Origin of the sequence: Xylanibacter oryzae DSM 17970 (assembly GCF_000585355.1) — a bacterium.
GTDB lineage: Bacteria > Bacteroidota > Bacteroidia > Bacteroidales > Bacteroidaceae > Prevotella > Prevotella oryzae.
The window spans coordinates 3168145-3225815 of sequence record NZ_KK073873.1 but is presented as its reverse complement, the minus strand read 5'-3'; the positions used below and the strand labels follow the sequence as shown (position 1 = coordinate 3225815).

At 38.5% G+C, this 57671-nt stretch carries 44 protein-coding genes, 2 tRNA genes, 3 rRNA genes and 1 pseudogene (1 of these 50 running past the window's edge); 20 read left to right on the top strand and 30 right to left on the bottom strand.

The features are described from left to right. Positions 1-36 precede the first annotated feature (36 nt). From XYLOR_RS12910 to lptB, 11 genes are all read right to left on the bottom strand, one after another. Complete coding sequence (locus tag XYLOR_RS12910) at positions 37-1179, bottom strand: OmpA family protein (RefSeq protein WP_036880279.1); 1143 nt, start codon at positions 1177-1179, stop codon at positions 37-39. A gap of 154 nt (positions 1180-1333) precedes the next feature. After that, complete coding sequence (gene mutL, locus XYLOR_RS12905) at positions 1334-3154, bottom strand: DNA mismatch repair endonuclease MutL (RefSeq protein WP_036880276.1); 1821 nt, start codon at positions 3152-3154, stop codon at positions 1334-1336. 194 nt (positions 3155-3348) lie between these two features. Further along, a complete protein-coding gene (locus tag XYLOR_RS12900; protein WP_036880273.1) occupies positions 3349-5004 on the bottom strand; it encodes an OstA-like protein in 1656 nt (551 codons plus the stop codon). Then, a complete protein-coding gene (locus XYLOR_RS12895) occupies positions 5001-6395 on the bottom strand; it encodes a peptidylprolyl isomerase (protein WP_036880271.1) in 1395 nt (464 codons plus the stop codon). Before XYLOR_RS12895 ends, XYLOR_RS12900 begins: the two co-directional genes overlap by 4 nt. After that, entirely contained in the window at positions 6392-7819 is a 1428-nt protein-coding gene (locus XYLOR_RS12890) for a peptidylprolyl isomerase (protein WP_036880268.1), read from the bottom strand. Before XYLOR_RS12890 ends, XYLOR_RS12895 begins: the two co-directional genes overlap by 4 nt. 12 nt (positions 7820-7831) lie before the next feature. After that, positions 7832-9313, bottom strand: coding sequence for an IMP dehydrogenase (gene guaB, locus XYLOR_RS12885; protein ID WP_036880265.1), 1482 nt, complete (start codon positions 9311-9313; stop codon positions 7832-7834). A gap of 92 nt (positions 9314-9405) precedes the next feature. Further along, on the bottom strand, positions 9406-11589 hold the full coding sequence (recQ, locus tag XYLOR_RS12880; protein ID WP_036880263.1) for a DNA helicase RecQ: 2184 nt from the start codon (positions 11587-11589) through the stop codon (positions 9406-9408). 44 nt (positions 11590-11633) lie between these two features. Further along, on the bottom strand, positions 11634-12866 hold the full coding sequence (gene clpX, locus XYLOR_RS12875; RefSeq protein WP_036880260.1) for an ATP-dependent Clp protease ATP-binding subunit ClpX: 1233 nt from the start codon (positions 12864-12866) through the stop codon (positions 11634-11636). 9 nt (positions 12867-12875) lie between these two features. Further along, entirely contained in the window at positions 12876-13541 is a 666-nt protein-coding gene (gene clpP, locus XYLOR_RS12870; protein ID WP_036880258.1) for an ATP-dependent Clp endopeptidase proteolytic subunit ClpP, read from the bottom strand. A 124-nt stretch (positions 13542-13665) separates the two neighbouring features. Continuing rightward, positions 13666-15024: a trigger factor gene (gene tig, locus XYLOR_RS12865; RefSeq protein ID WP_036880256.1), complete on the bottom strand. Its 1359-nt coding sequence runs from the start codon at positions 15022-15024 to the stop codon at positions 13666-13668. A gap of 142 nt (positions 15025-15166) precedes the next feature. Beyond that, the gene (gene lptB / locus XYLOR_RS12860; protein ID WP_036880255.1) at positions 15167-15982 is read right to left on the bottom strand and encodes an LPS export ABC transporter ATP-binding protein; all 816 of its coding nucleotides are present in this window, start codon (positions 15980-15982) and stop codon (positions 15167-15169) included. Positions 15983-16115: 133 nt separating this feature from the next. Here lptB and XYLOR_RS12855 point away from each other — a divergent pair, with 133 nt between their 5' ends. Both XYLOR_RS12855 and XYLOR_RS12850 read left to right on the top strand, forming a co-directional pair. Then, complete coding sequence (locus XYLOR_RS12855; protein ID WP_036880254.1) at positions 16116-16862, top strand: MlaE family ABC transporter permease; 747 nt, start codon at positions 16116-16118, stop codon at positions 16860-16862. 1 nt (position 16863) lies between these two features. Beyond that, positions 16864-17646 carry an ABC transporter ATP-binding protein gene (locus tag XYLOR_RS12850; RefSeq protein WP_036880251.1) on the top strand — a complete coding sequence of 261 codons (783 nt, stop codon included), beginning with the start codon at positions 16864-16866 and terminating at the stop codon, positions 17644-17646. Positions 17647-17649: 3 nt separating this feature from the next. On the opposite strand, the gene XYLOR_RS12845 is transcribed toward XYLOR_RS12850, so the two are convergent. The 14 genes and pseudogenes from XYLOR_RS12845 to XYLOR_RS14080 all read right to left on the bottom strand — a co-directional run bounded on the left by XYLOR_RS12845 (position 17650) and on the right by XYLOR_RS14080 (position 30283). Next, on the bottom strand, positions 17650-18039 hold the full coding sequence (locus XYLOR_RS12845; protein WP_036880248.1) for a DUF4878 domain-containing protein: 390 nt from the start codon (positions 18037-18039) through the stop codon (positions 17650-17652). Positions 18040-18057: 18 nt separating this feature from the next. Further along, positions 18058-19371: a ribosome biogenesis GTPase Der gene (gene der / locus XYLOR_RS12840; protein ID WP_036880246.1), complete on the bottom strand. Its 1314-nt coding sequence runs from the start codon at positions 19369-19371 to the stop codon at positions 18058-18060. A 13-nt stretch (positions 19372-19384) separates the two neighbouring features. Then, on the bottom strand, positions 19385-20266 hold the full coding sequence (gene era, locus XYLOR_RS12835; protein WP_036880244.1) for a GTPase Era: 882 nt from the start codon (positions 20264-20266) through the stop codon (positions 19385-19387). Between the two features lie 78 nt (positions 20267-20344). Continuing rightward, a complete protein-coding gene (locus tag XYLOR_RS12830; protein ID WP_036880242.1) occupies positions 20345-21367 on the bottom strand; it encodes a beta-ketoacyl-ACP synthase III in 1023 nt (340 codons plus the stop codon). Beyond that, positions 21367-21552 carry a 50S ribosomal protein L32 gene (rpmF, locus tag XYLOR_RS12825; protein WP_036880240.1) on the bottom strand — a complete coding sequence of 62 codons (186 nt, stop codon included), beginning with the start codon at positions 21550-21552 and terminating at the stop codon, positions 21367-21369. Before rpmF ends, XYLOR_RS12830 begins: the two co-directional genes overlap by 1 nt. A 6-nt stretch (positions 21553-21558) precedes the next feature. Further along, positions 21559-22092, bottom strand: a complete 534-nt coding sequence (locus XYLOR_RS12820) for a YceD family protein (RefSeq protein WP_036880238.1) — start codon at positions 22090-22092, stop codon at positions 21559-21561. Between the two features lie 82 nt (positions 22093-22174). Then, positions 22175-23344 (bottom strand): sensor histidine kinase, encoded by a 1170-nt coding sequence (locus tag XYLOR_RS12815; protein ID WP_036881133.1) that lies wholly within the window; start codon positions 23342-23344, stop codon positions 22175-22177. 97 nt (positions 23345-23441) lie between these two features. Continuing rightward, positions 23442-23554, bottom strand: a 5S ribosomal RNA gene (rrf, locus tag XYLOR_RS12810). A gap of 84 nt (positions 23555-23638) precedes the next feature. Next, positions 23639-26537, bottom strand: a 23S ribosomal RNA gene (locus XYLOR_RS12805). Between the two features lie 166 nt (positions 26538-26703). Beyond that, positions 26704-26777 (bottom strand) — tRNA-Ala (locus XYLOR_RS12800). Between the two features lie 30 nt (positions 26778-26807). Next, positions 26808-26881: transfer RNA gene (locus tag XYLOR_RS12795), tRNA-Ile, on the bottom strand. A gap of 180 nt (positions 26882-27061) precedes the next feature. Then, positions 27062-28590: ribosomal RNA gene (locus XYLOR_RS12790) — 16S ribosomal RNA — on the bottom strand. The 16S, 23S and 5S rRNA genes sit together here with 2 tRNA genes alongside, the layout of an rRNA operon. 137 nt (positions 28591-28727) lie before the next feature. After that, positions 28728-28871, bottom strand: a complete 144-nt coding sequence (locus XYLOR_RS13870) for a hypothetical protein (protein WP_154655699.1) — start codon at positions 28869-28871, stop codon at positions 28728-28730. Between the two features lie 344 nt (positions 28872-29215). After that, a pseudogene (locus XYLOR_RS14080) lies at positions 29216-30283 on the bottom strand (ISAs1 family transposase). Between the two features lie 1345 nt (positions 30284-31628). Here XYLOR_RS14080 and XYLOR_RS12780 point away from each other — a divergent pair. The 16 genes from XYLOR_RS12780 (at position 31629) to XYLOR_RS12705 (ending at position 46114) form a co-directional block, all read left to right on the top strand. Further along, entirely contained in the window at positions 31629-31835 is a 207-nt protein-coding gene (locus XYLOR_RS12780; RefSeq protein WP_036880237.1) for a TOBE domain-containing protein, read from the top strand. Next, positions 31832-32185, top strand: coding sequence for a winged helix-turn-helix domain-containing protein (locus XYLOR_RS12775; RefSeq protein WP_036880233.1), 354 nt, complete (start codon positions 31832-31834; stop codon positions 32183-32185). Before XYLOR_RS12780 ends, XYLOR_RS12775 begins: the two co-directional genes overlap by 4 nt. Before the next feature lie 68 nt (positions 32186-32253). Further along, positions 32254-33567, top strand: coding sequence for an alginate export family protein (locus XYLOR_RS12770; RefSeq protein WP_036880231.1), 1314 nt, complete (start codon positions 32254-32256; stop codon positions 33565-33567). Between the two features lie 6 nt (positions 33568-33573). Next, the gene (modA, locus tag XYLOR_RS12765; RefSeq protein ID WP_036880226.1) at positions 33574-34320 is read left to right on the top strand and encodes a molybdate ABC transporter substrate-binding protein; all 747 of its coding nucleotides are present in this window, start codon (positions 33574-33576) and stop codon (positions 34318-34320) included. 14 nt (positions 34321-34334) lie between these two features. After that, complete coding sequence (gene modB, locus XYLOR_RS12760) at positions 34335-35015, top strand: molybdate ABC transporter permease subunit (protein ID WP_036880224.1); 681 nt, start codon at positions 34335-34337, stop codon at positions 35013-35015. Further along, a complete protein-coding gene (locus XYLOR_RS12755) occupies positions 34984-35739 on the top strand; it encodes an ATP-binding cassette domain-containing protein (protein WP_245602018.1) in 756 nt (251 codons plus the stop codon). The genes modB and XYLOR_RS12755 overlap by 32 nt, the downstream gene beginning before the upstream one ends. A gap of 229 nt (positions 35740-35968) precedes the next feature. After that, positions 35969-36796, top strand: a complete 828-nt coding sequence (nifH, locus tag XYLOR_RS12750; protein ID WP_245602016.1) for a nitrogenase iron protein — start codon at positions 35969-35971, stop codon at positions 36794-36796. Between the two features lie 20 nt (positions 36797-36816). Beyond that, positions 36817-37143: a P-II family nitrogen regulator gene (locus XYLOR_RS12745; RefSeq protein ID WP_036880222.1), complete on the top strand. Its 327-nt coding sequence runs from the start codon at positions 36817-36819 to the stop codon at positions 37141-37143. 19 nt (positions 37144-37162) lie between these two features. Then, entirely contained in the window at positions 37163-37537 is a 375-nt protein-coding gene (locus XYLOR_RS12740) for a P-II family nitrogen regulator (protein ID WP_036880220.1), read from the top strand. An 18-nt stretch (positions 37538-37555) separates the two neighbouring features. Then, entirely contained in the window at positions 37556-39184 is a 1629-nt protein-coding gene (locus XYLOR_RS12735) for a nitrogenase component I subunit alpha (RefSeq protein ID WP_036880219.1), read from the top strand. Positions 39185-39207: 23 nt separating this feature from the next. Then, positions 39208-40587, top strand: coding sequence for a nitrogenase component 1 (locus XYLOR_RS12730; protein ID WP_036880217.1), 1380 nt, complete (start codon positions 39208-39210; stop codon positions 40585-40587). 8 nt (positions 40588-40595) lie between these two features. After that, a complete protein-coding gene (nifE, locus tag XYLOR_RS12725; protein ID WP_036880213.1) occupies positions 40596-41927 on the top strand; it encodes a nitrogenase iron-molybdenum cofactor biosynthesis protein NifE in 1332 nt (443 codons plus the stop codon). A gap of 21 nt (positions 41928-41948) precedes the next feature. Then, positions 41949-43358, top strand: a complete 1410-nt coding sequence (locus tag XYLOR_RS12720; protein ID WP_154655739.1) for a nitrogenase component 1 — start codon at positions 41949-41951, stop codon at positions 43356-43358. 3 nt (positions 43359-43361) lie between these two features. Beyond that, positions 43362-44639: a radical SAM protein gene (locus XYLOR_RS12715; protein WP_036880210.1), complete on the top strand. Its 1278-nt coding sequence runs from the start codon at positions 43362-43364 to the stop codon at positions 44637-44639. Between the two features lie 30 nt (positions 44640-44669). Next, complete coding sequence (locus tag XYLOR_RS12710) at positions 44670-44978, top strand: (2Fe-2S) ferredoxin domain-containing protein (RefSeq protein WP_036880207.1); 309 nt, start codon at positions 44670-44672, stop codon at positions 44976-44978. A 14-nt stretch (positions 44979-44992) separates the two neighbouring features. Further along, on the top strand, positions 44993-46114 hold the full coding sequence (locus tag XYLOR_RS12705) for a hydroxymethylglutaryl-CoA lyase-like TIM-barrel protein (RefSeq protein WP_036880204.1): 1122 nt from the start codon (positions 44993-44995) through the stop codon (positions 46112-46114). 413 nt (positions 46115-46527) lie between these two features. On the opposite strand, the gene XYLOR_RS13485 is transcribed toward XYLOR_RS12705, so the two are convergent. Both XYLOR_RS13485 and XYLOR_RS12690 read right to left on the bottom strand, forming a co-directional pair. After that, positions 46528-47001, bottom strand: a complete 474-nt coding sequence (locus tag XYLOR_RS13485; RefSeq protein ID WP_051509013.1) for a GNAT family N-acetyltransferase — start codon at positions 46999-47001, stop codon at positions 46528-46530. Further along, on the bottom strand, positions 46985-48562 hold the full coding sequence (locus XYLOR_RS12690; protein ID WP_051509012.1) for a sigma-54 interaction domain-containing protein: 1578 nt from the start codon (positions 48560-48562) through the stop codon (positions 46985-46987). The genes XYLOR_RS13485 and XYLOR_RS12690 overlap by 17 nt, the downstream gene beginning before the upstream one ends. A gap of 319 nt (positions 48563-48881) precedes the next feature. Here XYLOR_RS12690 and XYLOR_RS13480 point away from each other — a divergent pair, with 319 nt between their 5' ends. Both XYLOR_RS13480 and XYLOR_RS12680 read left to right on the top strand, forming a co-directional pair. Then, on the top strand, positions 48882-49481 hold the full coding sequence (locus XYLOR_RS13480) for a hypothetical protein (protein WP_051509011.1): 600 nt from the start codon (positions 48882-48884) through the stop codon (positions 49479-49481). Between the two features lie 202 nt (positions 49482-49683). After that, entirely contained in the window at positions 49684-50916 is a 1233-nt protein-coding gene (locus XYLOR_RS12680; RefSeq protein WP_036880200.1) for an alpha/beta hydrolase family protein, read from the top strand. Positions 50917-52386: 1470 nt separating this feature from the next. On the opposite strand, the gene XYLOR_RS12675 is transcribed toward XYLOR_RS12680, so the two are convergent. The 3 genes in view from XYLOR_RS12675 to XYLOR_RS12665 are tightly spaced (at most 46 nt apart) and all read right to left on the bottom strand, a layout consistent with a single transcriptional unit that may run on beyond the window. Then, on the bottom strand, positions 52387-54312 hold the full coding sequence (locus XYLOR_RS12675) for a glycoside hydrolase family 13 protein (protein ID WP_036880199.1): 1926 nt from the start codon (positions 54310-54312) through the stop codon (positions 52387-52389). Positions 54313-54324: 12 nt separating this feature from the next. Beyond that, a complete protein-coding gene (pulA, locus tag XYLOR_RS12670; protein ID WP_036880198.1) occupies positions 54325-56253 on the bottom strand; it encodes a type I pullulanase in 1929 nt (642 codons plus the stop codon). 46 nt (positions 56254-56299) lie between these two features. Beyond that, on the bottom strand, positions 56300-57671 hold the 3' portion of the coding sequence (locus XYLOR_RS12665) for a glycoside hydrolase family 97 protein (RefSeq protein ID WP_036880195.1). 755 nt of this gene lie beyond the right edge of the window; only the last 1372 of its 2127 coding nucleotides appear in the window; the start codon falls outside the window, past its right edge; its stop codon occupies positions 56300-56302.

Sequence of the window (57671 nt, the reverse complement as noted above, 5' to 3'; positions counted from 1 at the left end):
ATGTTGAGACGCCTTTTTTATTTTACTGAATAAGTATTATTGTGCGATCTGAACTATTGCACGACGGTTGTAAGAAACAGGTGAAAGTGTATCAACACCACCGTTAGCTACAATAGAAATGTTATCACGGCTTATGCCCAACTTAACAAGTACATCAGCGATCTTGTTTGCACGTTTCTCTGACAATTTCTTGTTATACTTTGCAGAACCTGTTGCGCTATCAGCATTACCGGTTACTGTAATCTTAGAGTTGTTATCTTTAGCATAGCTAGCAAGAGCCTTAATATTTACTAAGTCTTTCTTAGAAGCAATTTCAGATTTACCAAGGTTGAAGAATACTGAAATAGGAGTATTAACAATCTCTTTAGTCACTGTTGGTTCAGCTGGTTTCTGATTAGCCAAGGCATCTTTCAGTTTAGCATTTTCGGCCTGTTCATCAGACAACTGTGCATTAAGTGCATCTAGCTGAGATTTGCTCAGAGCCTGAAGAGCTGCTACGTCTGGAGTCTTCTCCCAACCTGTTTTACCCAAGTTGAATGTCAAACCAACTTCTGCATAAAGATCATTATCTTTACTCTTCAAATTACGTTTGCTGTATGTACCTTCTACACCGTCTGCATCACGAGTCATTAAGTTCCAACCCAATTCAACATTAACAGCAACTCTCTTAGATACATTGAATTCATTCAAAAGACCTGCGCTGAACTGCTGTCCATATCTGTTATATGTGCATGAACGAGAGATACCTGCACCTGCGAATGGAATAAAGTTCCAAACACGAGTTGGGTTATATCCAAAAAACATATTGCTCAAATTAAACAATACTTGTTCGTTAGCAGTCCAATATTTGTTTGTGTTTTTGTTGTCATCAAGAACAGTCTTACCCCAAATTCCAGCAAATTTAGTACGAAGACCAATTCCTGGTGTAAACCATTTACCAACAGAGAAAGAAATAGCCTGACCGCTACGGAAACTCTTGAACGGATTTTTTGATAGACCTTTCCCTACTTCTTGGTCAGAATACCAAGCATTCCACTGTCCACCTACCTGAACAAACCAATTGCTCCAAAAAGAATTAGTTGCAACACTGTACTTTTCTGTAGGTACAGTATTTGTGTTCTGTGCCATTGAAGCTGCAGAAACACCGGCAAAAGCCAATACGATTAATAATTTTCTCATAACTTTTATTTATTTAATAATCAATAATCTTCATTCTATAGATGAAAATCCTATTTGGCGGCAAAGATAATGATATTTTTCTACATGTTGTGTTTTTTTTCTTCTATTTTTGTCATTTTAACAAAATACTGCAAATATATCGTTACTTTTGTTATTATTCCCCAAATAGATGCTCGATTTCCCTTTGCGGTAAGATACATAATATGGCATTTCCATCAGGAGTATAATTAACATTCTCGCAGCTAAACAACTCATTTACAATATTTTCCATCTCAGCATTGGTCAGTACCTGACCTACCGGAATTGATGCTCTTTGAGCCATTGTCGCAGATATAGAATTGTATATATTAGATCCTACCTTAGTTCCATCATTAATATAACTCTCCACTATGTTTTTAATCATATCACCCCAGCTAAGTCCATCAATTCCATCAGGAACGCCATTTATAGCGTAGCTTCCTCCACCTAAATCTGTAAGTTCGAAACCTATTTCAGACATCTCTTGGAATATCTTTTGTAGTATAACTGATTGTGACTGTGGCAACTGAACAACTTCAGGAAATAGGAGGCGCTGTGAAGTCCATGTCTTATTGCTAAACTGTACCATATATTTCTCATACAGTATTCGAGTATGGGCTCTTTGCTGATCAATGATCATAAGACCAGACTTAACAGCAGTCATTATATATTGTCCCTTATACTGATAATGTGCTGGTGATTTTTCGGCAATTATTTCATTCACTGCTATAGGCACTGGTTCTTCATCCGAATCAAATACACTTAATTCTTCGGTATCTTCATGCTGTGGCTGTAAACCATATAATTTTTCCCAATCCTTTTGTATAGGAGCTCTATGCTCTGTATTGACATTGAATGGATTATAAGAGTTGTTGTATTCGGTTTTTGGCTGATCAACATTATTAGCAGGATTAAACAATGGTATATCAGGTGCACCTTGTGTATCAAAATCTATGGTAGGCACTTCACAAAACTTCCCAAGTGATTCTTTAACCGTTGCCATTAAAATTTGCCATATTGCTTGCTCATTTTCAAACTTTATCTCAGTTTTTGTTGGATGTATATTTACGTCTATACTGTCAGGATCTACATCAAAATAAATAAAATACGGCATTTGCTCGCCCATTGGTATCATCCTATCAAAAGCGGTGAGAATCGCTTTATGATAATACGGATGCTTCAAATATCTACCATTAACAAAAAGATACTGATGACTACATTTTTTACGCGCAGATTCTGGCCTGCCAACAAATCCGTTTATCTTGCATATTGTAGTTTCTACATTTACGGGCAGCAAATCCTGATCCAACCTTTTTCCAAAGATATCGACAATCCTCTGTCTAAGACCGCATGCATTGAGATGAAACAGTTCAGTTCCATTACTATGAAACGTAAAATTTATATTAGGATAAACAAGAGCGATGCGCTCAAATGCTGTTAAAATATTGTTTAACTCTGTTGAATTGGATTTCAAAAACTTTCTTCTGGCGGGAACATTAAAAAAGAGATTCTCAACCTTAAAATTACTACCCACCTGACAAGAACATGGCTCCTGATTAGTGATTTTACTACCTGAAATCGACAGGCATGAGCCTAATTCACTACCTACCTGTCGGGTTTTCAATTCTATTTGAGTTACTGCTGCTATTGAAGCCAACGCTTCACCCCTAAATCCCATAGTATGAAGACTGAATAAGTCGGATGCTTTACGTATTTTAGAAGTAGCATGTCGCTCAAATGACAATCGGGCATCAGTCTCTGACATACCTTTACCGTCATCGATTACCTGTATTGATGTTCTGCCAGCATCAAGGACCAGAATATTAATAGTCTTAGCCTCAGCATCAATAGCGTTCTCTACTAATTCTTTAATAACAGATGCAGGACGCTGTATTACTTCTCCTGCCGCTATCTGGTTTGCTACCGAATCCGGTAATAGCTGTATAATGTCACTCATAGTTTTCCTTATAATTAAAAAGTCAATTGTCTGTCATCAAATATATCACATTTTTAATGAAACCATTTTAAATTTACTAAGTTATTAGTAAAATAATGTAAAATATCATTAAGTGACAAAAAACAGAATCTTCGTACAGTTAATATTAATGCATTAATTAATGTATACACATAAACTATTTAACATCAGTAGGGTTATGTCTTAGATTTTCTCTTAAATGTCTGCAGCGGAACTTCTCTTCTTTCGACTTTTTTCAACTCGGTACCTGACTTTTTACCTCGCCATACGAATATATCATTTTTATTAAGCGGTCTGACATAGTCGAACCACTCAAAATCAGGCAAAAATTTCTTTGAAGGTGGAATCTGAGACATCGGATAGAGTGTCCCAGTTGCTGCAGGCATCCATATCTTTTGCAATTGCCTTTTTTGCAAATACATTTTCATTGTATCAGTCTCTGTATAATTAAGACCTATGAGAGAACTGTCGCTATCGTCTTGGGGATAATATACTGCTCTAACATTCTTTATTGACTCTCCCTTATTTATATCTCCATTTTTAAAGAAAGCCTTCATCTCAATTGATGAGACCTGGTTGAAGTGCTCATTATCAGGCATTTGCTGGACAGAAAGGGCATTATTTATAACATGAGCCCACTTTATAGTTGAATCATTTGCATAAACCTTTATCTGCTCTCCCAGCAATTGCTGATTCTGATTCCATACTATAGGATCTTTGTACATTGTCATGCAAGAATCTTTGCTATTATATACAAGCGAGTCACAAACGCCTTGAACATCTATCCTATATGCGCGTACCTTATGATATGCATGCATCTTACGATACATTGAGTCTGTATTTATATTATATGTATATATCTTGAATGTATCAGCATGCATATATAAGGTATCTTTCTGAGAATAATCTATCGCAAGAGCTTTCTTAGTAGCCATACCAAAACCAGTTTTCTCATTATAGTAGCCGTAATCGCTCTTAAACATATTCTTGTTTTTTTTATCTGTATAAATCACATTGCCATAACCGTTGCAGATTTTCCGTTTTGAATCATAATATACACTATCACCAACAATAGTTCTGTCTTTATTAGTTATCAAAGAACGTCCATATAGTCTTGACTTATCGGTTCGTGAATTATAAAAACCAGATTCTGTGTATATACGACTATCGCCAGACTTTATGTGCGATGGTCCAACTATGTTTGCAACAGCAGTTTTAGTACTATAATGCAATGTATCTGTGGTAAGATAGAATTTCGGATTTTTAAGTTTTACATTATAATTGAATATAGCCTCACGGGTTTCAGTATTGTATTGTCCCCAATCAGATGTCAGGACATTCTTTTCGTCAACAAGTTTACCTCCTTCAAAAAAATAGCCAACATTATACAAACGGTCGAAGTTTAGACTGTCTGTATAAAGTTTTGATTTACGGTGTGTCAATAAAACATTTCTTCTAGCCATAGCCATTTGTTCATTTCCGTCGTAATAGGCATAATCACTCTTTAAAGAAAGAGTATCACCTTGCAACATTCTAACATGGCCAAAAGCTTCAAAAGAATTAGATGCTTGATAGAAATATGCACTATCACAAAGCATACGCGCCCCCCTATGTTTAAACGAAACGTGCCCATTAAGTATCTGTGCTTCTGGATTTCGTACTTGATTATAATGCAAGACATCTGCATGTATCAGATAGACACGGTTGTCACCTATTACTCGCCTTTGGCGATTACTTCTAGACTGTGCTATGCATAGTCCAAACAGGCATAAAACCAAAATTAATATGATTCTATGCCCGTTATATTTACTCTTTAGTTTTTTATTCGTCATTTAATCCAACCTTGATATTCAAAATCACAGTTTTTATACCGGTCGTTTATCCGTACATAAGTCGTTTTAATTTTATTTACGACCCAATTATGGAGGGTCTCCTCACGTTTTTTCGCAAGTACAACATCCTTAAGCGTCTGGAAATCTTCTGTCATTGTTGCTTTGTGACCTTCTATTTTACTCTTAAGTTTCACAATTACACAGACATCCTTCCCTTTAGAATTTATCATTTTGAAAGCTCGTGAAACCTCACCTACTTTAAGTGTATCTACAACTTTAGCAATCTCTGATGGTAAATCCTCCATTTTAAACTTTGATGTTCTACCAGACTGAGTGGCATTAAACATTAACCCATGATTATTTTTTGTATCTTTATCATCCGAGATAAATGTCGCAGCATCTTCAAATGTAAATTTTTGAACTTTGATATCGTTCGCTATTGAATCTAAACGTGATATTGACTTATTTATAGCATCATCAGTTACATGAGGCTTCAAAAGTATATGACGGACTTTTATTTTATCTCCTCTTTTGTCAACTAACTGTATAATATGATAACCATATTCACTCTCTACTATTTTAGATATCTTTTTAGGATCTGTAAGGTTGAATGCAACATTAGCAAAAGCAGGGTCAAGCATTCCACGGCCAGTATAGTCGAGTTCTCCACCCTGTCTTGCAGAACCTGGATCCTCCGAATAAAGACGAGCTAACGAAGAGAAAGATGTTTCTCCTTTATTTATACGGTCGGTGTAGTCTCTCAGCTCATCCTTAATACGGTTTATTTCTTCTTGTGATACTTTTGGAGTTTTGGTTATAATCTCAACTTCAACGTCTGTTGGTACATATGGAATACTATCTTTAGGCACATTCTTAAAATAAGCACGCACATCTGCAGGTGATACAGCAATATCCTTAACTAATTGCTCTTTCATTTTCTGTATCAGCTGACGATCTCTAAACTCATCATGCATTTGATTTCGCATTTGCGAAATTGTTTGTTTCTTATATTCCTCAAGCTTCTCTCTAGAACCAATAAGTTGAATCCAGTAATTTATCTGTTCTTCAATTCCATTGTTTATTTCCGATTCAGTAACCTGAAGACTATCTATTGCTGCCTGATGCAAAAAAAGTTTCTGTACAGCCAACTGCTCAGGTATAGCGCAATCCGGATTGCCTTTAAACTTTATATTTTCTGATTCTGACTGTGCACGCATAGCTTCAACATCAGATTTAAGAATAGCTTCATCACCAACTACCCATATAACCTCATCAATGGCTTTGTCGCCATTGACTGTATTATCAGTCTGTTTCTGACTCTGTGCTTTAAGGCCAATGCAGCCCATTATGGATAGTGCTGCTACACATATCTTTACTTTTTTATTTTTCATTTATTATGCGTGTTAACGGTTTCTAAAACTTCACGATTTATAAATACTACATATTTTTTTTTCAATTCTTTAACCCACTGCTTTTCCATTTCATCCTGATAATCCGCAATAACCAAATCACGGACATCCTCATATGATTTTGGACTACTTTTCAATATTTTGCCATATGTTGCATCTATTGGATAATCTTTCAATTCTCTTATTTCTGCAGTTTTTTTGAAGACCAATTTATCAATAAAAGCATTATCACCTTGCTTGAAGATGCCCTTTTCAGCCCTTACTCGTATAGTATTATGACTATTGAATGTGGTAGTTAATTTTTCATTCCAATCTGAGAAAGGAACTTTTTTTATGCAATCTACAACAGCTTTCTTATCCAACGAATTCTTTACATGGTATACAATACCTTTGAAACGAGGAGAATCCCACTTATATCTTTTTTTATTTTTCTTAAAAAACTTAGCCAATCCTTGTTCATCTTTTGATGCTTTTTCCCAAACGACACGATCGCTTATTTCACATAATAACAATCCATCATGATATTCTGCTCTCAAATTTCTAAATTGAACATTACTATTTTCCATATCTGAAGATATTTTTCTGATAACATCCTCTTTACTTAAAATTCCATTACTTTGCTTTACCATGGAATCCAATTTTTCATTGGCTATGTATTCTCTAATACCCTGCAATTTCAGAAACTTTATTATACCGGTACTCAAAGAGTCATAAGGTTCTAGAGCCTTTTTATCTTTCATCAAAATAATATGGAACCCTTGTGTTGAAAGAAATGGTTTGCTCATCTCTCCCTTTCTAAGGGCATAAGCCCGATCTTCAAATTCTTTCAATGTCTGCCCTGGACTAATCCAAGGTAACAATCCTCCTTTTGAAGATGTATCATCTTCAGAGTACTTTTTTGCCATATATGCAAAATCTGCACCATTTTTCAACAGACTATATATAGAATCGATCCTATTTTGTGCAGTTCTTTTTTCAATATCTGTGGCTTTCTGACTTAAATGAATGAAAATATGCGCAGGCCTTATAAGTCCTTTTGCGCCTATTCTCATTCGCTTATCATTGTAAATTTTTATAGCCTCTTTATCTATATCAGAATCAGAGACGAATGATGGATATATCTGTTGGTCACGATATGCAGCGAAATCTTTTTTAAAGGAAGTCAAAGTATCGCAATGTGCATCTAATGCAGCCGCAACCTTAAGTTTGTAATCAATAAACAGATCAGCATATTCGTCAATAGTTTTCTTATCAGATGTACCGCATGTATTGTATTTGTTATACGAGTATTCAAATTCTGACCGTAATACAGGTATTCCATTAATAGTCATTATTGTTGGGTCATTTTGTGCCGCCACGACCAAACTAAAAAATAACGTATATATTAACAATACATTTCGTCCCATTTTAAATTATTATCAATTATCAAAAGGGCTATAGTTTGGAGCTTCACTTGTTATCGTTATATCATGTGGATGACTTTCAAGAACACCGGCATTTGTAATACGGGTAAACTTCGCGTGATGTAGTTCTTCTATATTTTTTGCTCCACAATATCCCATGCCAGAACGCAAGCCTCCAGCAAGTTGATAAACGACTTCTTGAACAGTTCCCTTATAAGGAACACGACCTGCAATACCTTCAGGAACAAGTTTTTTAGCATCTTTTGTGTCAGCCTGAAAATATCTATCTTTTGAACCATTCTCCATAGCTTCAAGTGATCCCATTCCGCGATAGCTCTTAAATTTTCTACCATTGAATATAATAGTTTCACCAGGACTTTCCTCAGTTCCAGCTACTAGTGAACCAATCATTACACTGTGTCCACCAGAAGCCAATGCCTTAACCACATCGCCAGAATAACGTAAACCGCCATCAGCAATCAATGGAACATCAGTATCCTTTAATGCACTTGCTACGTCGTATACAGCGCTAAGCTGTGGAACACCTACACCTGCAACAACTCTAGTGGTGCATATTGATCCAGGGCCGATACCAACCTTAACTCCATCTGCACCATTTTCGACTAGCATTTTAGCAGCTTCGCCTGTTGCTACATTACCAACAATAATATCAACATTAGAAAATTGTTTTTTTGCCTCAACTAATTTTTCTATAACAGACTTTGAATGTCCATGTGCTGTATCAATTATTATAGCGTCAGCACCAGCGTCAACTAGCGCACGCATTCTGTCTATTGTATCATTTGTAACACCCACACCGGCAGCAACGCGCAAGCGTCCTTTTGAATCTTTACAAGCGATGGGTTTATCTTTAGCTTTTGTAATATCTTTGTAAGTGATTAGACCAACTAAGCGGTTGTCTTTATCAACTACAGGAAGCTTTTCTATTTTATACTCTTGAAGAATCTTTGCAGCAGCTATCAAGTCTGTCTGCTGATGTGTTGTAACTATATTATCTTTAGTCATAACATCATCTATCTTCTTGTCAAAACATTTTTCAAAACGCAAATCACGGTTTGTAACAATTCCTACAAGGTGATTATCATCATCAACAACGGGGATTCCACCTATATGATAATCCGCCATTATATCTAGAGCATCTTTTACGGTTGAACCACGGCGGATTGTAACAGGATCATAGATCATTCCGTTTTCTGCCCTTTTTACAATAGCAACTTGGCGGGCTTGTTCATCTATTGACATATTCTTATGGATTACTCCAATTCCACCCTCACGCGCAATAGCAATAGCCATCTGTGATTCTGTGACAGTGTCCATTGCCGCGGTAACAAATGGTATATTCAATTGAATGTTACGCGAAAATTTGGTTTTCAACTCTACCGTTTTAGGCAATACCTCAGAATAAGAGGGTATCAAGAGGACGTCGTCAAACGTAAGACCGTCCATTACAATTTTATCTGCAATAAATGATGCCATATTATATTATAAAAATTTATTGCGTGCAAATATAGCTATTTTTCTAGACATAGAGATATGTTTTAAGCATTTTCGCACTGAATTAACGCAAATTAATCTGCAACTTCAGACATAAACTTTATACGTACTAATCTTATTTCGTTTTCATCGTAATCATTACCCAATTCTTCCATAGCGACATGAAGGTCATCTGTCTGAGAATCTTTGAAGTATTCATATATATCTTCTATGTGGTCTTCGTCCATAACATCTTCAAGAAAATAATTAATGTTCAATTTTGTACCACTATATACAATAGCTTCTATTTCGTCCAAGAGGTCATCAAAGTCAATTCCCTTGGCCGTTGCTATGTCATCTAGAGGGATTTGTCTGTCTATACTCTGTATTATACTTACTTTCTGGATAGACTTCTTTGCAACAGTCCTTACACGTAAGTCGCTCTGACGTTCAATGTTATTTTCGCTACAATGTTTTTTTATCAGTTCTAAAAAGTAATTACAATAGTTTTTCTTTATTTTCCCATCGCCAACACCCTGTATGCTTCTCAATTCATCCAATGTTATTGGATAATCTGTTGCCATCTGTTCTAAAGATACATCAAGGAAAATTGTATATGGCGGTTGATTGGTTTTTATTGCAACTTTTTTTCTAAGATCTTTAAGCATGTTATAAAGAGTAGGATCCAATGCACTGCTAGCACCGTCACGCTCGTATGCTTCATAATCCTCATCTGTAAATTCTTTATCTTCAACTATAAGAAAAGATTCCGGATTCTTTATAAATTTTTTACCTGCTGCGGTAATTTTCAATAATCCATAATTTTCAACATCTTTTTTGATATAGCCAGCAATTAATGCTTGTCTGATTACAGGATTCCATAGTTTTTCATCTTCATCAGCACCAGCGCCAAAATCATCATTTTCTTGATGATTATGTGCAACAATATCATCTGTTTCAATACCTTTCACATAATTGATTACATAATCAGTCCTAAAATTTTCTTTTATTGATACTATAGCATTCAATACAATAAGCAACTTACTCTTTGCCTCTATCTGTTCTTTAGGATGTAAACAATTATCACAATTACCACAGTTATCTTTTTCGTATGTTTCACCAAAATAATGTAATAACATTTTTCTTCTACATACAGAAGATTCTGCATATGCTGCGGTTTCTTGCAACAGTTGTCTTCCTATATCCTGTTCTGCGACAGGCTTGCCTTCCATAAACTTTTCAAGTTTCTGCAAATCTTTGTATGCATAAAACGTTATGCATAACCCTTCTCCACCATCACGACCTGCGCGACCTGTCTCTTGATAATATCCTTCTAGACTCTTTGGAATATCATAATGGATTACAAAACGGACATCAGGTTTATCTATACCCATACCAAATGCTATTGTTGCAACAATAACATCTATTTTTTCCATCAGGAAATCATCTTGAGTCTGTGAACGTGTAGATGAGTCTAATCCGGCATGATATGCTGCAGCAGGAATATCATTAGCTCTTAGAATTTCTGCAAGTTCTTCAACTTTCTTTCGTGAAAGACAATATATTATACCACTTTTACCACTATGTTTTTTTATAAACTTAATGATATCCTTATCTATATCTTTTGTTTTAGGACGTACTTCATAATAAAGATTAGGACGGTTAAAAGAACTTTTGAATTCCTTTGCCTCAACGATACCCAAATTTTTTTTAATATCAGTTCTAACCTTATCTGTAGCTGTAGCAGTAAGTGCAATTATCGGAGCCTTCCCTATTTCATTAATAATAGGACGAATCCTACGATATTCAGGCCTAAAATCATGTCCCCATTCAGAAATACAATGAGCTTCATCTATTGCATAAAAAGATATATTAACAGATTTAAGGAATTCCACATTTTCATCCTTAGTCAAAGACTCCGGAGCTACATACAAAAGTTTGGTTACACCCATACGTATATCACTCTTCACTTGATCTATAGCAGACTTATTCAATGAAGAATTCAAGTAATGAGCAACTCCTTCTTCATCACTTAGATTGCTTATAACATCTACCTGATTTTTCATCAGTGCGATAAGAGGAGATATTACAATAGCCGTACCATCCATTATCAATGATGGTAACTGATAGCACAATGATTTTCCGCCACCTGTTGGCATAAGGACAAATGTATCTTGTCCATCCAGTAAATTATGTATTATTGCTTCCTGATCTCCCTTAAATTTATCGAAACCAAAATAGCGTTTTAATTCTCCTGCAAGGTTAACTTCTTTAGCCATATTATTAATAAGCAGCTCCTTTCTTCAGCATATTAAATAAAAGATTATGCGCTTTCCAACTTATTCAGTTGAGCCTTATCCAATTGTTTTTTTGCGTAATCCAATGTTACGTCAAATGTTTTTACTCGCTTTGAAGGAATCTCAAACATTGTATCCATCATAACACTTTCGACAATACTACGAAGTCCACGCGCTCCTAATTTATATTCTACAGCCTTGTCTACAATATAGTCAAGTGCGTCCTTTGAGAATGTTAACGTTATGCCGTCCATTTCAAATAGTTTAGCATACTGTTTTATAATAGAATTTTGTGGTTCTGTAAGTATATTACGAAGAGCAGTTTTATCCAAAGGATTAAGGTATGTCAGCACAGGCAAGCGCCCTATTATCTCAGGAATAAGGCCGAACGATTTCAAATCCTGTGGCACTATATATTTCATAAGATTACCTTTATCTATGTTCTGTACATTCTGCACTGAGTTATAACCCACTACATGAGTATTTAATCTTTGTGCTATTTTTCTTTCAATTCCATCAAAAGCTCCACCACATATAAAAAGAATATTTTTAGTATCTACATGTATATAGTCCTGATCAGGATGTTTACGACCACCCTTTGGTGGAACATTGACAATAGAACCCTCAAGTAACTTTAATAGTCCTTGCTGTACACCTTCTCCACTTACATCTCTCGTTATTGAAGGATTATCGCTTTTACGTGCAATCTTGTCTATTTCATCAATAAAAACAATACCACGCTGGGCAGCATTCACATCAAAGTCTGCAACTTGTAGCAATCTACTTAAGATACTTTCGACATCTTCACCTACATATCCAGCTTCTGTAAATACGGTCGCATCAACTATTGTAAAAGGGACATCAAGCAGTTTAGCGATGGTACGGGCAAGTAATGTTTTGCCTGTACCGGTACTGCCAACCATTATAATATTGCTTTTTTCTATTTCTACGCCATTTTCATCTTCTGGCTGCTGCAATCTCTTATAATGGTTATATACAGATACTGCTAGATATCGTTTGGCTTCATCCTGACCTATAATGTATTTATCCAAATACTTCTTTATTTCAACAGGTTTAGGAACTTTTTTTATCTTGAATTTACTCTCGTTTTGTGAACCTTCACCATTCATTATGCCAGAAGATTGGACGATCTGATATGCCTGACTGACACAATCTTCGCAGATATAGCCATTCAATCCTGTTATCAACAGCTTAACATCCTTATCACTTCTACCACAAAAGCTGCAAACTTTCTTCATCTATTTATATTATTTCTTTCTTGTCAATACATTATCCACCATTCCATAAGCCTTTGCCTCTTCCGCTGTCATCCAATAATCGCGGTCAGAATCAGCATAAACTTTTTCATAAGGAGTGTGAGAATGATCTGAAATTATTGTATACAGTTCTTTCTTCAATATGTTAATCTGTTTTGCAACGATATCAATATCTGATGCTTGTCCCTGTGTTCCTCCCATAGGCTGGTGTATCATAACACGGCTATGAGGAAGTGCAGAGCGCTTGCCTTCAGTGCCTGACACTAACAGAACCGAAGCCATTGAAGCGGCCATACCTGTACAGATAGTGGCTACATTACTTGATATAAACTGCATAGTATCATATATGCCCAGACCAGCAGAAACGCTTCCTCCTGGAGAATTTATATATATTGATATGTCTTTACCCGAATCTGCAGAATCAAGATATAGCAACTGCGCCTGAAGCGTATTCGCCGTATAGTCGTCTATCTCTGTTCCCAGAAAAATAATACGATCCATCATAAGACGTGAGAACACGTCCATTTGAGTGACATTCAACTGACGTTCTTCCAAAATGTAAGGATTGAGGTATTGTGCCTGTGATTTTACAACATCATCTAATGCCATACCGTCCATACCTAAATGCTTAGTAGCATATTTCCTAAAATCATTCATTTTTCTAAGTTTTATACTAAAAAAGAAGGTTATCGACCTTATTTTTTTTGTTCGTAGGAACAAAGATAATAAAAAAAGTCGACAACCTCCTTAATTTGGGGATTATTTTTATCAAATTTTTATTTTATTCTTCCATCATCTTATTAAAGTCGTCTAGAGATACTGACTTTTTCTTCAGTTTAACGACTTTTTTCAAAGCATCTGTCAATTTACGTTCAATACTTCTGTCTGCCAAACCTTCTACGGTCTCCTGCTTCTTAAGCATCTCACTAGCATAATTTTCAAGATATTCATCAGGAATGTTTGTCATGCCATACTGTGCGAACTGAGCTCTTGCAGCTTCTTTTGCAGCATCTTTAATATCTTTATCATCTATTTTGATATCATTTGCCTTAACAAGTTGCTCTTTAATAAGATGCCAAGTAAGTTCTTTAATACTATTTTCGTAATTCTTTTCTACAAATTCCTCGCCTTTGTCTTTATTGTTGTTCAGCATTATTTTCTTTAGAAGAGAATCAGGGAAAGTTAATTTACCGATTTTTTTCTCAAGATAAGAACGAACATCTTGAATAAATTTAAAGTCACTATCTGCATCCAACTGAAGTTTTAAACCTTCAGCAATTTTTTCACGGAAGCCTTTTTCATCTTTAACGTTTCCTTGTCCATAAACTTGATCAAAAAGTTCCTGATTTACTTCTGCTGAAACGAAACGAGAAATTTCCGTAATCTGATAACTAAAATCAGCTGTCACATTGGCTGCGTCTTCTTTGCTAATCTTAAGAAGAGAAGATATTTCTACATCACTTTCTGGATAAGCCTTTTTAGGATTAAATACAATTATATCATTAACCTTTGAGCCATCGAACAATTTCTTTTGATCTTCAACCTTTATATAATTAGGCATAAGGACTGCAGTTTCAACAGTGATTCCACCTTCTTTTGTATTGCCTTTCTCATCAAGTTCATGAAGATCGCCCTTCAGCATATCATTCTCTTTATATTCGTCAACTTTATCATAATGTCCAGCGCGAGATGCGAACATATCTATCTGACGATTTATAAGATCATCATCAATAGTTATGTCATTATAATCTATTGTATCCTTAGATGTCAACTCTACATTAAACTCAGGAGCAATAGCTATATCAAAAACAAAGTCAAAAGTATTATCTTTTTCGAAATCAAGTTCTTTCTGCTTATCCGTATTAGGCAATGGTTCACCAAGCATTTGGATATTGTTCTCTTTTATATATCCATAGATCTTTTCTCCCAATTGCTTATTTATCTCTTCTACTTTTACAGAAGTACCGAATTGTCTTTTAATCATTCCCATTGGAACTTGTCCTGGACGAAAGCCTGGAACATTAGCTTTTTTGCGATAAGTATTCAGTGTCTTCTCGACATTCTCCTTGTAATCAGCCTCTTCAATCGTCAAAGTTAAAACGCCTGTAACTTTGTCGGGATTTTCAAATGAAATTTTCATCTCTGATGTTTAATTATTATTATTGTTATTATTTATTCAAATATTTATAAACGCTATCTAATATATAACGAACTGCAAAGTTAATGATATTAACTCAAAAAAACTAATTATAATATTAGAAATGTATTATTTATTATATTTTTTAACCATCCTCTTGTTGTTCTTTAGCTCTCTTTTCTTCATCAATAAGTTGAAAGTCTTTTTTTCTTAGTACGAAACTATTACTTAAATATTTTTCACGTACTATTTTATTTTCAGCTAATTCTTCAGGTGTCCCTTGGAATAATATTCGGCCTTCAAACAAAAGATAAGCTCTATCCGTAATGCTCAAAGTTTCCTGCACATTATGGTCCGTAATAAGTATTCCAATATTGCGATATTTCAGTCTCCATACTATATGCTGTATGTCTTCAACCGCAATAGGGTCAACGCCTGCAAAAGGTTCATCTAGCATAATAAATTTAGGGTCAATTGCCAAACAACGTGCAATTTCGGTTCTTCTTCTTTCCCCACCAGACAACTGGTTTCCCTTATTTTTCCGTACCTTATCCAAACGAAATTCTCTTATCAAAGATTCAAGTTTTAACAACTGTTCTTTATGAGACATTTTTGTCATTTCCAAAACGGCCATGATATTGTCTTCTACGCTTAATGTTCTGAAAACGCTTGCCTCTTGGGCCAAATATCCTATTCCAGCACGAGCACGCTTATAGACAGGGTATTGAGTAATATCCATATTATTCAGAAATATATGTCCGGCATTAGGAACTATCAGTCCTGTAGTCATATAGAACGAGGTTGTTTTACCAGCGCCATTAGGACCTAAAAGCCCGACTATTTCTCCTTGTTTCACGTTTATAGAAACGTCATTAACCACAGTTCTTTTACCATAACGCTTTACCAAGCCTTCGGTCCTAAGCACCATACTTTCATTCCCAATATGTTCTGTTGCATCCATAATTTATCCGTTTGGTTTGCAAAAATAACAAAAATGTAGCTAATAACATTGATAAATTCAAAAACTATTCAATATATTGCAGTTTTTTAGAGGATTTTGGTTACTTTTGCAAGCAGATATAAAGATATCAGCGATGTTAATACAAAAATATTTAACCACATTAGGCATTTACCTCCAAGTAATGGGTAAGACTTTCTCACGTCCAGAACGGATGAGGATGTTTCTAAAGCAATATATAAAAGAAATGGCTCAGTTAGGAGTTAATTCTATCGGTATAGTATTATTAATTTCTTTTTTCATTGGGGCTGTTATCTGTATACAGATTCGATTAAACATACAGAGTCCATGGATGCCTCATTTCGTTACAGGATATGCAACAAGAGAAATTATGCTATTAGAATTTTCATCTTCAATTATGTGTTTGATTCTTGCAGGAAAAGTAGGTTCAAACATTGCTTCCGAATTAGGAACTATGCGTGTAACACAGCAAATTGATGCGCTAGACATTATGGGAGTCAACTCAGCATGTTTTCTTATTCTTCCTAAGATTCTGGGAATGATTACTATTATGCCTTTTCTTGTTATTTTCAGTACTGCATCAGGCATAATAGGTGCATATGCTACCTCTTATTTTGGTCATATAATAAGTCCAGACGACCTCACAATTGGTCTTCAGCACGATTTCAATGAATGGTTTGTGTGGATGGGAATAATTAAGAGTCTCTTCTTTGCTTTTATCATTTCCAGTGTCCCTTCATTCTTTGGATATACAGTTGAAGGTGGTTCTGTTAATGTAGGAAAAGCCAGTACAGATTCGGTGGTATGTAGTAGCGTTCTTATATTATTCTCAGATTTATTTCTAACTCAATTACTTTCATAATATGATAGAAGTCAGACATTTATATAAGTCTTTCCAAGACAAAGAAGTTCTTAAAGATATCAACGCCAACTTTGAAAACGGTAAAACAAATCTTATAATTGGTCAGAGCGGTTCTGGAAAAACTGTATTAATGAAAAACCTTGTAGGGCTTCTTTCACCAACTAAAGGAGAAGTTCTTTATGATGGTGAAGATTTCGTAGCAATGAGTAAAAATGAGAAAGTAATGATTAGACGTAAAATGGGAATGATTTTTCAAAGTGCGGCCCTTTTTGATTCTCTTTCTGTCATTGAAAATGTTATGTTTCCTCTCGATATGTTTTCGGATATGACTTACAGAGATAGAGTAAAGCGCGCACAATTTTGTCTTGACCGTGTAAATCTTATTGAGGCTCAAAATAAATTTCCCGGAGAGATTTCTGGTGGTATGCAAAAACGTGTAGCCATTGCGCGAGCTATTTCATTAAATCCACAATATCTTTTCTGCGATGAACCGAATTCGGGTTTGGATCCAAAGACATCACTTGTAATTGACGATCTTGTTCATAGCATAACGCAAGAGTTTAACACAACCACAATAATAAACACTCATGACATGAACTCCGTTATGGGTATAGGCGAAAATATAATATTCTTATGTGATGGAATAAAAGAATGGCAAGGATCAAAAGAAGAAATTGTTAGTTCTACAAATAAGGAACTCAATGACTTCATTTTTGCATCAGATTTATTCAGGAAAGTAAAAGATATTGCATTAGAACAAGAAAAACAGAAAAACAGAAAATAATGATTAACGCATCATCCATTTCCCGTTTTTCTTTATCATAGGTACCACAATTTCTTCATTAACTCTGTCTTTGTAAGACAGAACCAGAAGAACATCTGCAGAATCCTTTTTCTTATTGTAACTTGAATTTACTATTCGTACTTCTCTGATTCCACCACGTTCATTTTTTTGCACAGCTACAAACTGTTTTACATTCGTAACTAGTTGTTCTCTGTATTCTTTAGGTATATTATCGGTATTTATTGAACTAGCAACAAACTTATCATATTGACCGGCTATCAACATTTCATAATAATCTTTTGCCGCAATAGAAGCCTTATCCTCTTCTCTTTTTCCAGAACAAGAGCTCATTATTACTATACCTAAAATTAATACATAAAAACTCCAACGCATGATATCTTATTTTTACTACTATTTCTGGCGTATAAACACATGTATAGGTGTTCCGGTGAGGGTCCAATTAGCACGTATTTTATTTTCCAAGAATCTTCTATATTGTTCTTTTACATATTGCGGAAGGTTCGCAAAGAATACGAACGAAGGTATCTGAGTATTAGGCAATTGCATGCAATATTTTATCTTAATATATTTGCCCTTAATTGACTGAGGAGGATAAGCTTCTATAATCGGAAGCATAACCTCATTCAACTTAGATGTACCTATACGAGCTGTTCTGTTTTGATATACTTCTTTTGCGGTTTCCAATACTTTGAATATTCGCTGCTTTGTCAATGCAGAAACAAATATTATTGGGAAGTCAATAAAAGGAGCCATACGTTCACGTATAGCATTCTCAAAAGTTTTCATAACCTTAGTATCTTTGTCTTCTACCAAATCCCATTTATTTACTACTACTACCAAGGATTTATAATTTTTCTGAATCAATTGGAATATATTCATATCCTGGGCCTCTATTCCTCGAATAGCATCAACCATTAAAATACAAACATCCGAATTCTCTATAGAACGTATAGATCTCATTACAGAATAAAATTCCAAATCTTCAGTTACTTTGTTTTTCTTTCTTATACCTGCTGTATCTACAAGATAGAAGTCAAAACCGAACTTTTCATATCTTGTATAAATGCTATCGCGAGTTGTTCCTGCTATCTCTGTAACAATATTACGGTCTTCTCCAATAAAAGCATTAATAATACTACTTTTACCTGCATTGGGTCTACCTACAACAGCAAAACGAGGGATTCCCTCTTCAATTATTTCACCTGTATTAGGTTTCAGTTTTTCAATTACAGTATCAAGCAATTCACCAGTACCGCTACCTGTAGCAGAACTTATACATATAGGCTCACCAAGTCCAAGCGAATAAAACTCTGCTGCATCATATAACTGATCGTTATTATCTGTCTTGTTTGCTACAAGTAACACTGGCAACTTAGCACGGCGCAAGATGTCAGCAACATCCTCATCCCAATCAGTAAGTCCAGTTGTAACGTCTACCAAGAATAGCACAAGATCAGCTTCCTCTGTTGCTATTATTACCTGTCTACGAATAGCTTCCTCAAATATATCATCCGATTTAACTACCCAACCACCGGTATCAACAATCGAAAATTCTTTACCATTCCATTCACTCTTACCATACTGACGGTCGCGTGTTGTGCCCGCCTCGTCACTTACTATCGCACGACGAGACTTTGATAGTCTATTAAACAAAGTGGATTTACCCACATTTGGACGTCCTACTATTGCTACTAAATTTGCCATATTATGTTACTTTTTATTCAGGGTTATAACCAAAACTGTCCAATTCCTTATCTGAACTGCGCCAGTCTTTGTCTACTTTAACAAATGTTTCTAAATATATATTTTTGCCAAAGAATTTCTCCAAAGCCTTACGTGATTCGGTACTTACCTTTTTCAAAGCGACACCTTGATGGCCTATGATAATACCCTTTTGCGAATCTCTTTCTACGTATAAGACGGCATTAATATGAATATGCTTGTCATCTTCTTTAAACTGCTCCACACGCACTTCTACAGAATAAGGGATTTCCTTATCGTAATAAAGCAGTATTTTCTCTCTAATGATTTCACTGACAAAAAAACGAGCAGGTCTATCTGTCAATTGTTCTTTATCAAAATATGGTGGTGAATCAGGTAATAATTCTTGTATTCTCTTTAATAGCATATCAGTACCGAATTTATTCTGTGCCGATATAGGCAGTATTTCTGCATTAGGCAAAAGCGAATGCCACTTTTCCACAATGTTTCCAAGACTATTCTGGTCACTCTGATCAATTTTATTTATCAGCAGCAAGACAGGGACAGACATTTTCCTTACCTTTTCCAAAAAAGTCATATTTTTTTCTGGATTCTCCACAACATCAGTAACATAAAGCAATACATCCGCATCTTGAAGAGCAGACTCAGAGAAAGCCAACATTGACTCCTGCAATTTATAATTGGGCTTCAAGACTCCTGGTGTATCTGAAAATACTATTTGCGCATCCGGAGTATTCACTATTCCCATAATACGATGACGCGTTGTCTGCGCCTTAAATGTTGCGATAGATATACGTTCACCTACCAATTGGTTCATTAGCGTACTCTTTCCAACATTAGGATTGCCAACTATGTTTACAAAACCTGCCTTGTGCATTATAAATATTTTATTTTATGGACAAAAAAACGCATCTTATAATATTAGGATGCGTTTCTTTGTATATTATTTAGCCAATTACTTAAGAGGCGCCGCAGCCTGTGCTCCATCATAAGCCCATCTATACAGACTAGCACCATGAACAAATCCAGCACCAAATGCGGTGAATACCAGATTATCTCCTTTCTTCAATTGTTTTTCAAATTCCCAAAGTACCAAAGGCATACAAGCAGCACTTGTATTACCATAGTGCTGTATGTTTACAAGCACTTTTTCCATTGGCAGTTCAAGTCTTTTAGAAACAGCTTCAATAATACGCAAATTTGCCTGATGAGGTATAACGTATGCGATATTATCCTTTGTTAAGTTGTTACGTTCTGCAATAATTGAGCAATCTTGGCTCATAGCAGTAACCGCATAACGGAATACCGTGCGCCCTTCCTGATAAATATAATGCAGACGGTGGTCAACTGTAAAATGAGAAGGAGGACAAACACTACCGCCCGCTTTCATATGAAGAAACGGAAGTCCTTTGCCATCTGTCCGTAAATGAGAATCAATCAAGCCTATATTATCTTCTGTAGTTCCTTCTACAAGCACAGCACCAGCTCCATCACCAAAGATAGGGCAAGTAGCACGATCTGTATAGTCTACCATAGACGACATTTTATCAGCACCTATTACTATTATTCTTTTATGGCGGCCACTTTGTATCATATTACAAGCTACGTCCAACGCATATAAGAATCCGCAACAAGCTGCAGAAAAATCATAAGCATACGCATTCTCAAGTCCCAGTTTACCAATAACTATAGAAGCTGTTGAAGGAAAATGATAATCAGGAGTAGTTGTGGTTACAATTACGACATCTATTGACTGAGGATCAACACCTGTTTTTTGCAACAACTGTTTTGCAGCTTTACGAGCCATATAAGATGTGCCCAAGCCTTCTTCTGTCAATATTCGGCGTTCTTTGACGCCGATACGTGTCATAATCCACTCATCAGTTGTATCAACCATTCTTGACAGTTCTTCATTATTAAGAACATATTCAGGAACGTATCCACCAACACCAGTGATTATAGCATTTATTTTCTCCATTATTCAGCTACTTCCTTTTCGATAGCTACTTTACCTCTATAATATCCACATGTAGGACATACTGTATGATAAACATAATATGCGCCACAATTAGGGCATAATGCCAATGTTGGAGCTACTGCCTTGTCATGGGTTCTTCTCTTAAGTGTACGAGTCTTTGACTGTCTTCTTTTAGGATGTGCCATTTTCTTTTAATCTTTAATTTTTGTTTTTAATTTTTCCAATTTACTCCACCTAGGATCTACAGGTTTTTTGCTGTTCCCATCACTACTTCGGGTAGCAGAGTGCTCATTGAGCATTTCAATCATAGCAGGGTTGCATTTTCCAGGTGCGTGCACGTGCTTGATAGGAACATCTAATTCTATAAATTCGTAGATAAACCAAGCCACATCAATTAAGCCTTCATCTTCAGGCACTGTGATTAGGTCATCATCTTCCGAGTATTCGTCTCCAAATTTTGCAACTAACCTATTATCTGTATTGATACATTGTTCCATATCATCCAAACACCGGTCACATTGCACTGTTATTACCCCTTCTGTATGAAAATTCAATTCAAAAAAATCCGATGTTCTTCCTATTGCCAGTTCTACATTCAGATTTCCTTTTGATGTCAAAGGAGCGTCTATTGCCTCGAAATAGGCATTACCAAGGTCGAAATTCAAGGTCGTAATACCTTCTTTCAACCCATTCAAATCTATCTTAAAAGGTTCTAAACTAAACATTTGGCTGCAAAGGTACAAATATTTTTTTATATAGCGATATCAAATTAAAGAAAAAATTGAATTATGTATCCAAAAGAATCTATTAATCAAATATTTTAGATAATTCTATTCTAAAAATTGTTCCTTTTACTGGGTCAGAACTTTTTACATATATTTTGCCTTTATGATATTCCTCTATCATTCTCTTTGCTAAAGATAAGCCTAATCCCCACCCTCTATCTTTAGTTGTAAAACCAGGCTTAAATATATTATTTAAGTCTTTATGCTTGATACCTTTACCTGTATCGGATATATCAACAAATACTTTACATTCCATTACATGTATCGCCAATATAATTATTCCTTCACCTTTAATTGCATCTACAGCATTTTTTAATACATTTTCTATGGCCCATTCGAATAATTGTAGATTAATCTTTACAAGAACATCTCCTTGAGGAAACTTCTTAATAATTTTTACTTTTGAAGATGTACGAAGAGCCATATAATCTACAACATGGTCCATTATTTCAATTAAATTCGTCACTTTTAATTCTGGTAAAGAACCTATTTTAGAAAATCGGTCTGCTATGAGTTGTAAACGTTGTACATCCTTTTCCATTTCATAGATCAACTTATCATTAGGATATGTTTCTTTAAAAATTTCCGTCCATGCCATTAAACTAGATATTGGCGTGCCCAACTGATGTGCAGTTTCTTTAGATAAACCTAACCAAACTCTATTCTGTTCTGCTTTCTTATAAGTAAGAAGTGCAAAAATAGCTATTACAACAAAAATAGTTACAATGCCCAACTGCACTAAAGGATAAATTCTAAGACGCTTTATCATTATGGAGTCATCATAGCATACATTAATATAATCACTCGGAGAGCCAGAGATAAATATTTTAATGACCTTTCCAACCTCTATCAACTGTTTACCTTTATCTGCAACAAAATTCGAACTATCTTTACGATTTCTGCCAGAAATATCAATATTACGGTAAGTCTGTACATTACCTTTTGAATCCATTACAATAACCGGAATAGTATTATTTTCATTTAATACTTTAAGAACAAGGCTTAAATCAGTATTATCACCCGCCTTGTTCAATTCTCTCATAGCATCAGCCCAAACTTCCATTTTACTATGCTCTTCGACAGTCAAGTCGTGGACCAAAATATTTGAAGCCACAAGTGAAAATACAGCTATTACTATAGCCGATAAAATAAGGATAATTTTCGTATTTCTTGAACTATATACATGTTTCATGTACAATTTAAACGCATACATAAAAAATATATTGCATTAAAACCTATATAAACGCAAAGAAGCTCCGACTTCGTTAGAAATCAGAGCTTCAATTTAAAAAAGGCAGCCACCTACTCTCCCGCATTGTATTGCAGTACCATCGGCGCAGGCGGGCTTAACTTCTCTGTTCGGAATGGGAAGAGGTGGGACCCCGCCGCAATAACCACCTGATATTGGGTTTGACTTTTTCGGTACATGATAACCTTATCGTATTTCTCCTGCAAAAAAAGCAGATACATCTGAAATTATGACTGTAAAAGGAAGTTTCGGGCAATTAGTAGTGCTCGGCTTTGGCGTCACCGCCTTTACACCTACACCCTATCAACGTCATAGTCTATGACGACCCTTATGTGGAGTTCTCATCTTGTGGCTGGCTTCGCACTTAGATGCTTTCAGCGCTTATCCTTCCCAGACTCGGATACCCGGCGGTGCGCCTGGCGGCACAACCGGTTCACCGGAGGTCTGTCCATCACGGTCCTCTCGTACTAGTGACGGCACCACGCAAAACTCCCACGCCCACGATAGATAGAGACCGAACTGTCTCACGACGTTCTGAACCCAGCTCGCGTGCCACTTTAATGGGCGAACAGCCCAACCCTTGGGACCTTCTCCAGCCCCAGGATGTGACGAGCCGACATCGAGGTGCCAAACCACCCCGTCGATATGAGCTCTTGGGGGGGATCAGCCTGTTATCCCCGGAGTACCTTTTATCCTTTGAGCGACGGACCTTCCATACGGATCCGCCGGATCACTATGCCCCAGTTTCCTGCCTGCTCGGGATGTCTCCCTCCCAGTCAAGCGCCCTTATGCCATTGCACTCTATGAGACCGGTTACCAATCGGTCCGAGGGCACCTTTGGAAGCCTCCGTTACGCTTTTGGAGGCGACCACCCCAGTCAAACTACCCACCAAACAATGTCCTCGTTATACGAGTTAGACTTCAGACAGCCAAAGGGCCGTATTTCAAGGATGGCTCCACACAGGCTGGCGCCTGCGCTTCGAAGCCTCCGGCCTATCCTACACATCGGATGACCAAAGTCAATGCTAAGCTATAGTAAAGGTTCACGGGGTCTTTTCGTCCCATCGCGGGTAATCGGCATCTTCACCGATACTACAATTTCACTGAGCTCATGGTTGAGACAGCGTCCGGATCATTACACCATTCGTGCAGGTCGGAACTTACCCGACAAGGAATTTCGCTACCTTAGGACCGTTATAGTTACGGCCGCCGTTTACCGGGGCTTCAATTCAATGCTTCTCCCGAAGGATGACATCTCCTCTTAACCTTCCGGCACCGGGCAGGTGTCAGGCTGTATACTTCGTCTTTCGAATTCGCACAGCCCTGTGTTTTTGTTAAACAGTTGCCTGGACCTATTCTCTGCGCCTCTCCCGGAGGAGAGGACCCCTTATCCCGAAGTTACGGGGTTAATTTGCCTAGTTCCTTAACCATGAATCTCTCAACGCCTTAGTATGTTCTACCCGACTACGTGTGTCCGTTTGCGGTACGGGTACCGTACGGATTAAGTTTAGCGGATTTTCTAGGAAGTATGTTTACCCACACTATCAGCCTTCCCCGAAGGGACAGCCGTACTATCAGGTTCGGATCTTGACGGGGATTTGCCTCCGTCAATCAACTCCTACACCCTTCAACGCGCAATTCCGTCTGCGCGCGGTGGTTTCACTGCTCCGTCCCCGCTTCACTCCGTACGCTAGTCACGGAATATTAACCGTGTCTGCCATCGCCCTCGCCGTTCGGCTTAGACTTAGGACCCGACTAACCCCGGGCCGATTGACGTTGCCCGGGAAACCTTAGTCTTATGGCGGGGGGGGATCTCACCCCCCTAATCGTTACTTATACCTACATTTGCTTTTCCAGACGCTCCACCGGGGGTTATCCACCGGATTCAACGCTGACTGGAATGCTCCCCTACCGATACTTTTATTATTACTATCCCGCATCTTCGGCATCTGCCTTATACCCGATTATTATCCATGCCCGGACCCTCGACTAGTGAGCTGTTACGCACTCTTTGAATGAATGGCTGCTTCCAAGCCAACATCCTAGCTGTCACAGGGACCAGACTTCGTTAGACTAACTCAGGCAGAATTCCGGGGCCTTAGACGGCGGTCAGGATTCTTCTCCTCTCGGGCACGGACCTTAGCACCCGCGCCCTTACTGCGACACTGCGGCCGTAGAGCATTCGGAGTTCGTCAGGACTTGATAGGCGGTGAAGCCCTCTCATCCTATCGGTCGCTCTACCTCTCTACGGGATCGTGCCACGCTGCACCTAAATGCATTTCGGGGAGTACGAGCTATCTCCAAGTTTGATTGGCCTTTCACTCCTACACTCAACTCATCCAGAAGCTTTTCAACGCTTATTGGTGCGGACCTCCATCCGGTGTTACCCGGACTTCATCCTGGTCAAGTGTAGATCACTTGGTTTCGCGTCTGCCTCCGCCGACTCAGCGCCCTATTCAGGCTCGCTTTCACTATGGCTCGGGATGTCTTCATCCTTAACCTTGCCGGCGACGGCAACTCGTAGGTTCATTATGCAAAAGGCACGCCGTCACCGATTGCTCGGCTCCGACCGCTTGTAGGCGCAGGGTTTCAGGATCTCTTTCACCCTTCTAATCGAAGTGCTTTTCACCTTTCCCTCACGGTACTGGTTCACTATCGGTCTCACGGGAGTATTTAGCCTTACCGGATGGTCCCGGTGGATTCGCGCAGAATTTCTCGTGTTCCGCGTTACTCAGGAGCTCGCTACGGCCTTATCGTCTTCTCATACTGGGCTTTCACCATCTATGGCCGTTCTTTCCAGAACGTTCCGATCGATTCTAAGGTCCGATGTCGCGGTCCTACAACACCGCTCTTGCGTTACCACAAAAACGGTTTGGGCTCTTCCCCGTTCGCTCGCCACTACTAGGGGAATCATTAGTTTATTTTCTCTTCCTGCAGGTACTAAGATGTTTCAGTTCCCTGCGTTCGCCTTTGGACATAAGTCCAAATGACAGTCCTTCAGACTGCCGGGTTGTCCCATTCGGAAATCTTCGGATTAACGGTTATTTGCACCTACCCGAAGCTTATCGCAGCTTATCACGTCCTTCATCGCCTCCGTGAGCCAAGGCATCCGCCCTGCGCCCTTATTTACTTTCTTTCTTACTATCCGGCTCTTGAGAGACCGGATGAGTAGCTCATACTTTCAGCTGTATCTTGAGATTGCTCTCTTTTCTTTACTTAAAAGTCTTACTTACAGTTTCATGTACCAATATGTCAAAGATCGTTTGGGAACTCTTTAAATCCTTGCGGACTGTTCCCGAGTGTGGAGAATAACGGATTCGAACCGTTGACCCCCTGCTTGCAAAGCAGGTGCTCTAGCCAGCTGAGCTAATCCCCCGTATGTTGTATATATACGTCCTGGGCCTTGTAGTCCCAGGCAGACTTGAACTGCCGACCTCCACATTATCAGTGTGGCGCTCTAACCAACTGAGCTATAGGACTCTATCCCGGTTTTATCGTTCAAGCCTTAGGGGCTTGTCCGCCCGGCTTCCTTTTCCTCTATATTTTATAAACAGTTCCGTGTACAAGAAGCTAAAAGGATAACTATATCCACTCGCCTCTTTATTCTTACTTTTATGGTGCCTCTCGTCTTGCATAACGTTGTATGAGAAACGTCTCCAGAAAGGAGGTGTTCCAGCCGCACCTTCCGGTACGGCTACCTTGTTACGACTTAGCCCCAATCACCGGTTTCACCCTAGGCCGACCCTTGCGGTCACGGACTTCAGGCGCCCCCGGCTTTCATGGCTTGACGGGCGGTGTGTACAAGGCCCGGGAACGTATTCACCGCGCCATGGCTGATGCGCGATTACTAGCGAATCCAGCTTCGTGGAGTCGGGTTTCAGACTCCAGTCCGAACTGAGGCGCGTTTTATAGATTCGACCGACGTTGCCGGCGGCCATCACTCTGTACGCGCCATTGTAACACGTGTGTCGCCCCGGACGTAAGGGCCGTGCTGATTTGACGTCATCCCCACCTTCCTCACACCTTACGGTGGCAGTATCCCCAGAGTGCCCAGCTTAACCTGATGGCAACTAAGGAAAGGGGTTGCGCTCGTTATGGCACTTAAGCCGACACCTCACGGCACGAGCTGACGACAACCATGCAGCACCTTCACAGACGCCCCGAAGGGCCTTGGCATCTCTGCCGCGTTCGTCTGCAATTCAAGCCCGGGTAAGGTTCCTCGCGTATCATCGAATTAAACCACATGTTCCTCCGCTTGTGCGGGCCCCCGTCAATTCCTTTGAGTTTCACCGTTGCCGGCGTACTCCCCAGGTGGGATGCTTAACGCTTTCGCTTGGCCGCTGACCACATGGGCCAACAGCGGGCATCCATCGTTTACCGTGCGGACTACCAGGGTATCTAATCCTGTTCGATACCCGCACTTTCGAGCTTCAGCGTCAGTTGCGCTCCGGTAAGCTGCCTTCGCAATTGGAGTTCTTTGTGATATCTAAGCATTTCACCGCTACACCACAAATTCCGCCTACCTCGTGCGTACTCAAGCCTGGCAGTTCGAACAGCAAGTCAGAGGTTGAGCCTCTGCATTTCACTGCCCGCTTACCAAGCGGCCTACGCTCCCTTTAAACCCAATAAATCCGGATAACGCCTGGACCTTCCGTATTACCGCGGCTGCTGGCACGGAATTAGCCGGTCCTTATTCTTCTGGTACCTGCAATAAGCCACTCGTGGCTCACTTTATCCCCAGATAAAAGAGGTTTACAACCCATAGGGCAGTCTTCCCTCACGCTACTTGGCTGGTTCAGTCTTGCGACCATTGACCAATATTCCTCACTGCTGCCTCCCGTAGGAGTTTGGACCGTGTCTCAGTTCCAATGTGGGGGACCTTCCTCTCAGAACCCCTACTGATCGTCGGTTTGGTGGGCCGTTACCCCGCCAACTGCCTAATCAGACGCATCCCCATCTTTTACCGCTAAGCCTTTCGTCATGATCTGATGTCGTCGCATGACCTCATACGGTATTACTCCCTCTTTCGAGGGGCTATCCCGTGGTAAAAGGCAGGTTGGATACGCGTTACTCACCCGTGCGCCGGTCGTCATCTGATCTAGCAAGCTAGATCAATGTTACCCCGCGACTTGCATGTGTTAAGCCTGTAGCTAGCGTTCATCCTGAGCCAGGATCAAACTCTCCATTGTAAAATATTGTTTCTACTTCTTGTCTCGGGCATTGCTGCCCTACACAATCCGTAAAGTTGTCTCTGTTTCAGAACGCTTCTCCGTAATTCAAGTCTAAAAGCACCTATTCATTATAAATGACGGTTCGTTTCTTTTTGTTATCCGAGTACCAATATATCAATACCAGCACTCGCTTCTTGTACTACTTCTCTGTCTATGTAAATCTTTTCAAAGAACTCTTTCTTTTGCTTACAAGAACGTTCGTTCTCGAAAGCGGATGCAAAGGTACAACTATTTTCCACAATACCAAATCTTTTTCAGAAAAAGATTTAAAAACTTGAAAGGTTTTCGCGTTTCTTTACAAAAAACGAGGCGTAACTCATAGTTTTCAACCAAACAAAGCGCCATACACATATCTAAGAATATTCTATATAACGAAAGAAGTTATGCATGAATCATGCACTATAATAGAAAAGTCTTCAATCTCTACAATAAAAAAGAAGAAATCCCTTTATTATATAAGGTATAAATATCTATTAAGATAAGTTGCCAAGGCTGACGCATCAAAAATTAGTTATTCATCCAATCAGAAGCCAAAAGATCAATCATAAACTTTTCATCGAAGCCCGCAAGTTTTCTTTTCATCTTAAAAATCCCTTTGTCTTAATATTTTTTTAGCAAATGTGATTCTGCTTATAAGTGAAAAATTCTGTGCGGCATTTTTCATTTTTCTTGTGTTGTCCTCATTAAAAGTAACATCCAGTTGCCAATCTAGGTTGTTCTCAATGCTCCAGTGTGTCCTGACAGCTTGCATTATTCTATCCGAATCCAATGGTAGAGATGTTATATAGTAATGCTTTTCCTCCACAGTCCTTTTTTCTTTAAGATATGTTTTTATGTTAGTTACACATGCCACAGAATTGACACCTTTCCATCCAAAGACTTTATCTAAGACCCCATTATTATATACTTGGCAGTATTTTCTTTCCTTTCGTCCATGTCCACATTCTTCAGTATATGAAACCTGATATCTTACAGGAGGTATATGTCCATGTCCCTCAATGCTATTTCCTTCAAAGTCAACCCCGTCCAGCCAGCTCTTTTTCATGTCATGCAGGTTCTTCTAATTACTTTTTACGCATATAACAAAGTCCGCCTTGTTCTTTATTATTGTTTCTACTATTTTATGCTGACAACCTATGGCATCTATTGTCACTACACATCCTTCCAAATCCAAGGTCTGAACAAGTTTCGGAATAGCTTTTATCTCATTGCTTTTCTTTCCAACTTTCTCCTGACCAAGCGTCACTCCATTAGCAGCAGCCCAGGCGCCAACCATTCTTAATGATTCGAAACTCCCATCCTTCTTTTCTATCCTTGCACCGCATATTTCCTTTCCATCTATTGGTACGATACCTCTATACTTACCGCATATCTCATTAATCCACAATCTGAATACACGCTCAAGTTCTTTGGGGTTAAGGATAGAGAAGATCCTGTTGAATGTATCATGCGAAGGAACTCCTTTAAAGTCCTTTATCCTGGAACGGAAAAATGGCTCCTTCATTTTTCCAAACTCCTCAACTTCATACCAACTTTCCGCACCACCTATCACGGCAGCTATAGTAATATAAAAGATACATTTCAAACTGTGTTCCTTTAAATGATCTCTTCTAGGATCTTCGATTTCCTTCAATACTGTAAATAATTTCATATTCTTTACAAAAAAATGTACTTATATTAAATGCAAAGATAGTAAATAATATTGATATATACGAATATTTAAATAACTGTATATCAGTATAATAAGTTAATTATATAAAATGAAATACATTTACTAAAATGTAATGCGTCAGCCCTGAAAAGCATAAATATCAAAGAACAAAACAACTTATTTTGTTAGACAAATCAAGTTGTTTTGCCTAACGAATCAACTTGTTTTGTTTATACAGACTGCCTATTTTTCAATGCTGAGAGCAATTTATAACCTCACCAAACCTCACTAAACCTCACTAGCAATAACGTATTATTTATCAGTAATTTACGCATAAAAAGTGAGGTTGAGGTTAAAAAACATTTTTATTTTCAGAGAAAAAAATTACATACATTTTTATAACATTAAAAGACATATATGTCAGTAAATTACAGATTAATAAAGAATAACATGAAGGGTAAGAGTAGCGGTTACTATTATGCCAAAGCACTAAGTCTAGGTGAAATTCGCACCAGAGAGATATCAAAAAATCAAATCATTCGGAAACAATTACCGTACTGTAATTGCATATCTTGTAAGCCAAACGAAAATAGAATTGGCAAACGACTAGACAGTAGTACTTAGATGGCTTTAGCCGTTTTTAAGCTAGTTATGGACACTTATACTGTTTTTCGCCAGCCAAATTCTCATCTGCAAATTTATAGTATGCCTATTCACCGTCCAGACCCTCACACATAAAGAGCAATTGGATATCAGAATTCTTATGTATCTCGCTACTTATTTTTCGAATTCTTAATATCATACATGCAGGCCCTACAATGCATCTACCAAAAATTGATAACAATGTGTTTGCCCTTATATAGGGGTATCTTATCCAACAAGAACTTTTGTCCGGGCTTTGATTCACCTAATTTGATATACGCCCCAAAAGTTTATTCATTTGCTTGTCATAATAAGCACAATGTACCATATCTGTAATATATTTAGGATGTTTCTCAATTGTACGGGCCAATCCGATAATGTTTTTGTCCGAATTAAGAATTTCTTCTGCATCAAAAAAGCCAACTGCGCAAAAGTAGATGGTTTGTCACACTTCCAATTGGCAGTGTCTTCCTTGAAGAAGCGCTTATCAGTTGATCGGCAAAATACGCGACCCAACCTTTTTGAGTTACTTCTTTAATTCTACTTTTTTGTCATCATGTAATAAAATCAGTTACATATATGTAGGTTTTTACAGCTCTGTTATTTGATAAATATCTTATAATCAATAAGATACAAAAGTGGCACATTTCTTGTATTGATAATTAATATCAATAATAGTATTAATTATTAAATAATAAGAATTATGCAGTTAAGTGCAAGAAACAGTATTAAGGGTAAGATTGTAGAAATAACACTAGGTATCGTCACCGCAAAGATCAAACTCGATATTGGAAATGGAAATACCATCGTGTCTGTCATAACCGTAGACAGTGTTAAAGAAATGGGCTTCAAGGTGGGTGACGAAGCTTTTGCAATATTTAAATCAACAGAAGTTATGATCGGAATATGACGAGAAAACCATATAAGGTAGGAGCAAGCGTTGTTGTCTATCATGAGAACAAGATTTTTATCGGACCAGAGCAATTCGCTTTAATCAGGCAGATTCTCGATGATGGTTCAATGAACGCTGCCGCCCGCCACTTGGGGTTTTCTTTTCAAAAGACATGGCAAATGGTGACTAAGATGAATGCATTATCTGATCAACCTATTATCATCGTGAAACGAGGCGGCAACAATGGAGGTGGATGCTTTGTCAGTGAGTACGGTAAAAAAATCCTCAACATGTACGCCAGACGGGAATTGGAAGTTATCAAGGCTTTGGCCCAGTCAGAGAATGAACTGGACAGCCAGCTATTTTGATTTTTTTTGTATAGCGTTATCTTTTTATGTATAACGGGTTACTTTTATTAGGATAATAAATTAAAATTATGGAAAAGGTAAAAATGATTATTTTTGCAACAGCACTTTTTGGTGCTTGTAAAGTAGCAGCACAGACTGTTACTGTGGATGGCGAGTTCCGTCCTAGAGTGGAAGTAAGAGATGGCTTTAACCAGCCTTTGTTGAAAACAGAAAATCCGTTAGTGGTTGCCATGCAACGCACCCGTCTAGGGGTTTCATTCCAAACAGGTCTTTTATCCACGAAACTTACTATCCAGGATGCCCGCACCTATGGAGAAACAGCGACGACATCAGAGGCATCAACAACAAATTCATCAACCACTATCTTTGAGGCCTGGGCAGACATGGTACTCATTCCCGGCGGGTCTGTAAGAATAGGACGACAGGCACTGAAGTATGATGATGGACGCCTCTTTAACAGTCCGGCCTGGAGTAACACCGGAACATCTCATGATATGGCTTTGATAAAATATGCCATTAATAATTTTCAAGCCAATGCAGGATTTGCGTACAACAATACCACAGCTGGTAAGAGCGAAACATATTATACACCGGTATGCCCTTATCGTTATATGGGATTCTTATGGATGAATAAGGTGTTGGCTAAGAACCTGAGTCTCTCACTCATTGGAGTTGATGAAGGTGTACAGGACACTTCTGGAACAGCGGGCAACACTGCTAATTATAAGAAAGTAAATATGTATCACACGTATACCTATGGTGGTTATCTTAGCTATGGTACCACATCAACACCATTGTCACTTGCACTTACATATTATCACCAAAGCGGGAAATCAAGTACAGGTAAAACGATGAATGCGTCACTGGCTGCTGCAAAATTAGGATGGAACCCTTCGACTTATTTGAACTTAGGTATAGGATGTGATTTATTCTCAGGTGATGACAATACAAATGATGGAACACAACATAACTTCAAAAAATTGTATGGAACAAATCACAGCTTCAACGGATATATGGAATACTGGACTACACCTCCAACTCAAGGTTTAGGTGATTATTATCTGATAGCATCAGGCAAAACCACATCAAATCTGGAATGGGAGGTCGCGGGACATCTATTCAAAAGTATGAAAGATGTGAAATATGCATCAGACAAAGCTGGTAAGTCATTAGGATCAGAACTCGACCTTACCCTAAAATACAAGATGAATGAATGGGCAAACGTCCAAGGTGGCTACAGCGTTTATTTTACGACAAAAGAAGTAAAATATCTTAAGTTGAAAAACGCCAGTGCTGACATCTATACTCCTCAATGGTGCTATGTGATGTTGACAATAACACCCGCATATTTAAAGAACCTATTTACGAACAATAAAAAATAAAATGGAATGAAAAAGATTATTTTTACACTAGTGCTTGCCATGACGGTAGTTATGAGTTATGCACAGACCATCAATGTAGCCGCAGCGGCCAATCTGAGTTATGTGATGGAAGAAATGAAAAATGCTTATCATAAAACAAATAAGAATGCAAAAATAAATATTGTATATGGAAGTTCCGGTACCTTGACACAGCAAATATCAAATGGAGCCAATTATGATATTTTCATGTCAGCGGATGATGAATTTCCCTTAGTGCTACAGAAGAAAGGGCTTACATATGGCGGCATGAAGATCTACGCATATGGAAAACTCGCTTTATATAGTACCGTTGTTGATGCAAAGAAGGGACTTGCCATCCTTAATGATGCAGATACAAAGAAGATAGCCATCTGTAATCCGTTGACAGCTCCTTATGGGAAACGTTCTGTTGAATTACTGACAAAACATGGAATGTATCAAGCATTAAAGCCAAAGCTTGTCGTTGCTGATAACATATCACAGGCAGCCCAATACGCATTTACAGGAAACGCTGATATAGCTTTTGTGGCACTCTCGCTAACATTGACCCCTGAAATGCAGGCAAAAGGAACGACCTACATATTCAACCCGAAGCTGTACTCGCCTATCAAGCAAGGTTGTATTTTGATCAAAAAAAGTACAGTCAATACAGGTGCAGCAAAATTCATGAAGTTTTTCATGTCACCGGCTGCTGATGCAATATGGGAAAAATATGGTTATTCCTTACCTAAATAAATTAGAGATAACAAATGGATAGTGATTTTCTACAGACACTCTGGTTAACAGGGAAGTTGGCGACTCTTACAACAACAATATTACTATTATTAGGGTTACCAATAGCATATATATTGGCGTACAAACATTTCCGGTTCAAGTCTATTGTGGAGTCACTGATCAGTATGCCGATGGTGTTGCCACCAACCGTACTTGGGTTTTATGTATTAGTAGCATATAGTCCTCAGAACGCGTTTGGAAAATTTTTGGAAACCACATTACATTTGCGTTTAGCATTCAGTTTTGAAGGAATCCTCGTTGCAAGTATTATTTTCAGTCTGCCGTTCATGGTCCAACCATTGATAAATGGTTTTGAACTGATACCGAAAAGCTATCGCGAGGCTGCATATACATTGGGAAAGTCTCCATTCACCACTTTTATGAAGATACTGATTCCCAACATACGCCCGTCGATATTAACAGGAGTTGCAATGACTTTTGCACACTGTATCGGTGAGTTTGGCCTTGTGATAATGGTGGGGGGAAATATGCCGGGTGAGACCCGTGTAGCTTCTGTTGCGATCTATGACGCTGTTCAGTTGATGGATTATACCACAGCCAACAAATATGCCCTCATCTTATTCTTAATTTCGCTAGCGATACTGAGCTTAATCTATGGATTCAATGGAAAGAAAAAAAAAGATGTTAGAAATTGACGTAAAAAGAAAGATGTTAACTTCTGAGGGAGTTCACACTCTACACATAAAGAAAGATATAGATATACATGAGTTACTTTGTGTGTTTGGTAAATCCGGTGCCGGTAAGACAACCTTGTTGAGGATGATTGCAGGGTTAACAACACCAGAGGAAGGATACATCGCATTTAATGGAACAACATGGTTTGATTCAAAGAATAAAATAAATATTCCCCCGCAAAAAAGGAATATTGGCTATATGTTCCAGAATTATGCGTTGTTTCCAAACATGAATGTTGAAAAAAATATCATTTTTGGTCAAAAGGAAAAAAATAAAGAGGAGATAGAGGATCTTCTTAATATTTTTGATTTACAGACATTACGGAAACAAATTCCAAATAAGCTATCAGGGGGACAAAAACAACGTGTTGCACTAGCCCGTGCTCTGGCATCACATCCATCCATTCTACTCCTGGACGAGCCGTTGTCGGCTCTAGATATAGAGATGAGAATTTCTCTACAAAAGGAAATTAGCAAAGCTCATGAAATATCGAACGTATTAACGATTCTTGTAACTCATGACGTTGATGAAGTTTTTGCCTTGGCTCATAAAGTACTGCTGATAGAAAATGGCACGGTCACTAAATACGGTACTCCGGGTAACGTCTTCTCAGGTGAGACATGGGCCAGAGCTTCTAGATTGCTGCATGAGATATCTATCTTAAGTGATTCTCTGTATGGATAGGAAACGGAAGATACAAAAACGGATTTTTTGATTATATTACCTACATTTTTGTAGCTTTTCTTATAGGGCTTTTCACAACTATATGTGAAAAGCCCATTTTCTTTAAAATTTATTTATTGTTGATTATCAGTGTTTTATGTACTTATTAAAAGATCAACAGCAATGTTGAATTTCTTTTTGGCATGGTAATTGACTTACAAATAATGTATTAGTTTTAAAAAATTAAATTATGATGAGAAAGATTGCAATTTATGGTAAAGGTGGAATCGGCAAAAGCACCACCACCCAGAACACCGTAGCCGGCTTGGCTGAAATGGGGAAAAAAGTAATGGTTGTAGGATGTGATCCTAAAGCCGACTCAACACGTTTGCTTTTACATGGTCTTGCACAGAAAACAGTGTTAGATACCCTCCGTGATGAAGGAGAGGACATCGACCTGAACGATGTGATGAAAAAAGGTTTTGGAGGTACCAATTGTGTAGAGAGTGGTGGTCCTGAGCCAGGAGTAGGCTGTGCCGGTCGTGGTATTATCACTTCTATTAATCTGCTAGAGCAACTGGGAGCTTATGATGAAGACAAACACATTGATTACGTATTCTATGATGTACTCGGTGACGTTGTTTGTGGCGGTTTTGCAATGCCTATCCGTGATGGTAAAGCTGAAGAAGTATATATCGTATGCTCAGGAGAGATGATGGCGATGTATGCAGCAAACAACATCTGCAAATCAATAGCAAAATTCGGTAAGGTGGGAACAGTACGCCTTGGCGGTTTGATATGCAATTCACGTAAAGTGGACAACGAAGCTCAAATGATTGAAGAATTTGCAAAAAAATTAGGTACCCAGATGATCCATTTTGTACCTCGTGACAATGTCGTCCAACATGCAGAAATTAACAAAAAGACTGTCATCGAGTTTAGTCCCGAAGAGAATCAGGCAAATGAATATCGTACACTAGCTAAAAAAATAAATGATAATACAAATTTTGTAATACCCAAACCCATGCAAATGCATGAACTAGAAGAGCTGCTTACAACATTCGGAATAATGAATTAAATAAATAGGAGGACCATATTATGTTTTTGATTAGAGCAATTATTCGACCAGAAAAATCAGTAGTAGTAATGAAAGCCTTACTTGATGCTGGTTTCCCGGCAGTAACAAAGATATCTGCTTATGGACGCGGAAAACAAAGGGGTCTGCGAGTTGGGGATGTCACTTATGACGAACTACCTAAAGATATTCTCCTGATGGCTATCTCCTCGAAAGACAAAGACTTCGTTGTTGAAACAATCGTTTCTTCGGCCCGTACTTCACCATCAGGACACTTCGGTGACGGTAAGATATTCGTCACCCCAATAGATGAGATTTACACAATCAGTTCAGGTAAAAAAGAAGTATAATCATTAAACACAGCCTAGAATGAAATCAATTATAGCAATTATTAGAATAGCCAAGATGGCTGAAACGAAATCAGCTCTGAGTGATGCCGGTTTACCTTCATTTACAGCAATTCCTGTATTAGGCCGCGGACGCGACCATGGCGACAAGCAAAAAGCGGCTCAGATGGGTATCGAAGATGATGACACAAAATCTTTCATTCAGGAATCGCCGAGGTTGAAATCCAAAAGAATGATTATTTTAGTCGTTACTGATGATAAAAAAGATCTTGCCGTAGAAACGCTGATAAAAGTCAATCAAACAGGGAAAAGTGGTGACGGTAAGATCATCATAACCAATACAGTTGATTCTGTCAACGTACGTACAGGAGATAATGGTGATAAAACATTGGATTGATTTAAATAGGAACAAATTATGTCAGAAGATAAAACAAAAGATATAGACCTTTCTAAATTTAAAGAGAAGGTTTTAGAGGCGTATCCGTCAAAGGTGGCGAAGAAGCGGGCAAAGTCTATCGTTTACAACGATCCAGAGGAGAGACCTGTCATACAAGCCAACGTCAGAACCATCCCGGGTATCATAACGCAACGCGGGTGTACCTATGCAGGATGTAAGGGAGTTGTACTTGGACCATCACGTGATATTGTCAACATCACACACGGACCTATCGGTTGTGGCTTCTATTCATGGTTGACACGTCGCAATCAAACACTCCCAGATGGCCCTGATGACAGCAACTACATTCCCTATGCATTTTCCACAGACATGCATGAGAAAAATATTGTTTTTGGAGGAGAAGAGAAACTGAAACAAGCTATTCGCGAAGCTTATGAGCTTTTTCACCCTAAAGCAATTGCAATCTTCTCAACCTGTCCTGTAGGACTTATTGGGGATGATGTTCACCGTGTAGCCCGTCAGATGAAAGAGGAAATAGGCAATGGTATTCTAATCTTCGGATTCTCGTGTGAGGGTTACCGAGGTGTCTCTCAGTCTGCAGGTCATCATATTGCCAATAATGGATTATTTAAGAATCTGATAGGCCGCGATGACACAGTAGAAGGAAAATATAAATTCCGTGTCAATCTATTAGGTGAATATAATATTGGAGGTGATGCTTTTGTTATAGAAGATCTGTTCGAGAGATGTGGCATACAGTTAATCTCAACAATGAGTGGAAATTCAACATTACAGAAGTTTGAACGTGCTCATACAGCCGACTTAAGTTTGGTCATGTGCCATCGTTCTATCAATTACGTTGCAAGTATGCTTGAGACCGGCTTTGGTATTCCGTGGATTAACGTTAACTTTATTGGGTCTAATGCCACGGCTAAATCATTGCGCAAAATCGGTGAATATTTTGGAGACCAAGAATTAAAGGACAGAATAGAGAAAGTAATTGCCGAGGAAGAGCTAAAAGTAAAAGAAGCCATTAAGGACATCTATCCTAAGACGAAAGGCAAATTATCTATGCTATTTGTCGGTGGCAGTAGAGCTCATCACTATCAGGAATTATTCAATGAACTAGGTATGAGAACAGTTTCTGCCGGCTATGAATTTGGACATCGGGATGATTATGAAGGACGTCGTGTAATACCAACAATACAGATTGATGCCGATTCACGTAACATTGAAGAGATAACAGTTACAAAGGATCCAAGATACCGCGAGCGTAAGACGCCTGAGGAGATTGAAGAGATGAAAAAGAACGGTCTGGGATATAATGATTATGAAGGTTTGATGTCTGAAATGACAAAAGGTTCATTAGTGATTGACGACTTAAGTCATTATGAGATGGAGAAACTAATAGAGATGTATCACCCGGATATCTTCTGTGCAGGTATTAAAGAGAAATTCTGTGTACAAAAGATGGGTGTACCTTTGAAGCAGTTACACAACTATGATTCAGGAGGACCCTATGCAGGGTTTGAGGGTGCTATCAATTTCTACAAAGACATAGAACAAATTGTAAGCTGTTCTATCTGGAAAGAACTTAAGGCTCCTTGGGAGAATTATGATTATGTAGAAGCTGAATATGTTGGATAATCATTAAAAGAAAGGAAAAAATTATGTTATTAAGACACACTACAGCTAAAGAAATAGATCGTAAAGCTTTAACGATCAACCCGGCCAAAACTTGTCAACCTATAGGTGCAATGTATGCAGCACTTGGTGTTCACGGATGTTTACCCCATAGTCATGGTTCTCAGGGTTGCTGTGCTTATCATCGTAGTGCATTGACAAGGCATTTTAAGGAACCCGTGATGGCCTCAACAAGTTCATTCTCAGAAGGTTCTTCTGTCTTCGGTGGCGCATCAAACTTGACTCAGGCGATACAGACCATATTTACAGTCTATAATCCTGATATTATAGCTGTTCACACAACATGTCTTTCTGAAACGATCGGAGACGACTTGACTTCTATCATATCCAAAGCGGACGAAGAGGGCCTGATTCCTGAAGGTAAAAAGGTAATTTATTGTAATACACCTAGTTACTCGGGGTCACATATAACGGGTTACAGCAATCAGGTTACAGCTTTGGTGAAGTTCTTTAGCAAGTCTACTTCACGTAAACGCAACGTCATCAACCTAATCAATGGATGGATGGAACCTAGTGACCAGCGTGAGATCAAACGGCTAGCCAAACTTATGGAGATTCGCACGATTATGTTTCCGGATATGACAGATTCACTAGATACTCCTCTTACAGGAAAATATAGCATGTATCCCAAAGGTGGCACAACCCAAGAGGATCTGGTTGCCACAGGAGACAGTAAGTTCAGTATCGGAATAGGTCATGACTGTACAGAAAATGCTTGTGTAAAACTTGATGAGAAATGTCATGTAAAATATGATGTCGTAGATGTGCCTATTGGCCTAAAGGCTACAGACCGTTTCATCATGAGTTTAAGTCATCATGCAGGATTGGATGTTCCAGATGTGATCAATGATGAACGAGGCAGATTACTTGATATGATTGCCGACAACTCTAAGTATCTATACGGCAAACGTGTAGCACTTTTTGGTGATCCCGATCTATTAGTGCCTCTTGTTGAGTTTTTGATATCAATGGATATGAAACCTGTTTATGTAATAACAGGGTCAGAAAGTAAATACTTCAACGAAGAGATGGCTAGAATGCTCAAAGATATTCCGGGTTCAAAATACATGTCAGGAGAGTTGGCAGATACCTTCCGTTTGCATCAGTGGATAAAACAAGAAGGTGTAGACATGATTATGGGTAACACTTATGCTAAATATATCGCACGTGATGAGAACATCCCATTGATACGCATAGGCTTCCCTATCGCTGACAGACCTGGACATAACTTTTTTCCAATCACAGGATATGTAGGCGCTACAAATATGGTAGTTAAGATACTGGATGCCTTCTTGGATAAACAAGACCGTACCTGTCCTGAAGAGAAAGTCGAGTTCCAATTATAAAAAGATAGATGATGGGATATATATTAAAGGAAAGAAAAAATCAGGTTTCGGTAGCGGGAAACTGCGCCGAAACTATAGATTGCAACAAAGCCAGCCTCGCCGGTTCTGTAAGTCAACGGGCATGTGTTTTTTGTGGATCAAGAGTAGTCCTATATCCCATTGCAGATGCCTTACATCTTATTCATGGACCAATTGGATGTGCCGCATATACATGGGATATACGTGGTTCTTTATCGTCAGGGCCACAACTTCACAGACTCAGCTTCAGTACAGACCTGCAAGAACGTGATGTTATTTTTGGAGGTGAGAAGAAATTAGAATCCGCGTTAAAGGAACTTATTAGTCTTTATCACCCAAAGGCAGCCTTCGTATACACAACATGTATCGTCGGGGTTATCGGTGATGATGTTGAGAAGATCTGCGAGTTAGCTGAAAAAGAAAGTGGGATACCCGTTATTCCTGTTCAGTCTCCCGGTTTTCAGGGTACGAAAAAAGACGGTTATAGAATAGCGTGTGATGCCCTGTTTAAGCTAACAGGACGTATAGACAAACCGACGCCGCCACATAGTATAAATATTCTTGGTGACTTCAACCTTGCCGGTGAGTTATGGATGCTTATAGATTATTATAAGCGAATCGGAGTAAACGTGAACTGCTCCTTGACAGGTGATGGACGGGTAGAAGACATTGGTAATGCCCATAACGCATCACTCAATGTAGTTCAATGTTCTGGCTCCATGAGTCATCTAGCCGTCATGATGCAAGAAAAATATGGCATTCCATGGAAAAAGGTATCTTATTTTGGTATCGAAGACATGAGTGAAGCTTTATATGAAGTGGCACGTTTCTTTAATGATCAGGATATGATGGAAAAGGCACGTGAACTGGTAAGAAAGGAATTTACAAGATTGAGGCCTATGTTAGAATGGTACAAAGAGCGTCTAGCAGGAAAAAAAGCTGCTATCTATGTAGGGGGTGCTTTTAAGGCAATTTCTTTAGTAAAAGCTTTGAGATTAATCGGAGTACAAAGTGTCATAGTAGGCTCACAGACCGGTACAAAAGAAGATTATGAAATAATTAAAAAGCTCTGCGATGAGGGAACTATCATTGTAGATGACTCTAACCCTGTAGAATTGAGCCATTTTGTTAAAGAAAAGGGAGCAGATATATTTATCGGCGGCGTGAAGGAAAGACCTATCGCCTTTAAGATAGGACTTGGGTTCTGTGATCACAACCATGAGCGAAAAGAAGCATTGTCTGGTTATGAAGGAATGTTGAACTTTGCAAAAGAGATATATTCTACCGCGATGTCGCCGATATGGCAATTCACGAAGAAATAAGAAAAAGAAAAGGAGGTATTTATGGCTTCAGTGATAACAGAAAAAGATATTAAACATAAATATTACGTAAGTACACGTAATGCATGTAAATTATGTGCGCCATTAGGGGCATGTCTGGTTTTTAAGGGTATTGAAGGATGTGTACCTATGGTACATGGCTCGCAGGGATGCGCCACTTATATTCGCAGATATACAATAAGCCATTTTCGTGAACCAATGGATATCGCGTCAAGTAATTTTAGTGAGCGAACCACCGTTTATGGAGGGAGTCAGAACTTTATTACCGGCATTAATAATGTGATAGCCCAATATCATCCTAAAGTGATGGGAATAGCATCAACTTGTCTTGCTGAAACGATTGGTGAAGATGTCCCGGCTCTCATTCGTGATTATCAGGATGCTAATACCGACAACAAGGAACTTCCACTATTTGTTTTTGCGTCTACACCCAGCTATTGCGGAAGTCATATTGATGGTTTTCATCATGCCGTATTAGCCACTCTGTCATCAATGGCCGACAGTGGGAATCAACAGGGCCATATCAATATTCTACCGGGTATGGTATCGCCGGCAGACATGCGTTACCTCCATGAGATAGTGCAGGAATTTGGAATAGATGCGGTTCTCTTTCCTGATTACAGTAAATCGCTTGACAATGTGTTTACTCATGAATACCAACTCATTCCATCGGGTGGAACGAAAATTAAAGACATACGCCGTACTGGTACAGCTAAGGCTACAATTGAGTTTGGTACAGTCTTTGCTAAAGCCAGTACGCGTGTACGTGCTACAAAAAATACGCCAACAGCCGGAGAGTGGTTACAGGATAATCGTTATATACGTAATTTCCAAATGCCACTACCTATTGGTATTAATGCCTGTGATCATTTTTATAACACATTATGCCAGATTGGAAATAAAAAGATGCCCGAGAAATTTGTTGAAGAGCGAGGGCGTTTAGTTGATTCTTATGTAGATGGTCATAAATACGTATTTGGTAAGAAGGTAATGATTTACGGTGAAGAGGATCTGGTATTAGGGTTACTTTCTTTTTGCAAAGAAATAGGTTTAGAACCTGTTCTTATTGGTTCTGGAGGAAACAGTGGCAGCATGCGTAGAGAAGCCTTTAAGATATTTCCTGAGTTGGAATTTACTATGAAAGTGATGGATGATTGTGACTTTGAAACAATGAGTGAAGCCTTATCTACAGCATCTCCTGATCTTATTATTGGTAACAGCAAAGGATATTATATAAGCAGAAAACTTAAAAAGCCTCTTGTAAGAGTAGGATTCCCCATACACGACAGATTTGGTGGTCAACGCCTGCATCATATAGGATATAAAGGAACTCAGGAATTATTTGACCGTATTGTAAATGCTCTTATTGAATACAAACAAGAAAATTCACCTATTGGTTATAAATATATTTAGGATATGACATTAACAAAAAAACATAAAATAGAAGAACATCCCTGTTTTAACAAGGATGTTATACACACAAATGCCAGAGTGCATCTTCCTGTTGCCTCAAAGTGCAATATACAATGTAATTATTGCAATCGGAAGTATGATTGTATCAACGAAAGTCGCCCGGGTGTAACTTCTTCAATGCTTACTCCTACGCAAGCTGTAGAATACTTGCGTGCTCTAAATTTAACCATGGACAACCTGAAAGTAATTGGTATTGCAGGCCCGGGCGATCCTTTCGCTAATCCAATTGAGACAATGGAAACATTGAGACAATGTCATGATGCTTTTCCTGATAAGATATTCTGTCTTTCAACAAATGGTTTGGAACTAGAACCTTATATTGATGAAATAGCAGCTCTCGGTGTTAGTCATGTCACCATTACCATTAATGCTGTTGATCCGACAATAACAGCCATGATATACAAGTGGGTACGTTTTGACCGTCATGTCTATAGAGGGGAAACTGGTGCAGAAATCCTCATGAAAAGACAATTGGCTTGTATTCCCAAACTACATAGAAAAGGTATCATCGTAAAAATAAACAGTATCATTATCCCCGGGGTGAATGATGAACATATTCCGGAAGTAGCAAGAGTTTGTAAAGAACTTGGTGCAGATATTATTAACTGTATACCAATGTTACCTACAGAAGATACACCTTTTGAGACTATCGGTGAACCTGATAAGGCAATGATATTCAGGACTCGGACGAATGTATCAGCGTATCTGCCACTAATGGGACATTGTGCACGCTGCCGTGCTGATGCAGCCGGATTATTAGGACAGGATCTAAAAGGCCTTAATGTCTTACTGAAAGAATTTGCTTCAAGGCCAAACATAGCCACATCAGGTCGCCCTTATGTGGCAGTAGCTACCAATGAAGGACTTCTTGTAAATATGCATTTAGGTGAAACTGACAGACTCTCCATCTATGAGGAGACTCCAAACGGATATAAAATGATCGAAAGACGTAAGACGCCTACTTCGGGAAGTGGTGATCAGCGTTGGATAGATATGGCACATTTACTACATGACTGCAGGGCACTCTTAGTTAGTGGTGTTGGCGAGAATCCACGTGTTATACTCGAAAGTTGTCATGTTCATTTGATAGAAATGACAGGATTGATAGACGAAGGACTTGAGGGAATCTACAAGAATATTCCGATCCGAAGTATTTCTAAAAAGGAGGCTTCCGGATGTGGACGGGGTAAATGTGGAGGAAATAGAGAAGGTTGTGCGTAATTAAAACGATTAATATCAAACACAAATAAAATGAAAAAACCACAGTATCACATTTTGCTTTGCAACTCATATCGATTGACAGGGCAGACACAAGGAGCATGTCATGTAAAGGGCTCAGGAGATTTGTTGCCCTATATCGTTGACGAATGTTCAGACAGAGGACTTGACGTGGCAGTAACGACCACTGCATGTATGAACAACTGTTCGCAAGGTCCTATTATGGTTATCCATCCATTAAATGCATGGTATGGAGAAGTTGACACCAAGAAAAAGATAGATGAAATCCTTGATGCCTTGGAAGATGGTGAGGTATGCAAGAAATATATAATATCTGATTAAAACACAAACGAAAAATGGATAAGCCATATTTGATAGATACAACCCTAAGAGACGGCCAGCAAGCTCCAGGTTTAGCTTTCTCGCTATCAGAGAAATTGGCTTTATGTGATTTACTCGACAAAGCCGGAGTGCCAGAACTTGAAGTCGGCATTCCGGCAATGAGTGAGAATGAAGTCAACGATCTGGCTGTGATAGCCGGACATAATTTTCATTTTAGAAGATTAGCCTGGTGCAGAGCAAATGAACGGGATATACGCAAATCTGTCCTGAGTCATGTAAACGGAGTGCATATCTCATTTCCCGTTTCATCCATTTTGCAAAAAGCAATGGATAAGGATCACACATGGATTCTACAGAAGCTGAGAGAGTTGATCTCTCTATCTTTGTCTGAATTTGAGTATGTTACTATTGGCGCACAGGATGCCGGTCGTGCAGATATGGAGTTTCTGAGAGAATTTGTATCTGAAGCAGAACGTTGTGGAGCATCCAGAGTAAGACTTGCCGATACTGTTGGGATACTAAACCCCTTTACCACTAGCCGATTAGTGCAGGAAGTACATAAATCAGCATCTTCTTTAGAAATAGAAATACATGCCCATAATGATCTCGGCATGGCCACGGCAAATACTGTTTCTGCATATATGTCGGGTGCCAACTGTCTTAGTGTAACGATCAATGGTATTGGTGAAAGAGCTGGTAATGCAGCTCTAGAAGAGGTTGTAATGGCACTAAAATTATCCGCGAATATTGATTGTGATATTGATACAACAGTACTTACAAGATTATCACATTTGTGTGCCGACATTACTCATCATAAAATACCGGCTGATAAACCAATAACAGGTAGGGATATCATACGTCACGAAAGTGGAATACATGTGAATTGTCTCCTTAAAGATCGCAACACATACCAGTTATTTCCTGCAGCGATGGTTGGCCGTCAGGAATCTGATTTTGTTTACGGTATGCATAGTGGAAAGAGTTCTATTGAACACTTTTTCAAAGTCCACAGTATGACTATAGATGAAAAAACCTGTATCAAGGTGTTAGATGTCATTAAAGAAAAGTCAAATTTGCAGGGAAGAGATCTTAAGGAACATGAGATTATAGATATATATAACAAACTTAAAATATAAGATTATGAGTAATGAGATTAAATTAATTGATGAGATGAGGCTTAATGCAATCAGCATGTTTAAGTTTTCTGAAGGATATTACAACTTTCTTGTTAATTCATTATTACAGAATAGCAAGTTTGGTAATGATGTTCTATACGGAGTCATTTCGATCTGTTTTGAACGACTAATGGTTTCTCTGATGAGTAGTTACAATGAATTACCCATCAGTCATACTCCAATCATGTTATTTAACTATGCCCGTAATATCGAAAATAGATTGTCTGATGATATGTTCAGTACAACAAAACTAATCAATAGTTTTGAGTCTATCTGCAGTTTAGACGGTTTTGGATACCGGACCCCAAGTAATAAAGAAATCAGGAAGATGATTATCGGGTTAAAACCCTTATATAAATTAGTGTCAAATCGGATCAATCAAGAGATCTAGACCAGAAATACATCGTCGGTTCACAATCTTTGAAGCCAAGACTGGTATACAAGCTTTGAGCGATATGATTGTCACAACGCACTTCCAGAGTAACTTTGCAGTACTTCTGTTTTTTTGCATATTCTATCAGACGGGAAAGAAAATATGTTGAAAGGCCTTTTCCACGAAAAGTCTCGCTGATAAAGAAATCATGGATATATAGATATGGTTTCACTTTGAATGTCGAGAAGTTTACGAAACAGGTCGCAATTCCGGCTCTGGCATGATCAACAACCAAAAAGAAACAGATTGTTGAAGGATTGTTTCTCAAGCCATTGATTAATTCTGACAGGGTATCCTCATTGTGTCCATGAGTCTCACCACCCATCGGATGAACCATATATTCATTTATCATGCGTCCATAATCTGACGTTTGCTCATGATTGTTAAAGTCGCATATCTCAAATTCTATCTGCATCTTGTTTTTTAGTTTTATACATTTGTTGTTCTATTCCGTATTTTTTGATTCTAATACCAAACATCCGTTCCGTAATCCCTAGCTGCAAGGACGATTTAGCCATGTTGCCATTATTTTGAATCAACGAATCAATAAGTGTTTGCTTCTCCAGTCGTCCCAGAATCATTTCCAGAGTACCCTTTTGCTGAGTATCTGTTGACACTGCCGTCTGTAAAGTCGAAGGCAGATTCTGCGCTCTTATTACCCCGTCTTGACTGAGGATACAAGCTCTTTCAATGCAATTTTCCAGTTCACGGATATTTCCGGGCCAGTTATAAACCATCAACATACTGATCGCTGTTGTCGTAATCCTTTTGATCTCTTTATGTAACTCCTTACTAAATTTTTCAATAAAGAAGTTTGCGAGTACAGGGACATCATTGATTCTTTCACGAAGCGGCGGTACAAAGATAGGAAAAACATTGATACGATAATACAGATCCTCACGGAATTTCCCTTCACCGATGAGCTCTTCCAGATTTTCGTTTGTCGCACAAATTATTCTGACATCGACCTTTATCGGTTTAGAACTTCCAAGGTGTATTATCTCTTTTTGCTGAAGTACTCGTAATAGTTTAGCCTGTGTAGAAAGTGTCATCTCACCTATTTCATCCATAAAGATTGTACCTCCCTGAGCAGCCTCAAAGTGCCCGATTCGTTGTTTGTCGGCACCAGTAAAAGCGCCCCTTTCATGTCCAAACAATTCACTTTCTATAAGATTTTCAGGCAAGGCAGCACAATTAACCTTGATAAATGGATGCCGTTTTCTTTCTGAGGCACAGTTTAAGTGTATCGCATCTGCTATCAATTCCTTACCCACTCCACTTTCTCCCCTTATCAACACTGTTGAATCCGTCGGGGCTACACTCTGAATCAAAGAGAAGACCTCACTCATCTTGCTGCTTTTCCCTTTAATGTGACCGGGATTAATATGTGTATTTAGATCTCGTTTCAGATATTGGTTTTCCTGTTTCAGTTGCTCCATCTCCTCCTCATATTCCTGAAGTCGGTGTAAAGCCCGTCCTATCATACAACCGAACACCTTTAGCAATCGTGCATCCTGGTCAAACATATAGTCTTTTTTATAGCACTTCAAAAAGGATAAGGAACCTATTATCTCATGTTTGTATATGACGGGGGTACTAATAAAGGAATAGTCAAGCCCATCTTTCACAGTAGGCCCATGAGTAATATTATGGAAGGAGGGTTCATCCTTTACTTTATGCACCAGTATAGTATGCCCTGTAGCAATTACCTGACTGGTTAAATCATCATCCTTGTAAATCACATTTTTCCTGTCTTCTTCAGATATACCGAAGCCGGCAGCAATTGTTATCAGGCCCGTATTACGATTCTGTACTGTTAAGATTGATCTGTTCGCATTTAAATGCTTGCTTAATATTTCCAATGCAAAATCTAGATTTAAATCCTTTTCTCCAAGCATGTCACTTAACTGCAACAATAAGTCGAGTTCCTTTCTACCATAACAGGCGTCTCCTGAATAATTACATGTATGTACCATAGAATGTTTTTGTTTTATCGTTTTGAAACCAAAAACGGATTAATACAACCAATAATGCAACAAAAGTACAAAATATTTATAACATTTGCAACAATTTTTATATAAAAATAAACATTTTGATGCATAAATTACATCCATCATTCAAAACTATCAATAACGACTTCGCTTCATAGTCAAGAACTGTTGCTTTAAGTAAAGCTGTTGCATATCAGTCTCTTAGATGAATGTCAGGAAAATATCAGACAATTGTCAGCATCTTTTTTCGATGATTTACCATTTACTTTATACTTTTGCAGTAACGATATGAACTAAGCAAAATATGAAGTATTCTTTCATTACTATTTTCATGGTTATCATCTCCCTGATATATATAGGATTCGTCAGTTCGGAACGAGAATACAAACCTTTTGAAGAGGTACTGGAGAAGATAATCAACACATCACATCTGAAGACATATAATGATAGCCTATTCGGTTACGAAGCAAAATATCCCGATTTCTTCGAGAAGGAGCCAGACTCACTTCGCGAATACCCGGGCGATGCAAAGTTCAGTTTCTCAAATGTGATCCAGATTGACCTTGAAACAACAGTAAGCCGTAACTGGAGTGCAAATGCCAGAAGTGGTATAGACTCTATTGCCCGCAAACTTCATGCGAAAGTCAAAACCATTGATAAAGACAGTTTTATCCTTACCGGACAGTTATACGAGAATGATAATGCCACAGAGGGTTATAGTTTCTATAGTAAATATGTTGCAAAAGACAAATTATGGCTGGCTTACAGCGTCTATTACCCAGACACCTATAAAAGACCAATCAAACGACTATTTGATATTATTGACCATTGGAAACCTTATAAAGAATTTAACCCCCTAAAGAAAAAGTTTATACTCAATAGAAGATATAGTTGGGACGATTGATGCTTCTTGCTCTAAGGGCATCGGCGATAGAACCATCTCTTCCGTTATCTATCAAAGCGGATAACAGGGGACCTATTTTTAGATTATTATCTACATGTACAGCAATTCTACAACAAGAAAAGTAATATGCAAGGCGAACAACATTTTATAAGCACAACAATATATTAAATAGAATAGCGTTATTATGTAAAATAATAATAACATGAAAAGAATCACAATTATCACCGTACTAATCTTCGTTTTTTGCTATGCATATGCACAAGAAATAACTGGTTCGTGGAAAGGAATTTTAGATGTAAAAACACAAAAGTTAAATTTAGTTTTTCACTTTCAGAAAGAAGCATCCGGCAAAATAAAATGCCTGATGGACAGTCCTGACCAAGGAGCCAAAGGCATTGAAACTAACCTGATTTACATTTCTAAAGATTCTGTTAATTTGAGCATCCCTGCTATCAGCATGTCTTACAGTGGCAAACTGAAAGAAGACACAATACGAGGAACCTTTCGTCAGGGTGGAATCACATTGCCGCTTGATCTAACGAGAGGAAATGTAACTAGAAACAGACCTCAAAATCCAGTGTTACCCTTAGGATATAAAACTGAAAATATAACATTTTACAACCCATCAGCTAACGCAAAATTTACAGGAACGCTCTCATATCCATCCGGTTACAAAGACGATTTGAAGGTACCTATCGTAATAATGGTAAGCGGAAGCGGAAGTCAAAACCGCGATGAAGAAGTATTTGATCATAAACCATTTCTTGTGATAGCAGACTATCTGGCAAGGCATGGAATAGCATCTTACAGATATGACGATCGCGGCTATGGAGAATCTACAGGCGATGCCAGCAACGCAACAACAAAAGATTTCGAGACTGATGCTGCCGAAGGGATTAAGATGCTACAAAAAATGGGGAAATTCAGCAAGATAGGAATAATTGGGCATAGCGAGGGAGCATCAATAGCCTTCATGCTTGGTGCAAAAAGAGAGGCCGACTTTGTAATAAGCATGGCCGGTATAGGAGTAAAAGGAGATACGGCTCTCGTAGCTCAAGTTAATAAAATGCTTGGAAAAATGGGCCAGCCGGCAAGCATGACGGTGAAAACTTACAGCGAACAAGTAATGTCTGGAAAAATGACATGGTTAAAATATTTCATTAACTATCAACCGGATTCTGATATTTCATCAACAATATGCCCGGTGATGGCAATCAACGGCGACAAGGATGTGCAAGTGATAAGTAGTCTGAACCTTGAAGCAATCAAACGACTGTTGCCTAAAAACAGCAAAAACGTGGTAAAACTATACCCGGGATTAAATCATCTTTTTCAACATTGCCAATCGGGCATGACCGATGAATATGCAAACATAGATGAAACAATATCGCCGGAAGTGTTAGAAGATATTACCAACTGGATTAAGTCACTGTAATTACCCAGGAAAGATCTATTGATAGATAAAAGTTACAGATTTTCGTAGGTTAAAATAATTGATTTTATTTTACAAAGTACCAATATTTACATATTGCTATTAGTTTAACTATGTATTACTAATAGTCGAAACATCCGATATTTGCATGCTGCATGTTGAGTCATTACAGTATAACAATCTAGTATTTAGCATGATTTCAGAGACTTGGATATTGAATTAAGAAGGATTCAAAATAAGAAAGTAACCGTTTGTTACAAAAGCAAAGGGTTTTTCTTCAATATACTTGAAGAAAAATTCTTTTTTCACGAAAAACTTTTATTCGTTATATGTTTACTTTACAGTCATAAGCTATTTTAGAAAAATAGAAGTCAGTTACCGACCATAAACATATTAAGTTTTTCTTTCAAATAAATTAAAGAAGAACCCTATTTATAGACAATTATAGACCGTTTTAGAGACTAGAAGTTAGTGATCGGCTATTCATACATTAAGGTTTCTTTCAAATAAATTGGAGGAAAGTCTAATAAGTTGTTACCGCAGAGAATTTAATGCCATAAATAAAATTTACAAATTATCAACATAAAAGGAAGGTAATTAAAGAGAGACATAAGTTGCAGAATAAAGCTATTAAAAATAAATCGCTAATGTATACTGTAAATATATTAGACCATCATATGCATGTATATTAGATTCTAAAAACTATAAAAAGGTCTCGGTCTAAAGTCTCAAAACATCGATTCAATCTTTACTTTAAAAAAATATTAATATGTAATAATAATATAATTATAATATATAATATTATTATATATTATAATTAAGCATCAGGAAAATTATTAAGGGGATTTCTTAAATGACATATTTGAGACTTGAGACCGAGACTTTTTATATATTTTTGCATCATATCGCTCTGCAGAGGTCACGTAAAATTCTGCCAGGATGAAATTTGCGGTATCTCCAAAAGGCCTGCATACATAGGCATTTCAGGACCATTTTTGAAGTTGTGTTTTCGTATAGAATGAAGTTCGTAGGTGAAACTATTGCAAGATTGTAAGAAAGTTAGTACCTTTGCAACCGTCAATGATAAACAAGCGAAAGTCAGCTCCAAACAATCAGCCTCATAATCTATGACTGTCAATATCTTCCTCTCTGACAGTCAAGTTTAGTTCTCAGGCTGTAAAGTTTATTTATCAGACAATGTCAGTCTAATACGATGATTATGATGACTGAAAAACATAAAAAACAATAACCAAGTGCACACAAACATATAGGCGGCTCTCTCTCAATGAAATTGAAAAAAACCACGCTAAAAGTCGAAATACAAAAATTCTGTATAACGAATATTATCAGAAAGTTACAAACATCACAGGTAACAGCGACAGAAAATTCATTTCTATGTATGCAATGCATATCACATCGTATGCTGAAGCATATCACTATAGCATAATAACAAACTAATGAAAAACAGAAATGCTATAATTCTATAATCAACGACTCTCTGGGCTGCATCGTAATGTTATCCACATCAAGATTGATGACCCGATCGGTTAAAATGTCCCTACCTTGTTTTGCACTGCCAATGACCTCAGCATATCTCTTGACATCAAACATTTCGGTCTTAGTGGTACCATTCAGTATCGTAAGAACAGTTTTACCATCCTTCTGACGAGCAAAAGCATAGATACCATTGTGAGGCATAAATTGTATCATAGAACCTTCGCTGATAACTTTGTTGCCTTGGCGCCAATGCAAGAGTCGGCTCAACCAATCGAACATATCATTCTCGTCGGCCGTGCGCCCCTCTCTAGTGAAAGCACTACGTGCATCGCCGGGGAACCCCCCAATAAAGTCTTTACGCACATTGCCATCAGTAACAGTTTTGGTACCATTCATAAGCACCTCTGTGCCATAATACAGCTGCGGAATTCTACGAGTGGTAAGCAACAAGGCATAAGCCTGTTTAAGCATGTTGACATTACGGCCTTCGCCCAAGAATCTGTCTGTATCATGATTCTCAATAAAAGCCATCACGTTCTGAGGATTTGGATAAAGATAATCGTACACAAAACTATTATAGATGCGCTGCAGACCGGTGTCTTCGTTATTCGTCTCTTCATTCTTGGCCTCAGACAGTTTAACATAGAAGCTGAAATCCATAACAGTCTTAAGATAACTGTTTTTCTTGGCCAATCTGCTGTCTTTCTGCCAAGTAGCTGTATAAGCCGGTTCGGCAACCCATGTCTCGCCTACGATATTAAAGTTAGGATATTCAGCATTCAGCGTCTTCATCCACTCTGCCATCCCATCAAAGTCAGCATAAGGATATGTGTCCATGCGTATGCCATCTATACCTACAGTCTCGATCCACCACTCGCTATTCTGGATAAGATACTTCATAACATGAGGGTTGCGCTGATTAAGGTCGGGCATAGTTGGCACAAACCAACCATTTACAGTTTCGTCCTTATCAAATTTACTTGCATAAGGATCCAGTACGGTAGAAAGACGATAATTAGTCTGTTTGTATTTATCATTAACCTTGGGTGCAGAGTTGGCCAAGCCAGTCATCGGATCACGACCGTTAGCCCCGGCTGTGTACAACCATTCGGGAGAATTGAACCAGTCTTTTGATGGAATATCTTTAATCCATGGATGTTCAAATCCACAATGATTGAATATCATATCCATTACTATCTTGAGTCCGTGCTTATGTGCATCATCAATTAACTGTTTGTACTCCAGGTTATTACCAAAACGAGGGTCAACATTATAATAATCTGTTGTAGCATATCCGTGATAAGTGCTATAATCATTATTATCAGGCGAATTATTTTCTAGTACCGGCGTAAACCATAATGCAGTAACGCCCAATTGATTGAAGTAATCAAGATGCTGGCGTATGCCCTCTAAATCACCGCCATGGCGTAGACTCGGCTTTGTGCGATCGCACTTATAATTGTTCATGCCTTTCAGCTGGTCGTTCTTGACATTGCCATCTGCAAAACGATCAGGCATAAGCATATAAAGCACATCGGTGCTACTGAATCCGACATGCTCATCACCTTTCATTGCCCTCGATTTAAGCATATATTTTACCTTCGTCTTACTGCCTTTATTAGCAAAATAGAGCGTTATCTCACCCGGTTTTGCACCTTTAAGATTAAGATAGACCAATAAATAATTGGGCGAATCCAGCTTTACGATACTATCTACGCGTACACCCGCATAACTGGTAGTGACATTTGCATTTTTCACATCCTTGCCATAAACCATCAATTGCAGCGACGCATCTTTCATCCCAACAAACCAGTCGGTTGGCTCAATACGATCTATCTTAATTGATGCCTGCATTGCCAATGCACTAAAAAGTAAACTTACTAATAAAACAGATTTTTTCATATCCTTATTGTTTTAATTATGCATAATCAAAGCCGACTGCGGATTTACAGTCACCGCGTTTTCTTCTATCACTTTCAGTCCTGATTCGTCTATTATCCCATCACAGTCAACAACAGTATATTTGGCCTGAGGCACAGACACATCAACCGCCTGTTTGTTACCATTAAGAATAACAATAATATTATTCCATATGTCTCCGCCTGCATTATCTTTAAGCATGAAAGCTACGACACAAGCCTGAGTTGGAATAAACTCGAGACATCTGCGCACATCATCAGATTTTGCCATACGGAAAGCCGGATGATTTTTACGCAACTTAATCAGATTTTTATAATACGAGAATACCTGAGGATATTCTTTTAGATTATTCAAGTCAAGGTGATTTACACTATCAGGAGAGTTAAAACTATTGTGCACACCTTTTTTATCTCTAAGCATTTCTTCGCCACAAAGCATGAACGGAACACCTTGAGATGTAAACACAGCTGTCTGAGCCAATTCATCAAGACGGATAAGTTCATCTTCAGAAATACCCAGGATTGAAGTGCGCAGACGGTCAACAAGACACATATCATCGTGACAACTCACATAACTAATCTGCTGTATAGGTTCGCTAGCCCAAGGTTTCTTGCTATAATTTATCTTACTATAATCAACTTGCGAATGCTGTATAGCCCCAACAATGCCAAACTTCAAACTCTCTTCAGATCCGGGTATTCCGGCTAAGAACGCCCCTTTGTGGTCGTCACTGAAAGGTCCTCTGAGAGCATCACGCATATCATCAGAGAAAGCAGCTATACGTGGCAGACTCTGCATATTAGCCTTCAGGGCGAGTTTATCTTGCGAATAAGCACACGATCCGGCATTCCATCCTTCTCCATATATAAATATGGTAGGATCAATTTTATCCACTTCAGCGCGGATTTGGTTCATCGTTTCAATATCATGCACCCCCATCAGGTCGAATCTGAAACCATCAATATGATATTCATTAATCCAGTACTTTACCGATTCTATCATAAACTGTCGCATCATAGGCTTATCGCTAGCCGTCTCATTGCCACATCCAGAGCCGTCAGAATATTTTCCATCCACCGTCTTACGATAGAAATAGTCGGGATAAGTAAGTTGAAAAGCACTATGGCTTATATCAGAAGTATGATTGTACACCACATCTAATATTACCCTTATGCCCGCCTTATGCAGAGCTTGCACCATAGTCTTGAATTCTTTTATCCGTGTAGCAGGTGTATAAGGATCAGTAGAATAAGAGCCTTCGGGCACATTATAATTAACCGGGTCGTATCCCCAGTTGTATTGAGGTTGATTAAGTTTAGTTTCATCTACAGAGGCAAAATCGAACGAAGGCAAAATGTGTATCGCATTTATGCCCAGATCTTTAAGATAGGCAATAGCCTTTGGTTCTGACAAGGCGAGGAACTTACCTTTATGGACCAGTCCTGAAGACGAATCAATAGAGAAGTCACGATGATGCAGTTCATAGATTACAAGATCTGCAGGCGACTTTATAACCGGACGTTTGTCTTCACTCCATCCCTCCGGATTAGTAGCATGCAAGTCTATAATAGCAGCACGCCTGCCATTCACTCCTACAGCCTTAGCAAAAACTCCGGGCGTCTCGTGCCACGATTTTCTATCACCCGATATATCAAATGTATAAAACTTACCTTTCAGATTACCTTTAGCCAAAGCCGTCCAGCGGTCTGCAGCAGTATGGCGCATCTTAATGGTTCTAAGCGGTTTCCCGCCCAGACCACTATCATATATACGCACTACTATCTTTTTAGCACTATCAGGTGCAAAAAGCCGAAATTCGGACTTTGTAGGGCTATATGTCAATTCGTTGAACCGCTGCGCATCTGCATTGCGCGCAAAAGCTAAGGTTAATAAGCTCGTAATTATAATATTTTTGATTATCATGTATTATATCAGATTATTGGTTGTTTTAGACAATGACAGCACTATTCTATTTTGCGAACAAAGCCATGCCAAAACCTCCACCTCGAACCTCTTTTATATTTATGACATCACCCCTTTTCACCATACGGTGTGATATTTTATATGCTTTAGGGTTCTTCTCATAATCTGCATCTTTTGCATCCTGGTAGATGTCACATCTATATTTACGACCTTTATCCAGGAAGTCAAACTTAATCATAGCACTATGTCCGTCTTCATTACATTTACCACCAACAAACCAATTATCAGTACCTTTAGCTTTTCGGGCCACTGTGATGTAAGCGCCCGGCTCAGCCTCAAGATATTTGCTATCAGACCAATCCACAGCTACATCACGGATAAACTGGAAGGCATCATCATATTTCTCATAATGTTCGGGTAGATCGGCAGCCATCTGCAAAGGACTGTACATCACTAAATAAAGTGCCAGTTGGCCACAAAGCGTAGTATGTACATAAGATGTATTCTTAGACCATGTCTTCAATTGAGTTTCGAATATGCCGGGAGTATAATCCATCGGTCCACCCTGAAGACGAGTGAAAGGAAGAACCACCGTATGATCAGGCCTGCTGCCTCCGAAAGCTTCATATTCTGTACCACGAGCGCTCTCATTTCCAACCAGATTAGGATATGTACGACATAATCCTGTAGGACGTGTGGCCTCGTGTGCATTAACCATAATATGATGTTTTGCAGCTTCCTTTAGGCAATAAAGGTAGTGATTGTTCATAAACTGACCATAATGATGCTCACCTCTTGGTATTATATCACCTACATAACCACTCTTTACAGCATCATATCCGTACTTGTTCATAAGGTTGAAAGCATCTTCAAGATGTCGCTCATAGTTGATCGCAGAAGAAGACGTCTCATGATGCATCATTAATTTAACACCCTTAGAGTGGGCATAATCATTCAACATTTTAATATCAAAGTCTGGATAAGGGGTAACAAAATCGAAGACATCAAACTTAGAATTACCAACCCAGTCTTCCCAGCCTTGGTTCCATCCTTCTACAAGAACCTCAGACAAGCCATTCTTTGCTGCGAAATCAATATATCTCTTTACATCTGCATTATTTGCGCCATGAGTTCCATTAGGTTTACATTTGGTATAATCAGTAACACCTAGTCTGACAGATGGATAATCATTAGTATAGCTCCATGAATTTCGGCCTACTATCATCTCCCACCATACCCCGCAATATTTTATTGGGTGTATCCACGAAACATCTTTCAAGGCACATGGTTCATTTAGGTTCAATGTCAGTTTGCACGAAAGCATATCACGGGCATCATCACTAACCATAACAGTCCTCCAAGGAGAATTGCATGGTGTCTGCATATATCCCTTAAGTCCTTCAGCATCAGGCGTAAGC

What these genes read in the sequence shown, in the direction of transcription:
- XYLOR_RS12755 (WP_245602018.1), top strand. Translation starts at nt 34,984, where the DNA reads ATGGAAAGAAAAAAAAAGATGTTAGAAATTGACGTAAAAAGAAAGATG.
- recQ (WP_036880263.1), bottom strand. Translation starts at nt 11,589, where the DNA reads ATGGCTAAAGAAGTTAACCTTGCAGGAGAATTAAAACGCTATTTTGGT.
- XYLOR_RS12690 (WP_051509012.1), bottom strand. Translation starts at nt 48,562, where the DNA reads ATGGTACATACATGTAATTATTCAGGAGACGCCTGTTATGGTAGAAAG.
- XYLOR_RS12745 (WP_036880222.1), top strand. Translation starts at nt 36,817, where the DNA reads ATGTTTTTGATTAGAGCAATTATTCGACCAGAAAAATCAGTAGTAGTA.
- XYLOR_RS12895 (WP_036880271.1), bottom strand. Translation starts at nt 6,395, where the DNA reads ATGAAAAATAAAAAAGTAAAGATATGTGTAGCAGCACTATCCATAATG.
- XYLOR_RS12715 (WP_036880210.1), top strand. Translation starts at nt 43,362, where the DNA reads ATGACATTAACAAAAAAACATAAAATAGAAGAACATCCCTGTTTTAAC.
- XYLOR_RS12710 (WP_036880207.1), top strand. Translation starts at nt 44,670, where the DNA reads ATGAAAAAACCACAGTATCACATTTTGCTTTGCAACTCATATCGATTG.
- nifH (WP_245602016.1), top strand. Translation starts at nt 35,969, where the DNA reads ATGATGAGAAAGATTGCAATTTATGGTAAAGGTGGAATCGGCAAAAGC.
- lptB (WP_036880255.1), bottom strand. Translation starts at nt 15,982, where the DNA reads ATGGATGCAACAGAACATATTGGGAATGAAAGTATGGTGCTTAGGACC.
- XYLOR_RS12775 (WP_036880233.1), top strand. Translation starts at nt 31,832, where the DNA reads ATGACGAGAAAACCATATAAGGTAGGAGCAAGCGTTGTTGTCTATCAT.
- XYLOR_RS12845 (WP_036880248.1), bottom strand. Translation starts at nt 18,039, where the DNA reads ATGCGTTGGAGTTTTTATGTATTAATTTTAGGTATAGTAATAATGAGC.
- era (WP_036880244.1), bottom strand. Translation starts at nt 20,266, where the DNA reads ATGCACAAGGCAGGTTTTGTAAACATAGTTGGCAATCCTAATGTTGGA.
- nifE (WP_036880213.1), top strand. Translation starts at nt 40,596, where the DNA reads ATGATGGGATATATATTAAAGGAAAGAAAAAATCAGGTTTCGGTAGCG.
- mutL (WP_036880276.1), bottom strand. Translation starts at nt 3,154, where the DNA reads ATGAGTGACATTATACAGCTATTACCGGATTCGGTAGCAAACCAGATA.
- XYLOR_RS12910 (WP_036880279.1), bottom strand. Translation starts at nt 1,179, where the DNA reads ATGAGAAAATTATTAATCGTATTGGCTTTTGCCGGTGTTTCTGCAGCT.
- XYLOR_RS12890 (WP_036880268.1), bottom strand. Translation starts at nt 7,819, where the DNA reads ATGGGACGAAATGTATTGTTAATATATACGTTATTTTTTAGTTTGGTC.
- guaB (WP_036880265.1), bottom strand. Translation starts at nt 9,313, where the DNA reads ATGGCATCATTTATTGCAGATAAAATTGTAATGGACGGTCTTACGTTT.
- XYLOR_RS12830 (WP_036880242.1), bottom strand. Translation starts at nt 21,367, where the DNA reads ATGGAGAAAATAAATGCTATAATCACTGGTGTTGGTGGATACGTTCCT.
- clpP (WP_036880258.1), bottom strand. Translation starts at nt 13,541, where the DNA reads ATGAATGATTTTAGGAAATATGCTACTAAGCATTTAGGTATGGACGGT.
- XYLOR_RS12740 (WP_036880220.1), top strand. Translation starts at nt 37,163, where the DNA reads ATGAAATCAATTATAGCAATTATTAGAATAGCCAAGATGGCTGAAACG.
- XYLOR_RS13480 (WP_051509011.1), top strand. Translation starts at nt 48,882, where the DNA reads ATGAAGTATTCTTTCATTACTATTTTCATGGTTATCATCTCCCTGATA.
- XYLOR_RS12720 (WP_154655739.1), top strand. Translation starts at nt 41,949, where the DNA reads ATGGCTTCAGTGATAACAGAAAAAGATATTAAACATAAATATTACGTA.
- rpmF (WP_036880240.1), bottom strand. Translation starts at nt 21,552, where the DNA reads ATGGCACATCCTAAAAGAAGACAGTCAAAGACTCGTACACTTAAGAGA.
- tig (WP_036880256.1), bottom strand. Translation starts at nt 15,024, where the DNA reads ATGAAAATTTCATTTGAAAATCCCGACAAAGTTACAGGCGTTTTAACT.
- XYLOR_RS12855 (WP_036880254.1), top strand. Translation starts at nt 16,116, where the DNA reads ATGTTAATACAAAAATATTTAACCACATTAGGCATTTACCTCCAAGTA.
- XYLOR_RS13485 (WP_051509013.1), bottom strand. Translation starts at nt 47,001, where the DNA reads ATGCAGATAGAATTTGAGATATGCGACTTTAACAATCATGAGCAAACG.
- pulA (WP_036880198.1), bottom strand. Translation starts at nt 56,253, where the DNA reads ATGATAATCAAAAATATTATAATTACGAGCTTATTAACCTTAGCTTTT.
- clpX (WP_036880260.1), bottom strand. Translation starts at nt 12,866, where the DNA reads ATGAAGAAAGTTTGCAGCTTTTGTGGTAGAAGTGATAAGGATGTTAAG.
- der (WP_036880246.1), bottom strand. Translation starts at nt 19,371, where the DNA reads ATGGCAAATTTAGTAGCAATAGTAGGACGTCCAAATGTGGGTAAATCC.
- XYLOR_RS12820 (WP_036880238.1), bottom strand. Translation starts at nt 22,092, where the DNA reads ATGTTTAGTTTAGAACCTTTTAAGATAGATTTGAATGGGTTGAAAGAA.
- XYLOR_RS12770 (WP_036880231.1), top strand. Translation starts at nt 32,254, where the DNA reads ATGGAAAAGGTAAAAATGATTATTTTTGCAACAGCACTTTTTGGTGCT.
- XYLOR_RS12900 (WP_036880273.1), bottom strand. Translation starts at nt 5,004, where the DNA reads ATGACGAATAAAAAACTAAAGAGTAAATATAACGGGCATAGAATCATA.
- XYLOR_RS12675 (WP_036880199.1), bottom strand. Translation starts at nt 54,312, where the DNA reads ATGAAAAAATCTGTTTTATTAGTAAGTTTACTTTTTAGTGCATTGGCA.
- modA (WP_036880226.1), top strand. Translation starts at nt 33,574, where the DNA reads ATGAAAAAGATTATTTTTACACTAGTGCTTGCCATGACGGTAGTTATG.
- XYLOR_RS12780 (WP_036880237.1), top strand. Translation starts at nt 31,629, where the DNA reads ATGCAGTTAAGTGCAAGAAACAGTATTAAGGGTAAGATTGTAGAAATA.
- XYLOR_RS12730 (WP_036880217.1), top strand. Translation starts at nt 39,208, where the DNA reads ATGTTATTAAGACACACTACAGCTAAAGAAATAGATCGTAAAGCTTTA.
- XYLOR_RS12705 (WP_036880204.1), top strand. Translation starts at nt 44,993, where the DNA reads ATGGATAAGCCATATTTGATAGATACAACCCTAAGAGACGGCCAGCAA.
- XYLOR_RS12680 (WP_036880200.1), top strand. Translation starts at nt 49,684, where the DNA reads ATGAAAAGAATCACAATTATCACCGTACTAATCTTCGTTTTTTGCTAT.
- XYLOR_RS12735 (WP_036880219.1), top strand. Translation starts at nt 37,556, where the DNA reads ATGTCAGAAGATAAAACAAAAGATATAGACCTTTCTAAATTTAAAGAG.
- XYLOR_RS12850 (WP_036880251.1), top strand. Translation starts at nt 16,864, where the DNA reads ATGATAGAAGTCAGACATTTATATAAGTCTTTCCAAGACAAAGAAGTT.
- modB (WP_036880224.1), top strand. Translation starts at nt 34,335, where the DNA reads ATGGATAGTGATTTTCTACAGACACTCTGGTTAACAGGGAAGTTGGCG.
- XYLOR_RS12815 (WP_036881133.1), bottom strand. Translation starts at nt 23,344, where the DNA reads ATGAAACATGTATATAGTTCAAGAAATACGAAAATTATCCTTATTTTA.